This window comes from Microbacterium oleivorans, assembly GCF_013389665.1.
GTDB classification, from domain to species: Bacteria; Actinomycetota; Actinomycetes; order Actinomycetales; family Microbacteriaceae; genus Microbacterium; species Microbacterium oleivorans_C.
Genome location: NZ_CP058316.1, coordinates 2269393 through 2327063, shown reverse-complemented (window position 1 = coordinate 2327063; position 57671 = coordinate 2269393). Strand labels below are relative to the sequence as shown.

At 68.8% G+C, this 57671-nt stretch carries 53 protein-coding genes (2 of these 53 only partly in view); 30 read left to right on the top strand and 23 right to left on the bottom strand.

Annotated features, from left to right (window positions below; all coding sequences use genetic code 11):
• The 7 genes from HW566_RS11095 to HW566_RS11065 all read left to right on the top strand — a co-directional run.
• Positions 1 to 459: the end of a sugar transferase gene (locus HW566_RS11095; protein WP_178012880.1), read on the top strand. Its footprint begins 990 nt before the window's first position; 459 of the gene's 1449 nt are visible here — the last part of the coding sequence; its start codon lies off the left edge, out of view; it ends in the stop codon at positions 457 to 459.
• 32 nt (positions 460 to 491) lie between these two features.
• Positions 492 to 1499 (top strand): GDP-mannose 4,6-dehydratase, encoded by a 1008-nt coding sequence (locus tag HW566_RS11090; protein WP_178012878.1) that lies wholly within the window; start codon positions 492 to 494, stop codon positions 1497 to 1499.
• Positions 1496 to 2452, top strand: a complete 957-nt coding sequence (locus HW566_RS11085; protein WP_178012876.1) for an NAD-dependent epimerase/dehydratase family protein — start codon at positions 1496 to 1498, stop codon at positions 2450 to 2452. The genes HW566_RS11090 and HW566_RS11085 overlap by 4 nt, the downstream gene beginning before the upstream one ends.
• The gene (locus HW566_RS11080; protein WP_178012874.1) at positions 2433 to 3569 is read left to right on the top strand and encodes a glycosyltransferase; all 1137 of its coding nucleotides are present in this window, start codon (positions 2433 to 2435) and stop codon (positions 3567 to 3569) included. The genes HW566_RS11085 and HW566_RS11080 overlap by 20 nt, the downstream gene beginning before the upstream one ends.
• Positions 3566 to 4729 (top strand): glycosyltransferase, encoded by a 1164-nt coding sequence (locus HW566_RS11075; protein ID WP_178012872.1) that lies wholly within the window; start codon positions 3566 to 3568, stop codon positions 4727 to 4729. Before HW566_RS11080 ends, HW566_RS11075 begins: the two co-directional genes overlap by 4 nt.
• Positions 4730 to 4770: 41 nt before the next feature.
• Positions 4771 to 5778 (top strand): glycosyltransferase, encoded by a 1008-nt coding sequence (locus tag HW566_RS11070; protein ID WP_178012870.1) that lies wholly within the window; start codon positions 4771 to 4773, stop codon positions 5776 to 5778.
• A 403-nt stretch (positions 5779 to 6181) separates the two neighbouring features.
• Positions 6182 to 11131 carry a CBM96 family carbohydrate-binding protein gene (locus HW566_RS11065; RefSeq protein WP_178012869.1) on the top strand — a complete coding sequence of 1650 codons (4950 nt, stop codon included), beginning with the start codon at positions 6182 to 6184 and terminating at the stop codon, positions 11129 to 11131.
• Here the strand turns inward: HW566_RS11065 and HW566_RS11060 are convergent.
• From HW566_RS11060 to HW566_RS11040, 5 genes are all read right to left on the bottom strand, one after another.
• The gene (locus tag HW566_RS11060) at positions 11120 to 12001 is read right to left on the bottom strand and encodes a hypothetical protein (protein WP_178012867.1); all 882 of its coding nucleotides are present in this window, start codon (positions 11999 to 12001) and stop codon (positions 11120 to 11122) included. The two genes, HW566_RS11065 and HW566_RS11060, sit on opposite strands and share 12 nt — an antisense overlap.
• Positions 12002 to 12138: 137 nt before the next feature.
• Positions 12139 to 12801, bottom strand: coding sequence for a polysaccharide pyruvyl transferase family protein (locus HW566_RS11055; RefSeq protein WP_178012865.1), 663 nt, complete (start codon positions 12799 to 12801; stop codon positions 12139 to 12141).
• 176 nt (positions 12802 to 12977) lie between these two features.
• Complete coding sequence (locus HW566_RS11050) at positions 12978 to 14426, bottom strand: lipopolysaccharide biosynthesis protein (RefSeq protein ID WP_178012863.1); 1449 nt, start codon at positions 14424 to 14426, stop codon at positions 12978 to 12980.
• Positions 14427 to 14471: 45 nt separating this feature from the next.
• Entirely contained in the window at positions 14472 to 15788 is a 1317-nt protein-coding gene (locus HW566_RS11045; RefSeq protein WP_178012861.1) for an O-antigen ligase family protein, read from the bottom strand.
• A gap of 421 nt (positions 15789 to 16209) precedes the next feature.
• Positions 16210 to 17163: a manganese catalase family protein gene (locus tag HW566_RS11040; protein WP_178012859.1), complete on the bottom strand. Its 954-nt coding sequence runs from the start codon at positions 17161 to 17163 to the stop codon at positions 16210 to 16212.
• 226 nt (positions 17164 to 17389) lie between these two features.
• Here HW566_RS11040 and HW566_RS11035 point away from each other — a divergent pair, with 226 nt between their 5' ends.
• The 3 genes from HW566_RS11035 to HW566_RS11025 all read left to right on the top strand — a co-directional run bounded on the left by HW566_RS11035 (position 17390) and on the right by HW566_RS11025 (position 21084).
• The gene (locus HW566_RS11035; RefSeq protein WP_178012858.1) at positions 17390 to 17662 is read left to right on the top strand and encodes a DUF1905 domain-containing protein; all 273 of its coding nucleotides are present in this window, start codon (positions 17390 to 17392) and stop codon (positions 17660 to 17662) included.
• Between the two features lie 68 nt (positions 17663 to 17730).
• Complete coding sequence (locus HW566_RS11030) at positions 17731 to 18666, top strand: aldo/keto reductase (protein ID WP_178012856.1); 936 nt, start codon at positions 17731 to 17733, stop codon at positions 18664 to 18666.
• Between the two features lie 1011 nt (positions 18667 to 19677).
• On the top strand, positions 19678 to 21084 hold the full coding sequence (locus HW566_RS11025; protein WP_256728679.1) for an HNH endonuclease signature motif containing protein: 1407 nt from the start codon (positions 19678 to 19680) through the stop codon (positions 21082 to 21084).
• Positions 21085 to 21124: 40 nt separating this feature from the next.
• Here the strand turns inward: HW566_RS11025 and HW566_RS11020 are convergent, their stop codons facing one another.
• From HW566_RS11020 to HW566_RS11005, 4 genes are all read right to left on the bottom strand, one after another.
• The gene (locus tag HW566_RS11020) at positions 21125 to 21313 is read right to left on the bottom strand and encodes a hypothetical protein (RefSeq protein ID WP_178012854.1); all 189 of its coding nucleotides are present in this window, start codon (positions 21311 to 21313) and stop codon (positions 21125 to 21127) included.
• Between the two features lie 89 nt (positions 21314 to 21402).
• Complete coding sequence (locus HW566_RS11015) at positions 21403 to 22119, bottom strand: excalibur calcium-binding domain-containing protein (RefSeq protein WP_178012852.1); 717 nt, start codon at positions 22117 to 22119, stop codon at positions 21403 to 21405.
• A 215-nt stretch (positions 22120 to 22334) separates the two neighbouring features.
• Positions 22335 to 22562 (bottom strand): hypothetical protein, encoded by a 228-nt coding sequence (locus HW566_RS11010; protein WP_178012850.1) that lies wholly within the window; start codon positions 22560 to 22562, stop codon positions 22335 to 22337.
• 340 nt (positions 22563 to 22902) lie between these two features.
• On the bottom strand, positions 22903 to 23718 hold the full coding sequence (locus HW566_RS11005) for a cation-transporting ATPase (protein ID WP_178012848.1): 816 nt from the start codon (positions 23716 to 23718) through the stop codon (positions 22903 to 22905).
• A gap of 420 nt (positions 23719 to 24138) precedes the next feature.
• Between HW566_RS11005 and HW566_RS11000 the strand changes: the two genes are divergently transcribed.
• Positions 24139 to 25680: an LPXTG cell wall anchor domain-containing protein gene (locus tag HW566_RS11000; RefSeq protein WP_178012847.1), complete on the top strand. Its 1542-nt coding sequence runs from the start codon at positions 24139 to 24141 to the stop codon at positions 25678 to 25680.
• Between the two features lie 92 nt (positions 25681 to 25772).
• Here HW566_RS11000 and HW566_RS10995 read toward each other — a convergent pair whose 3' ends face one another.
• From HW566_RS10995 to HW566_RS10975, 5 genes are all read right to left on the bottom strand, one after another.
• The gene (locus HW566_RS10995) at positions 25773 to 27161 is read right to left on the bottom strand and encodes an L-serine ammonia-lyase (RefSeq protein ID WP_178012845.1); all 1389 of its coding nucleotides are present in this window, start codon (positions 27159 to 27161) and stop codon (positions 25773 to 25775) included.
• On the bottom strand, positions 27158 to 28546 hold the full coding sequence (locus tag HW566_RS10990) for a DUF3100 domain-containing protein (protein ID WP_178012843.1): 1389 nt from the start codon (positions 28544 to 28546) through the stop codon (positions 27158 to 27160). The genes HW566_RS10995 and HW566_RS10990 overlap by 4 nt, the downstream gene beginning before the upstream one ends.
• A gap of 42 nt (positions 28547 to 28588) precedes the next feature.
• Positions 28589 to 29818 carry an amidohydrolase gene (locus HW566_RS10985; RefSeq protein ID WP_178012841.1) on the bottom strand — a complete coding sequence of 410 codons (1230 nt, stop codon included), beginning with the start codon at positions 29816 to 29818 and terminating at the stop codon, positions 28589 to 28591.
• Positions 29819 to 29936: 118 nt separating this feature from the next.
• Positions 29937 to 30938: an Lrp/AsnC family transcriptional regulator gene (locus HW566_RS10980; RefSeq protein ID WP_178012839.1), complete on the bottom strand. Its 1002-nt coding sequence runs from the start codon at positions 30936 to 30938 to the stop codon at positions 29937 to 29939.
• Positions 30939 to 31016: 78 nt separating this feature from the next.
• Positions 31017 to 32498, bottom strand: a complete 1482-nt coding sequence (locus HW566_RS10975; RefSeq protein WP_178012838.1) for a protein adenylyltransferase SelO — start codon at positions 32496 to 32498, stop codon at positions 31017 to 31019.
• Between the two features lie 155 nt (positions 32499 to 32653).
• On the opposite strand from HW566_RS10975, the gene HW566_RS10970 reads away from it, so the two are divergent.
• From HW566_RS10970 to lepB, 8 genes are all read left to right on the top strand, one after another.
• A complete protein-coding gene (locus HW566_RS10970; RefSeq protein WP_178012836.1) occupies positions 32654 to 33964 on the top strand; it encodes a UDP-glucose dehydrogenase family protein in 1311 nt (436 codons plus the stop codon).
• 75 nt (positions 33965 to 34039) lie between these two features.
• On the top strand, positions 34040 to 35110 hold the full coding sequence (locus tag HW566_RS16120) for an acyl-CoA dehydrogenase family protein (protein WP_256728678.1): 1071 nt from the start codon (positions 34040 to 34042) through the stop codon (positions 35108 to 35110).
• Positions 35104 to 36498, top strand: coding sequence for a bifunctional PIG-L family deacetylase/class I SAM-dependent methyltransferase (locus HW566_RS10965; RefSeq protein WP_256728677.1), 1395 nt, complete (start codon positions 35104 to 35106; stop codon positions 36496 to 36498). Before HW566_RS16120 ends, HW566_RS10965 begins: the two co-directional genes overlap by 7 nt.
• Positions 36495 to 37220 carry a glycosyltransferase gene (locus tag HW566_RS10960; RefSeq protein WP_256728676.1) on the top strand — a complete coding sequence of 242 codons (726 nt, stop codon included), beginning with the start codon at positions 36495 to 36497 and terminating at the stop codon, positions 37218 to 37220. Before HW566_RS10965 ends, HW566_RS10960 begins: the two co-directional genes overlap by 4 nt.
• 100 nt (positions 37221 to 37320) lie before the next feature.
• Positions 37321 to 37470 carry a hypothetical protein gene (locus tag HW566_RS10955; RefSeq protein WP_178012833.1) on the top strand — a complete coding sequence of 50 codons (150 nt, stop codon included), beginning with the start codon at positions 37321 to 37323 and terminating at the stop codon, positions 37468 to 37470.
• 153 nt (positions 37471 to 37623) lie between these two features.
• Entirely contained in the window at positions 37624 to 38580 is a 957-nt protein-coding gene (locus tag HW566_RS10950; RefSeq protein WP_218621624.1) for a nucleotidyltransferase family protein, read from the top strand.
• Positions 38571 to 40121 carry a polysaccharide biosynthesis tyrosine autokinase gene (locus tag HW566_RS10945; RefSeq protein WP_178012829.1) on the top strand — a complete coding sequence of 517 codons (1551 nt, stop codon included), beginning with the start codon at positions 38571 to 38573 and terminating at the stop codon, positions 40119 to 40121. The genes HW566_RS10950 and HW566_RS10945 overlap by 10 nt, the downstream gene beginning before the upstream one ends.
• A 17-nt stretch (positions 40122 to 40138) precedes the next feature.
• Positions 40139 to 40897, top strand: a complete 759-nt coding sequence (gene lepB / locus HW566_RS10940) for a signal peptidase I (protein WP_256728675.1) — start codon at positions 40139 to 40141, stop codon at positions 40895 to 40897.
• Positions 40898 to 40907: 10 nt separating this feature from the next.
• On the opposite strand, the gene HW566_RS10935 is transcribed toward lepB, so the two are convergent.
• The 4 genes from HW566_RS10935 to HW566_RS10920 form a co-directional block, all read right to left on the bottom strand.
• A complete protein-coding gene (locus tag HW566_RS10935) occupies positions 40908 to 41855 on the bottom strand; it encodes a helix-turn-helix domain-containing protein (protein ID WP_178012827.1) in 948 nt (315 codons plus the stop codon).
• Positions 41856 to 41983: 128 nt separating this feature from the next.
• Positions 41984 to 42637, bottom strand: coding sequence for a hypothetical protein (locus HW566_RS10930; RefSeq protein ID WP_178012825.1), 654 nt, complete (start codon positions 42635 to 42637; stop codon positions 41984 to 41986).
• A 158-nt stretch (positions 42638 to 42795) separates the two neighbouring features.
• A complete protein-coding gene (locus HW566_RS10925) occupies positions 42796 to 44208 on the bottom strand; it encodes a PqqD family peptide modification chaperone (RefSeq protein WP_178012823.1) in 1413 nt (470 codons plus the stop codon).
• 40 nt (positions 44209 to 44248) lie between these two features.
• Positions 44249 to 44671, bottom strand: coding sequence for an acyl-CoA thioesterase (locus HW566_RS10920; RefSeq protein ID WP_256728957.1), 423 nt, complete (start codon positions 44669 to 44671; stop codon positions 44249 to 44251).
• Positions 44672 to 44867: 196 nt separating this feature from the next.
• Between HW566_RS10920 and HW566_RS10915 the strand changes: the two genes are divergently transcribed.
• Positions 44868 to 45101, top strand: coding sequence for a three-helix bundle dimerization domain-containing protein (locus HW566_RS10915; RefSeq protein WP_178012819.1), 234 nt, complete (start codon positions 44868 to 44870; stop codon positions 45099 to 45101).
• Positions 45102 to 45171: 70 nt separating this feature from the next.
• On the opposite strand, the gene HW566_RS10910 is transcribed toward HW566_RS10915, so the two are convergent.
• Entirely contained in the window at positions 45172 to 45861 is a 690-nt protein-coding gene (locus HW566_RS10910) for an L-ribulose-5-phosphate 4-epimerase (protein WP_178012817.1), read from the bottom strand.
• 166 nt (positions 45862 to 46027) lie between these two features.
• Here HW566_RS10910 and HW566_RS10905 point away from each other — a divergent pair, with 166 nt between their 5' ends.
• The 3 genes from HW566_RS10905 to HW566_RS10895 are packed head-to-tail and all read left to right on the top strand — an operon-like array spanning position 46028 to position 47577.
• A complete protein-coding gene (locus HW566_RS10905) occupies positions 46028 to 46204 on the top strand; it encodes a hypothetical protein (protein ID WP_178012815.1) in 177 nt (58 codons plus the stop codon).
• A gap of 57 nt (positions 46205 to 46261) precedes the next feature.
• Positions 46262 to 46789, top strand: coding sequence for a VOC family protein (locus tag HW566_RS10900; RefSeq protein ID WP_178012813.1), 528 nt, complete (start codon positions 46262 to 46264; stop codon positions 46787 to 46789).
• Positions 46786 to 47577 carry a MerR family transcriptional regulator gene (locus tag HW566_RS10895; protein ID WP_178012811.1) on the top strand — a complete coding sequence of 264 codons (792 nt, stop codon included), beginning with the start codon at positions 46786 to 46788 and terminating at the stop codon, positions 47575 to 47577. The genes HW566_RS10900 and HW566_RS10895 overlap by 4 nt, the downstream gene beginning before the upstream one ends.
• 25 nt (positions 47578 to 47602) lie before the next feature.
• On the opposite strand, the gene HW566_RS10890 is transcribed toward HW566_RS10895, so the two are convergent.
• A complete protein-coding gene (locus HW566_RS10890) occupies positions 47603 to 48583 on the bottom strand; it encodes an alpha/beta fold hydrolase (RefSeq protein WP_178012810.1) in 981 nt (326 codons plus the stop codon).
• 77 nt (positions 48584 to 48660) lie between these two features.
• Here HW566_RS10890 and HW566_RS10885 point away from each other — a divergent pair, with 77 nt between their 5' ends.
• The 5 genes from HW566_RS10885 to HW566_RS10865 are packed head-to-tail and all read left to right on the top strand — an operon-like array spanning position 48661 to position 52631.
• Entirely contained in the window at positions 48661 to 49782 is a 1122-nt protein-coding gene (locus tag HW566_RS10885; protein ID WP_178012808.1) for a Gfo/Idh/MocA family protein, read from the top strand.
• A gap of 9 nt (positions 49783 to 49791) precedes the next feature.
• A complete protein-coding gene (locus tag HW566_RS10880; RefSeq protein WP_178012806.1) occupies positions 49792 to 50745 on the top strand; it encodes a metal ABC transporter substrate-binding protein in 954 nt (317 codons plus the stop codon).
• Positions 50742 to 51506 carry a metal ABC transporter ATP-binding protein gene (locus HW566_RS10875; RefSeq protein WP_178012804.1) on the top strand — a complete coding sequence of 255 codons (765 nt, stop codon included), beginning with the start codon at positions 50742 to 50744 and terminating at the stop codon, positions 51504 to 51506. Before HW566_RS10880 ends, HW566_RS10875 begins: the two co-directional genes overlap by 4 nt.
• On the top strand, positions 51503 to 52378 hold the full coding sequence (locus tag HW566_RS10870) for a metal ABC transporter permease (protein ID WP_178012802.1): 876 nt from the start codon (positions 51503 to 51505) through the stop codon (positions 52376 to 52378). Before HW566_RS10875 ends, HW566_RS10870 begins: the two co-directional genes overlap by 4 nt.
• Before the next feature lie 10 nt (positions 52379 to 52388).
• Positions 52389 to 52631, top strand: coding sequence for a hypothetical protein (locus HW566_RS10865; protein ID WP_178012800.1), 243 nt, complete (start codon positions 52389 to 52391; stop codon positions 52629 to 52631).
• 76 nt (positions 52632 to 52707) lie between these two features.
• On the opposite strand, the gene HW566_RS10860 is transcribed toward HW566_RS10865, so the two are convergent.
• Positions 52708 to 53145 (bottom strand): VanZ family protein, encoded by a 438-nt coding sequence (locus HW566_RS10860; protein ID WP_178012798.1) that lies wholly within the window; start codon positions 53143 to 53145, stop codon positions 52708 to 52710.
• 2 nt (positions 53146 to 53147) lie between these two features.
• Complete coding sequence (locus HW566_RS10855) at positions 53148 to 53840, bottom strand: universal stress protein (protein ID WP_178012796.1); 693 nt, start codon at positions 53838 to 53840, stop codon at positions 53148 to 53150.
• 109 nt (positions 53841 to 53949) lie between these two features.
• Here HW566_RS10855 and HW566_RS10850 point away from each other — a divergent pair, with 109 nt between their 5' ends.
• Together HW566_RS10850 and HW566_RS10845 are read left to right on the top strand one after the other, a co-directional pair.
• Positions 53950 to 55044, top strand: coding sequence for a glycoside hydrolase family 6 protein (locus tag HW566_RS10850; RefSeq protein WP_256728674.1), 1095 nt, complete (start codon positions 53950 to 53952; stop codon positions 55042 to 55044).
• 80 nt (positions 55045 to 55124) lie between these two features.
• The gene (locus tag HW566_RS10845) at positions 55125 to 56192 is read left to right on the top strand and encodes a response regulator transcription factor (RefSeq protein WP_178012794.1); all 1068 of its coding nucleotides are present in this window, start codon (positions 55125 to 55127) and stop codon (positions 56190 to 56192) included.
• A gap of 34 nt (positions 56193 to 56226) precedes the next feature.
• On the opposite strand, the gene HW566_RS10840 is transcribed toward HW566_RS10845, so the two are convergent.
• A protein-coding gene (locus tag HW566_RS10840) for a glycosyltransferase family 2 protein (protein ID WP_178012792.1) crosses the window boundary here: on the bottom strand, positions 56227 to 57671 show its 3' portion. It continues 43 nt past the right edge of the window; only the last 1445 of its 1488 coding nucleotides appear in the window; its start codon lies beyond the right edge, outside the window — the gene reads right to left on this strand; it ends in the stop codon at positions 56227 to 56229.

Genomic DNA, 57671 nt, shown 5'->3' with positions numbered 1-57671 from the left:
GGCCGCGAGTTCACCATGCTCAAGTTCCGATCCATGGTCGAGAACGCGGAGGAAATCCTCCCCGACCTTCTTGCAGAGCAGCGCGACGCCGGTAACGAAGTGCTCTTCAAGATGAAGAACGATCCTCGAGTCACACCTGTCGGGCGCTTCATGCGCAAGTTCAGCCTCGACGAGTTGCCCCAACTGTTCAATGTGATCGGTGGGTCCATGTCGCTCGTCGGCCCACGCCCGCCGCTGCCCAGCGAAGTCGAGCAGTATGCCGATCATGTACATCGCCGGTTCCTCGCGAAACCGGGCATCACTGGACTCTGGCAGGTGAGTGGGCGGTCTGCTCTCTCGTGGGAGGATTCTGTTCGACTGGATCTCTCGTATGTAGAGAACTGGAGTCTCCTCGGTGACATCGTGATCCTCGCGAAGACTGCCCGAGCTGCGGTCGCCCCCGGCGCGACCGCATTTTGACCTTCCCTTCCAGCCGACTCAAGGAGAACGATTTGTCTGAGAAGCGCCGCGCGCTCGTCACCGGTATCACCGGCCAGGACGGTGGCCACATTGCCGAGTTGTTGCACCAGAAGGGCTATGAGGTCTTCGGCCTGATTCGCGGCCAGAACAACCCGCGTCGCACGGCGGTCGAGGCAGAGTTCCCGTACGTCACCCTCATCGAGGGCGATCTCACAGACCCGACATCGCTCGTGCGCGCTGTGGAGACGGCCGACCCGCACGAACTCTATAATCTGGCTGCCGTCAGTCACGTCGGCTACTCGTTCAAGAACCCGACGCTTACTGCAGACGTCACCGCGAAGGGCGTTCTGAACGTCCTGGAGGCGGTGCGCATCACGAACCGCACACAACACACCCGTGTCTACCAGGCATCCACGTCGGAGATGTTTGGCGGCCTCGACTACAACCGCCCGGGCGCTGGTTACAACGAGCAGTCGCTCTTCCACCCGCGTAGCCCCTACGGTGTAGCGAAGCTGTACGGCCATTGGATCGCGAAGAACTACCGCGAGAGTTACGACATGTTCGTCGCGTGCGGCATCCTGTTCAACCACGAGGGTGAACGGCGCGGGGTCGAGTTCGTTACGCGGAAGATCACTCATGCTGTGGCCCGTATCAAACTCGGACTCCAGACTCACATTGAGTTGGGCGACCTCTGGCCCAAGCGGGATTGGGGCTACGCGGGCGACTACGTCGATGGCATGTGGCGGATGCTGCAGCACGGGCAGCCCGAGGACTTTGTGCTGGCCTCAGGCGAGACTCATTCGATCGAGGAATTCCTGACGCTCGCGTTCGCAGAGATCGGCATCGACGACTGGCGCCCTTATGTCACTCAGAATCCGGCCTTCATGCGTCCCGCAGAGGTCGACATCTTGCTCGGCGACCCTACGCTCGCACAGGATGTGCTCGGCTGGCGCCGCGAAGTCGACTTCCCAGGCTTGGTGAAGCTGATGGTCAAGCATGATCTCGCGACGCAGGCGCAGTTGGTGGCAACAGTCTCGTGACTCTGAGGACCCTGCTGATCACGGGCGGTAACGGGTTTGTCGGTGCCCATGTAGCGGCAATGGCCGCGGAGGAGGGTATCTCGGTATGGGCGGCCGGGCGAGAGTCCCGCCCTCACGAGAGACTTGCCCCCTATTGCGACGAGTACTTCTCGCGCGACCTGAATGAGGAATGGCGTCTGCCAGAGGGACCAGATGCCGTCGTGCACCTGGCCGGTCTCGCTGCCGTCGGCCTATCGTTCGACAGGCCGCAGCGATACATCTCCGTCAACAGCAGCATCATGACCAACATGTGCGAGACGCTCCTTCATCAGGACAAACGGCCTCGGGTAATCGTCGTGAGTTCGGGATCGGTATACGCGCCTCCGGCCGACACGGGTGACGCGTTGAGCGAAGACTCTCCTCTGACTGCGACGTCGCCCTACGCCGTCGCCAAGATGCTGGTCGAGAATCAAGCGGCGTACTACGCGAAGCGAGGGCTCGACACGATCGTCGCGCGCCCGTTCAACCACATCGGCCCCGGACAGAGCAGCGGCTTCCTCGTCCCCGATCTCACCGCCGCAGTGAACGATCTACCGTTGGGCGCCGTATTGAACGCGGCGAATCTGCATGCAGCACGCGATTTCACAGATGTGCGAGATGTCGCGCGCGCGTACCTCACGCTGGCCGAGGCCGCCTCTCATCGCCATCAGACGTACAACGTGGCTTCGGGCGTCGCTCACAGCGGCTTCGACGTGCTCGCGACCATCTGCGAGATTCTCGGTCGACCGACGCCTGAAGTGCGAATCGACCCTTCAAAGCTGCGCCCGACAGATCCGATGAGAATCACTGGGGACTCCAGCAGACTACGATCCGAGTTCGGCTGGTCCCCAACCGTCCCTTGGCAACGATCCATCGCTGATTTCCTCAGCGACAACGAAGCGGTGAAGAAGACTAATGTCCACGCCCACGGATGAGACCCACCCGCGCGTCACGATCGCGCACGATTACATCACGCAGCGCGGAGGAGCCGAGAAAGTGGTCCTCGCGCTGCATCGCGCCTTTCCCGATGCGCCGGTGTACACCACTCTGTTCGAGCCTGAACTCACCTATCCCGAGTTTGCAGACGTCGAGGTCATACCCTCGGCACTGAATCGGGTGCGGCTGTTCCGACGATCACATCGGCTCGCGCTCCCCTTTCTCGCCGGCGCAGCCCACAGCGTCCGCGTGCCTGCGAAGCACACCATTGTCAGTACCAGCGGCTGGGCGCACGGCTTCCGCACTACCGGAAGCAAGATCGTCTACTGCTACTCCCCTGCCCGGTGGCTCTACCAGCGCGACGCTTATCTCGGCTCCACAAAGCTGACCGCACAACGAATTGCACTGAACCTCATGTCACCGTTCTTGAAACGATGGGATCGAAAGCGGGCAGCTACGGCAACCAAGTACTTCGCGATCTCGACGGTCGTGAAGCAGCGCATCCGCGATGCCTATGGCATCGACGCTGAGGTGCTTCCTGCGCCCCACTCGATTGACATCGCGCTGCCGCAGGAGCCGGTCGATCTCGCCCCGATAGGCAATCCCGGCGGATTCTACCTGTGTATCTCGCGACTCCTGCCCTATAAGAATGTCGACGCGGTCATCGAGGCGTTTAACGATCTCGGCTACCCGTTGGTCGTCGTCGGTGCCGGCCCTGAGGAGAAGCGCCTAGCCTCCCTCGCGGGACCGAATGTGCTCATGCTCAAGGACCTCACCGATGGCCAGATGCGCTGGCTATACCAGCGTTCGGAAGCAGTGGTATCGGCGAGCTTTGAGGACTTCGGCCTCACCCCGATCGAGGCGGCGGCGTACGGCAAGCACTCGATTGTGCTGCGCTGGGGTGGCTTCCTCGACACCATTAGGGAGGGCGAGACCGGGGTCTACTTTGATGCTCCCGAACCAAAGGCGATTGCCGCAGCCGTCGAGGAGAGTCGCCGGATCGAGTGGGACTCCGAGTTGATCCGCAAGCACACTGAGCTTTTCTCCGAGGAGCACTTCGCGCGACGTTTGAGGCAGGAGATCGAATCGATCGAAATGCCAGCAACGACGTCATGAGCGACAGCGTAAAGGTCGTCTTTGTCGATCATTCGAGCGAGCGAGGCGGTGCTGAAATGGCACTCGAGCGCCTTCTTCAGACGCGACAGGACTGGCGTGCGAGTCTCGTCGTGCCGCGCGCGCTCGATGGCCGAAAGGACGCCTTCACCTCGCACGCTGAAGGTGTCGAGGTCATTCGCAGCGGCCCCCAGCACAGTGCCCGTAAGACCAGCCGCGGGGGCCGTCTCGCCGAGGTCGCGCTAGCGTGGCGCATCGCTCGCTCAGCGCTCGGTCTCGTGACGACGGCCGCAGTTAGACAGGCGGACGTAGTGGTCGCGAATACGACACGGGCAAGCGTTTACGTAGCGCTCGCCTGCGCTTTGTTGCGTAAGCCCTACGCAATTCACGTACGCGACCTCATCGAAGCCGCCGCGATCGGATCCGCTGCGACCACTCTCATGCGTCGGATCGTGCTGCCCCGCGCCACCGCCGTCATCGCCAATTCCCGCGCATCTCTTGCGTTGGTCGCCCCGTACGTTCGCGCGAGCTGCCTGCAATCGGTGATCCCGAGCCCCGCTGGGCTCACGATACGTGAGGCGTCGCAGGTGACCGTCGCCACCACGGCGACCCGAATCGGCATGGTGGCTCGCCTCGACCCTTGGAAGGGACAGGAATTGCTCATCGAGGCGTTCACCAAAGCCTTTTCCGAGGGCAACGAACGTCTCGTCCTTTTCGGTGGAGCGGCCTTCGGGCATGACGAGTTTCCCGACGAGCTTCGCGCCCTGGCCTTGCGGCGCGGGGTCGGTGAACGCGTCGAGTTGGCGGGGCATACTTCGGATGTTGCGGGTGCAATCGACTCGCTCGATATCTGCGTCCAGAGCTCGACCCGACCCGAGCCGCTCGGGCAGAACGTCCTTCAGTACCTCGCTGCAGGCAAACCGACCGTAGTAGCCGACGAGGGCGGCCCGGCCGAATGGGTTACGCATGATGTCAACGGTCTGACCTTCACCGCTCGAGATGACGACTCGCTCGCCGCTGCGCTGCGGAGGCTTGTTGACGACGAGACCCTGCGATTGCGGCTGGCCCGAGCCGCCGCCTCCACTCCCCGTCTACTCGCAGATACCGACGTCGGCGCGGAGATCCACGGAATCGTTTCGCGAATCGCCAGGGAGCACGCGTGAGAATCTGTTTTGTCGCGGCCCCACTCATCGCGCGTAGCGGCGTGTACAACTCGGCCAGCGAGCTCGTGCGGGCTGGACGTGCAGCCGGAAACGATTGGCACGCAGTTTTGGGAGTGTCCTCGAAAGCGGGGAGCGAGCCCCGCGACGAGGCCGGCATCTTCGAGTTCACCGCGGAGCCGGGCGGTGTGGGCGGCGTGGTGGGCCTATCCCGGCGACTGATGTCGCTGCCCCAGGTGCGCGACGCGGAGCTTGTCGTCAGCCTGGTGCCGCAAACCGACATGGCACTCAGCATCTCCACAAAGGCCTGGGTCGCCTACCTACGCGGACTTCCCTGGCCCGCGCGGGGCGAGGCGAACTCGCTGAAGTCGGCCGTCTGGAAAATTCTCGAACTCACGGCGCTCCGTCGCGCGCGCGACGTCTGGGCGACAACCCCGATGCTCGCTCGCGAGACCGGCTCAGCGGTCAAACGGTTGGTACCGCCGGGCATTGCGCGGCCTTCGGCTCCGAGCGGCGACCACCCGCGCAACACGTTCGTATGGGCCGCGCGCTACTCGGCCGACAAGAACCCTCTACTTTTCGCTGATGCGCTGAGAGACTCTAGTTTGTCAGGCATCATGTACGGCGCAGGACCAATGGCCGACCGGATCCGTGACTATGCCCCCTCGAACGTCTCGGTGCCTGGCTGGGCCGCTGCCGGTGAGCTCTGGGCCAACGCACGGGCATACGTCGGCACATCATCACGCGAGGCATTCGGCCGCAGCGCTGTTGAGGCGGCGATGCTCGGCATTCCCCCGATCATCTCATCCGCCTTCGGTTGCGCGGAAATGCTGTATACCGACGCCGAGCTTGCACGCGTGATGATCATCGATTCGCCAGATCCGACGCGCTGGCGCGCCGTGATGGAGAGGGTAGCTTCGGATCAGGAGCTCCATGATGCCGCGGCGGCGCACGCACGGCAGAATAGCCTCACGCTCACCGTAGAGGCATCAGCCGAGTACGTTGCCGCCGCCGCATTGACCGCAGCTGAGGTCAGCTTCGGTCGGGCGTAGGCAGCACCACCCTGGCGCCAGTTCGGATGTGGACCAAACACGACCATGCTGCATCGTCGTCCGAACAAGCGCGTCCCTGTCGGATGTTCACCAGTTCGCCGCGCGCCTCACACGCGCAGAGACTGCTACGCGTCGCGGCCGGTCTGGATTGGACCACATGTGCCTGATTCTCGACTTTGAGCTGAACTGTCACGCTGCCGCAACCACGTCGGACCTGGACGACACTCAGATCGTCGGCGTCGCGATCCGCCTATCGCACGAACACCCACTTCATACTGGGAACACGCCGACATTCGCGTAACCTGGCAACCATCTCCTGGCGTCGACCCCATTCCCCCACCCCATCGGAGCAGGCATGAACTGGTTGGACTCGTAGTCCATGAACTATTGGCGAAACATGCTCATGGTCCTCGTCGCCGTTGCGACCCTCGTCGTTGGAACAGGAGTAGTCACGCCTGAGCCTGCCGACGCCGCGGCCCGAACGTCCGTCGACGTTCGGGCGAGCCACCCACGACTGCTTGTGACCGATGAGAGCGCCTTTGCCGATATCAAGGCAAACTCATCGACTGACTCAGTGACGGCGCGACTGATGAAGCAGGTCTTGAGCTCTGCTGACTACCAACTGACACAGCCGGTCGTCGGGTACGACTTTCAAGATTCGACGCGGATGACCACGACAGCGAAGGCGTTGGTGGATCGCGCTTACTCGCTCTCGCTGGCGTGGCGACTGACAGGCGATAAGAAGTACATGGAGCGGCTGTGGAGTAATCTCGAGTCAGCCGCGCGGTTTCCAAACTGGAATCCAGGGATGTTCTTGGATACTGCGGAGATCGCCAACGCTTTCGCAGTTTCCTACGACTGGGGTTATAGCTACTGGAGCGAATCCCGCCGAGCGACGTTGCGAAACGCTATTCTTGACAAGGCGCTGCGCCCCGCCCTGCCGCTCTATTCGGCGCCCCCGGGCGATCCCGAGTCGTGGGTCACTGCGAGCCACAACCGCAATGTCGTCGTCAACAGCGGCCTCGGCCTCGCCAGCCTCGCGATCATAACCGAGGATACGAGCGGCGATGCTCGACGCGTGCTCGACTTCGCCATGGACTCCATAAAGAACGGCTTGAGGGGCTACCTGGCCGATGGCAGCTACGCAGAAGGCCCGATGTACTGGGAGTACGCAACTGACTACTCGACACTCTTTCTGAATGCTCTCTCGTCCTCGACGGGCTCCACTCACGGGCTCGTAGACATCGGAGGCTTGACGAGGAGCGGCGCATTCGTCCGCGACCTCATGACGCCTTCCGGAGACTACTTCACGTATGCGAGCAGTGACGCCGTCGTTTATCCCGCCATGGGGTTTTCGGGTCTCGCCCGACTGACCGGGGATCGTGAGTTGGAAGCGGTTTCCGCGGGAATGGACACCAGCCGGCGGGCGGCCCAGCGCCTCGTCTGGCGAGACCCGACGGTGGCACCAATAACGGCGCCGGATCAGTCGCGTCCGCGCGTCGCGGTATACGGTGACGCCGGGATCGCCACGGTGCGCGGCGACTCCGTCGACGCGGGTGCCACATTCGCAGCACTGCGATACGGTGGCGACCCGACAGTTGGGCACCGACAGTCCGATGCCGGGGATGTCATGATTGCGGTTGGTGGCATCACCTGGGCCGAACAGCTTGGACTAGATCGAACGAGCTACACAGCGCTTGCCAACGGAGCTCCCGTGTCTTCCAGGTGGAGCTACTACCGCAACCGGATCGAAGGGCACAACACACTCACACTCGATCGCGACTCGATGAACGACTACCGTGATGCTCCCGGGGGCACCCTGGTCTCATCGGGGTCGGGGCGGTTCGGTGCTTACGCCGTTGCGGACGTGAGCGCGTCCCGTGGCGCGCCCGTTGGAACCTGGCTACGCGGTATTCGAGTACTTTCGTCGATACGTCAGGTCGTGCTGCAAGATGAGGTTGCAGTTGCCAGCGGTGCGACGGCTCGGTGGAGCCTCCACACGTCCGCGGGCGTAGAGATTACTCAGTCGGGTCGATCTGCCCTGTTGTACAAAGATGGACAGCGTCTGCTCGTCGAGCTCTCCGCCGCGGACAGCGTGCGATTCCGTGCAACGCCCGCAGTGCCGTCTCCAATCTCCCCCTCACCGACTCAAGACGCGAACACCGCAATCACCAAGCTCGTCGCGGACGTTCCTGGCGGCTCGCGCCAGTCGATTACGGTGACGATGACGCTACTCCCACCCACCGCGGACCCCGGCTCTCGCGTTGGTGAAGTTCGCGCCCTCGAGGCGTGGGGCTCACTGCCGACGCAGTCGACCGGACTATCGCGCCTGACTGTTGACGGCGCCCAGGTGGAGGACTTCAGTCCGGAACGTCGCTCCTATACCCACTATCGAGACCCCGCCCTCCCCCAACCGATCGTCGGCGCTCGCGATGCTCGTGGGAACGCCGTCGCGGTCGCGGCGGTACCAGGTACCCCCGGCTCTTATCTAGTCGGCGGCTCACCTAACGGGGACTCGGGGGTGCTTCTATCAATACTTCCTGAACGAACGACAATCACGGCAGCCTCTGCAACTGCAACAACGCGGGGTAGCGTGGGTGCGGTCTTCGACGGCAACGAGTCAACCGGCTGGGCCGCCACGGGCGCCCAGCACATCGATCTGACGCTACGGGGTAGCGTCGAACTTCATCGCTTGGACATTCTCTGGACCGCTAACTCAACTCGACGAATCGACTACCGAATTCTCGTGCTTAGCGGCACCACCTGGAGTACCGCTGCTTCTGGGAGTCACCGGTCCGTTTCGGGATGGTCGACGAATACGTTCGCAACACCCCAGAGCACGTCCAAGATCAGAATCGAGGTGCTCGGGGACCCGGGGGGAGATCGGACGTCGACTATTCGAGAAGTAGAAGTCTCCGGATTCCGCGAGAGCCCTGTCCCGCCAAACCTGGCGCCGGGAGCGTGGGGCGTCACTGTAGCGCCATTGCCGACATCGATCGCAACAGAGGAATGGATCCCGCTAAACGCGACTGCCACCGGAGGCGCGGCTGGCGCGAGTTTCGAAGCTGTGTCGGGTGATCGTACAGTAGTCGCAACAGAGGCCCGGGCAGCCATCGGAGTCGCACCCGGCACTGCCCCAGTCGGCGTCTACGCAAGGGTCGGCGACTGGGAGTACCCGTCGCAACGTGCGGAAGTCGCGGTGCGTCCATCACACTCGCTCTCTATTAGAGCGACGAAGGACACGTTCGTGGAAGGAGGCGCGAGCTCCGACCGCAACTTCGGAAGGGCGGATCGCCTTGACGTGAAAGCGGCATCGCCCGCTACTCCGCCCGACGGAACGCGTGTTCGAACTAGTCTCATTGCCTTCGATCTTTCCGGTATCGATCCGGAGAGAATCGCGAGTGCCGTCCTCGTGCTAACGGGATCCATCGCCGACAACGCCAGCGGAGACGCGGTCCGCGTCGATGCCTATCAGGTCGACGGAATGTGGACGGACAAGAACGCAACGTATCAAAATCGGCCGTCGCTGGGCGCCCCGATCGGAAGCATGGTGACAACCCGTCAACGAGGTGAGTCCCGCCTGGACCTCACAGCGGTCCTCCGCGAGCTCTCGCACGAGACCCTACGCGACTTCGATCTAGCGCTGGGCGGAAACGTCCCGGCCGATCCTACGCTCATGGCGCGCTTTGGTAGCAGCGAGTCGTTGGACCCGCCCCGCATTGAGGTCCGGCTTAGCCCAGTTTCGCAAGCAATTGAAAAGTCTACGGCCTCCGGTACATTGCGCGGGACGTCCGCCGCAACCTACGACAACTCGATATCGAGCGGCTGGGCAGCAAGAGGAGGCGCATCTGCGACTTGGACGCTTCCGCAATCGACGCTGATCCGAACGATCAGGACGGATTGGAGTCCCGACTCGAGTCGTAAAGTGACGTTTCGAGTGCGAACTTCCCTCGACGGGAACACCTGGAACGACGCAGGCTCTTTCACCTACTCCGGCGCCGCCGGCTCTGCGGACTACCAACTCAGATATGCCTACAACGCCCGCCACGTGCGCCTGGAGTTGATCTCCGCCGTGCCAACCTGGCAAGCCACACTTCGCGAGGTGGATCTTCTTTCGCCAGGCGCAGCTCCCGCCGAGGTGCCGACTCCGCTATTTGCCGATGCGACGGTGGCCGCACCACCAAAACTTTCTGTGCACCAAGCAGGTTCTATCACAACAAGGATCACGGACCTTCTTGGGACTCCGGTTCAAAACGTGGCCGTGACGCACCGTTCAGACAAGCCAGAGATTGTTAGCGTCAACGCATCAGGACGGGTCTTGGCCCAAGCAGCTGGCACAGCCACAGTGACAACGACCATCTCACAGGGAACTCTTTCACGAACATTCACCAACATGATTTTGGTGTCGCGAAGCGACTTGGTGACCGTCGCTCCAAGCGCCGATACCTTCGTGGAAGGAGGAGCCTCAGCCAACACCGTCTTCGGGTCCCGCGCGCGCCTCGACGTGAAAGCACAGTCACCCGGATCCCCCGCGGATGGCACTCGCGTTCGCCACGCTTTCCTCTCATTCAACCTGAGTGGCATTGACCCCCTCTCTATAACCTCCGCGACGCTTTCCCTGAACGGTGCCCTCATCGACGACCCCAGTATCCCCGAGGCTGTCGTCCATGTTTACGAGGTGACGGACGATTGGAACGAGACGGCGACTACCTACACGAATCGTCCGGGCCTCGGGAAGCTGCTTACGTCATTCAAAATCACTCGTGAGTCCGGAGCAAGGGAGATCGATCTGACAGGTTATCTCCGCCAACTCTCCGCTGCTGGGATGGGCACGGTTGCGATTGGGCTTGGCGGATCAGTACCCCGCACTCCTGAGTCACTCCTCGCACGATTCGACTCCCGCGAAGCAGGGGAGGCGCTTGCCCCGAAGCTCGTGATCCAACGCGCCGTCACAGGGATCGGGATCGCGTCGACGGCGGCTACAGCCACGTCGCGCGGCACAGCGGCTTCCACCGTCGACGGGAACGAGAACACTGGTTGGGCCGCGGACGGGGATCAGAGCATTACCTGGCGCCTAACGCAACCCAGCTCCGTGGGATCCGTCCGCCTCCTGTGGACTGCGAACAATTCCAGATACGTCAAGTACGAGCTTTTAGGCTCGGCGGACGGCAAACAGTGGACGAAGCTTCATGACGGTGACTACCGTGGGGCGTCCGGATGGCAAACCATATATCTCCCCCGCCCCGCCGCGGTTAGCCTCATACGAATGATGGTTCACGGAGATCCACAAGGCCATCGGCAGACGACCTTGCGCGAGATCGTCGTTATGTCTGACGCGACATCAACCGGCTGACATGGCACGATCAGCGATAGCCGCCCGATAGGTCGAGGCGTACTCTGCTGCGATAACTTCCCAGTCCAAAGCGCTCAGATCAGGACGCGCTGCTCGCTCTGACTCCGCTGCCGCCGCCTTCACCACATCAGCAAGCCGCTCAGGCGAAAGCGGAAGATCGAAAAGGTAAACCCAATCGGGTCCGAACTGCTCGGCATAATATTCGGTGGCGGGCGTGCGGGGAACTATCACGGGGCGCCCGATTGTCAAGGACATAATGAGAGCGCCCGAATTATAGAGATCAGCGTACGGCAGAATTATGACCGATGCGCGAGAAATCTCATCGATGAGCTCAGCGTCGCGCAACGCGGCCAACCGTGCGGAAATATTGCGGGAGGGAGAATCTGCAACGGCCGATCGAACTGCGTCAGCAGTCAGGGCGTCATAAGGTTTCCCCACTACCCGGAGCTCATAGCCTTCGTTCGGCAGCGAAGCAGCAGCAAAACTCGACACAAGTAGCGGCACGTTCTTGTATGCCCGAATAAAGCCGAAGTAGAGGAGGCGCTTGCTCTCCGCGTCGGGCAGACCTCGGTCAGGCACTAGCGAACGGTAGTTCCCGTGCGGAATCACGTCCGCGACCGCAGGCAAATTCGTGATCGCGACGGCCGGATTCAAGACCACGAACCTGTCGACAAGTCTTTCCAATCGCGAGAGTTCGCGATTCGCTGCCGCGCCATGACTCTCGTGGGAGGCTAGGTTGTGAATGGTAAGCACCACCGCAGTGCCGCGCGCACGCAGCAACCTCATCCAAATGCGGAATCTGACCCGCTTAGCAAAGGAAGCGATGCGGTTGCTCGCCGAGAAGTACTTTTCCGGCCACTGGAAGTGCACGACGTCCCAGTGCCGGATGAATGCTGAACGCCAAGAGAAGTAGCTGGACTCGACATCGGCTGGTAGCGCCTCGATTAGGAGGGACGCGAACGGGTTGCCTCGGTCTGTGGGCGGATAGACAGTGTGTAGAACACGCATCAAGCCCGCCCTGCATCCCGCGCGTCTGCAGGGACAAAGACGTCAGCGGGGAACGCACGAAGCAGCTCATGACTAGACCATGCCGCAAGAGCATCTTCATCTCGATACGTCGACGATGACGCATGGGCCATGGCAGATCGATAATCATCGAACATCGGAAGCTCATCACGCCCGGTGCCGCGAGCATAATCCTGATATTTGAAGGGACTCTCCGACGGGGGCTTAATAAGCGCGACCGGAACGCGAAGTAACTCGGCGAACACGAGCGCGTGCAGCGACGAAGTGACGACGTTCTCACTCTGGGCGATTGCAGTCAAGATTCTCGCTATTGCGGAGCGAGGGGAGACCGTGGCCGAGCTGCCCAGCGGTCGTTGCGAGTCGTTCAGGTTTGGGATGAACGTGACTTCGCGCTTGATGACCCGATCTGGGCGCTCATACCCTAATTCAAAAAGAAGCAATGCCGGGTCGCCGTAGACCTCGGGTACGTCCTGCCCATTGAAGTCGCTAATCCAACGACGGCTGAGGGGACCGCGTACAGCACGGACATCAAGCGCCCCCCAGCGGTGACGATCGGCGTTGATCTTGCCGTTGACTCCACTGCCCCAAACTAGATCTCCGTCCCGCGCGAAGTGGAGTACCGATCCCACCGAGAAAAGGCGCACGGCCGCTCCTGACACTGCTCTGTCAGTCAAGGAATATCGGGCACGCATGAGATCAACCACGAGCGGTCCCACGAGATCACCAAAGTTGTTGGTGCGGGGGCCCATCGCGAGGCGGCGCGCGATAGGAACCTTGAGCGAACGACGCGGGTTCCAAGCGAATGATTCAACTCTTGCGGTCAACGAAAGCTCCTCTTGGCCATGCGGAAAATTGTTGCGAGGTCGCGTCGCACTGGCGGGGCAGTAGCTGCAAGCAGCGCGTAAACCGCCAGCCCTGCCGAAACGCCTATTCCGAGACGGGCGAGCGGAGTGAGATCGCGCAGCAGCTGGTTGTCGACACCCCAGACGGCTGCCGCCATCACCACATTCACAGCAATGCCGCGACCTCCGGTACGGGCGATGGCTCCGACGTCCAACCCGGTGCGGCGCATCGGGAACGCGGACAGCACCACCCAGTTCAAAGCCAGACCAACTGCGACAGCAAGCGCGACCCCGGTCGGACCGAAGAACGCGCCAATGATGATGAGGCCGACCATCAGCGCGCGAGTGACCAGGGAGAATCGCAGTTGCAAGGCGGTGAGACCGCATGCGAGAAACGACCAGTAGTAGACGTATCCCATCACTTGAAAGACCCCACCAAAGGCGAGAATTGCGAAAAGGGGTGCGGCGTCTGACCACTGTGGCCCTAGCGCGAGCTCGATCACCGGGCTGGCGAGCGCGGCTCCGAGGCAGAACGCAGCGCCGAGCACATACGACATCCCGAGTTGCGCACTCAGGACATAACGACTCATCTGGGGCCTATTGGACTGTTGGCGCGACAAGATCGGGAGGGCAACACGGGTTAGAGGCGCGGCTATTTGCTGCACCGGGATCTTGAACAGCTGATACGCGCGATCGTACAGGCCCAGCGCTTCGGGACCCGATGTTCGGCCGAGCGCGACTGAGTCTGCGTTGCCGCTCACGTATGACAACGCCTGTACACCGAGAGAGTTTGCTGCAAAGGTGAGCAGACTCCGCATAGGCGCGGGCGCTGGCCAGCGAGGCACCCATCCGGATAGTAGAGCGGTCAAGACGAGAAGGACACCGGCTGAGGCAAGCTGTTGTCCGACTAGTGCCCAGTATCCGGCCCCATTGATGGCGAGGGACAATGCGAACGCGAGACCCGCCGCCTGAGAACTCACATCGATGATGGCGAGGCGACCAAAGCTCAGGTTGCGCGTTAGGTGTGCGGTGAATTGCGAGGCGATCGCTGACAGAAGGAATCCGACGGACATGACCTGCACAACAACGGCCAGCCCGTCTGCGCGGTAGAAGTCCTGGATCAAGGGGGCGACGGTGAAGAGAAGTGCGTACAGGAGGGCGCCCACCCCGGTGCTGATCCAAAAGAGATTCGAACGTTGCTGATCCGTGATGTTCTCCGCTTGAACAGCCGCATTGGATAGACCGAAGTCGCCCAGTAGCGCTGCGAACCCGGTGACCGCAATAACCATCGCGAACAATCCGAAATCCTCAGGGACGAGAAGCCGCGCCAGGACTACGGTGGATGTCAGTTGCAGCGCAAACTTAAGCGCTTGGCCGCCGAGCGTGACGCGGGCACCACGGGCTGCTCGTCCACCTTCAGACATCATTGAGCATTGCCGCAGTCGTCATGGCAGGGGCTGCCTCATCGCGCATCATCGCGCCGAATCCGTTTCGTAACTGCGGCTGGTGTTGTGGCGCAATTCACTGTCGCCGACCGAGGTAAGCGATACGCCGCCACGGGCCGCGCCGAGGAAACCGAGCGCGAACATCCACAGCCCGATGATCAGCACCGAGATCATTCCCCACCCGGTGAGGAAGATGACGGCTACCCCAGGGGTGGCGTAAACGATCACCCGGGGAACATGGAGGAACTCGCTCGAACGCCTCAGCCGGCGGAAGCCCCACCCGACCAGAACAGCGAGCGGGACGAAGAACAAGGCCGCAAGAAGCCAGCCAAGCTCGGCTGTGAGAAGAAGGAAACCGTTATGGACGGGGTAGCCAGACGCTGTCGCCGCGTCGGATTGACCGACTACAGCGACATATGCGTTGGGGCCGGTTCCGATCCAGACGTCGTTACTGAGGTGGCGTAGCGCGGCGTCCAGAAGCAAAGGACGTAATCCACCCTCCGCGTCGTCTTCGAACCGGTCGAGCACCAACGGAGCGAACACTGCAGTCGCTCCGACCAACCCGATAGCCCCGACAGCGCGAGTACCGACTCGCGCGCGACCGGGGAAGGTGAGAATCCACGCAGTAAGCAGAACGAACATCGCGACTAGGTTCGCTCTGCTGACCGTCAGACCACCGAGCAGGGCTGCCAGCGCCACGCACACGAAAGCAAGACGCCTGATCTTCCTGTCTCCAGCGGCTGTGAAGGGCAAGGAGAGCAGCATCAGGACGAAGGTTACCTTCGAGAGGTTGGCCGGATGCCCGATGGTTCCTGATACTCGACCAACCGTCTGCTCGAGCGTGCGATCCGAGTTCACCAACCCTGTCGGAAGCGAGACGCCGAGCAGTTGGAGCAAGGCTACAGCGAACTGCAACAGCAGAACCGCGAGGATCACGAGTAGGAAGAACCTCGCGAGATCGCTGCTCGAGAAGACTTCGCGACCGATTGCCGAGCCGACCCCGTAGGCAAGCACTGCTCCCATGAGGACGAAGTACCCAGACCACTGCGGGATGGTTCCTCCACCCCAGCTCGTGAACATTGCCCCCGTCAGGAGAATGGCGAAGACGACTAGCGCACCCGCGAACTTCAACCGCCCTCGACCGATAAGTATGACGACAGCTGCCAGAACAAAAGCGACGATTTGGGTCTGGAGAGCCAACGACGCCGGCGCTATGTCGTACGGAGTGGCTTCAGGTACTGCAACCAGCGTGATGAGAGAGCGAGGAAAAATCGCGGCACCAACGAGGACAATGAGAAGCGCGACAGCCGCGAACCCGAAGCGCCGCTCAATCGCGATCGCCACGACCGGCCCCACGATGAGGAGCAACGTCAGTCCAACAACGACTACCAAGTCTCTCCACTCCGGACTCGTGCGCGGGTTGCGATGGTCTGCCCAGGCACAAGAGACATCGCTACACCTGCGCCTCACGGCCTCGCCTGACTTTACCATTCGCCACGATCACGGCTTGTCGGGCGATTCCCGCCCGTTTGCAGCGGGGCCGCGACCGCTATGGAACCGACTCTTCATCGCCTCATGCCGCGCGTGTTGTACCAGTCGACTGCCCGTGTCGATGCGCCGTCTGCACCGGGCACGAGACCAGCGCCGCCTGGCCCGCTGGCGCACCGTGAACCAGGTCATCCGACTATTCGCCCCTGAGCCGGCAAGCGAGTACTTCGTAACTCTCATCGCCGCAGGACCGATGCAACTCGCGACAGCGTTCCCGCTACTTCGCGGTCGGGCCGTAGAACGAGGTGATCTCGTCGAGCTCCATCTCGGCGGTCGTCTGGATGAGCTTCAAGAGCTCGGGGTCGAGTCCCGGTGAGAACTCTTCGAAACGCTCCGGCGCGATCACCGACGGAACCCCCTGGGGGGCCTGCTCGTTCGCCTGCAGGTTGGTGCCGTCGTTCGACGGCGACGCCCCGCGGAACACCTTGCCTGCTTCCGAGGCATCCTCGAGGTCGAACGTGTACTGCTTGCTCTGCAGCCCCAGGTCGACGAGCTTCTTCACCTCGGGGAACCGCTCCGCGTTCGTCTTCGGAATGGGCAGCGTCTTCTTCCAGTCGATGCCGAGCGTCTCGAGTGCCTTCGCGTAGCCGTTCTCGTGCGCCTGGTCGCGCACGATCAGGTAGGCGATGGTCGAACGGGCGGTCTTGTTGTCCGTCATCTCGTAGATGCGGCACTTCTGCAGACGGCCGGTCGATTCGAGCATGAGGTTGTAGAGCAGGTCGAGCACGAGGTTGCCCGAGTTGTACACGTAGCTACCGCTCCACGGGTTGCCCGCGGCATCGACCGGCAGCGCACCCTGCGCGCCCACGAGGTAGTGGTGGATGTTGCTGGTGTCGAGCGCGATGTTCAGCGGCGTGGCACCGTCGGCGCCCGGGGTGTCGAGGGGGTCGGTCGGCTTGCCCTGGTAGCGCGGCGATCCGTCGAGCAGGCGCGAGATCGTGGTGCCGATCAGCTCGACGTGGCTGATCTCCTCGGTGCCGATGCCCTGGATGAGGTCGCGGTACGGCTTCGCGTCGGCCCCGCGGAAGTTCATGGCCTGGAAGAGGTACTGCATCATGGTGCGCATCTCGCCGAACTGGCCGCCCAGCCCTTCCTGCAGCGCGTTCGCGGCGGCGGGATCCGGCTCGTCCTGCTCGATGTCGTTGATGAGTTTCTGCACGTGGAAGAACATCTCTACCTCCGATGGCGCGATACCTTCGCGCGGACGTGCAGTCGAACACCGCGTGCACCGCGTCGCAGAGGGGGTTGCCCGGTCATCCGTTTGAAGCGTACGGTCGCGCCGCGTCCAGGTATCCCGCCCGCGAATGCCCGCAGCGTGCCTCGCATCTCGAACATGGATCCCGGCGCATTCCGGCGGCCGCAGCACGACAGCACCGTCGAGCGCATAGCCTGTGGCCATGAGCGCTGAGCAACTGCGGTTCCAGGCGACGATCGGCGTCGAGGTCAAGGGCGAGACCTGGAGCTGCGTCGAGATCCCGGGCTCCGCGGAGTTCTTCGGCACCCGCAAGACCGTTCGCATGAACGCCACCATCGACGAGGTCGTGCTGGAGAACGTCGGCGCCATGGTCACCGGAACCGGCGGCCACATGGTCTCGCTCAACGCCAAGGTGCGCAAAGCCCTCGGCAAAGACATCGGCGACACCGTCGCCGTGACGATCACCACCGCGTAGCCTCGTCCCGCGGGCTGCAGCACCGTTGCCGCATCCCTATCCGTCGTCTCGTGAATCACTGGAGAATCATGCGCACCGTCCCCCTCGGTCGAAGCACCGTCCGCGTTCCCAACGTCGTCGCAGGGATGATGCGGATCGAAGACCTCGCCGACGAGCAGATCCGCACCCTCTACGACCGGTCGCGCGAGGTCGGCGTCGACTTCTTCGACCACGCCGACATCTACGGCTCGACCCGACACGGCTGCGAGCGCCGTTTCGCCGAGGCGCTGAAGCTCAGCCCGTCCGAGCGTGATCAGATCACGTTGCAGACGAAGACCGGGATCGTTCCCGAGGAGTGGCACTTCGACCACTCGTACGACCACATCGTCACCTCCGTCGAGGCATCGCTCGAGGCGCTCGGCACCGACCGCATCGACGTGCTGCTGCTGCACCGCCCCGACGCTCTCGTCGAGCCCGAGGAGGTCGCGCGGGCGTTCGACCACCTCGAGTCGTCCGGCAAGGTCCGGGCCTTCGGCGTCTCGAACCACACACCGCGGCAGATCGACCTGCTCAAGACCGCGGTGACGCAGCCGCTCGTGGCGAATCAGGTGCAGCTGTCGATCACCCACTCGACACTCGTCGCCCAGGGCCTCGCGGCGAACATGGCCGGCGAAGACGACTCGATCACCCGCGACGGCGGCGGCCTTGTCGACTACTCGCGCATCAACGGCATGACGCTGCAGGCGTGGTCGCCCTTCCAGAAGGGGTTCTTCGACGGCGTCATCTTCGGCGCCGCGGACTACCCCGAGCTCAATGCGAAGCTCGATGAGCTGGCGGCGAAGTACGGCGTCACGGCCACCGCGATCGCCACGGCCTGGATCACACGGCATCCCGCTGGGATTCAGGTCGTCCTCGGAACCACCAACCCGGGGCGCGTCGCGGATGCCGCCGCGGGCAGCGACATCCCGCTGACGCGTGCCGAGTGGTACGCGCTCCTGCAGACGGCAGGGCACAAGGTTCCCTGAGCCGATCGGAGCGCGTGAGGGATGCGGCGCTGCGTGTGCGGTGCTGCGGATGCGGTGCTGCGGAGGCGGCGTGGCGGATGCGAATCTGCTGGGTCAGCCCTCTCGAGCCGGCGTGATGAGCACTCCGCCGAATCGCGCCTCGGAATAGACCCATTCCCGCCCATCGACCCACACCCGCGCCGAGATGCAGGGCATCGGTTCGTGCTCGCCGTCCGGCCAGTGCAACATGAACCCGCCACCGAACGACGCGTTAGATCCAGCCACCCGTGCGCCGTCCGCGTCGACGGCGCGAGCCTCGCATTCGTGACACAGGTATTCGGGATACCGGTCGGACTGGGTGACCTGAGCGCCGCAGTTCGGGCAGGGCTGGGTTCCACGCGCACCAGGGAGAAACGGACTCATCTGACGAGCGTAGGCCGCGCGGCGCGCATGCTGTTCGCGCGGGGTAGCGTCTGCGCAGCAGAGTCCCTGTGTCGCTGCGCACGCATGACGACCCCGAGCCGTGCGCGCACGGCTCCACAAGGGACACGCCCCGGCTGCGCCCGTACGATCACGCCTCGCGCGCTGTGATGGTCCTCGATCGTCAGGATCGCCCGTTCACCGTCGGCGCCGTGCGCAGCTCGTAAGGCTGGCACTGATCGCTGCCGGTCGACCGGACTGATGAGCCTGTTCGACTCGTCGGTCTCTTGGCCGGAGGTCTGAACGCCTCGACACGGCGCTGAGCACCCGTAGAGCTCCACCGCCCCAGAATCGGTCGCGGTCGCGGTCGCGGCGTACAGCACCCGGTCGGAGGCGCGCGGTGCCGAGCGGATCAGAAGCCCGTCCTGGCGGTCCGCGCAATCGATCCCCATCGATGTCGGCGATGAGATCGATGGGGACGCGACGTCGAGAAGCATCGCCATCGGTACACAACGCCCGTACGCGACCGGGTCGCGGAGGCGACGGATGCGGCGGCACCCCGGCGCTTCCTCCACATCGACGGGCTCCGGTGAGCTTTGCAGAATAGAACACATGTATGATACGAATGTCGGTGGTGCCTGCGATAATGGGAACATGGCATCGACGGACGAGACGGGCGCAGACATGGCGCAGCCCGATCCCTCGCCGTTCGCGTCGCCGCACGCCATGGCGTTCGCGGGCTACGCCCACGCGCTCGACCTCGCCCACGCGAGCGACATCGCCTCGGTGCGAGCGCTTGCAGAGCTGGGCCGATCGGCACTGCGAGAAGCACGAAGCACCGGCATCCGGGGCATGGCCTCCGATATGGAGCTGCGCTCCGTCGCCGCTGAGGCCGCAGGCATGGCGCGACTGACCGACCGGCGGCTGCAGGGCGACATCGACCACGCCATGACCATCGTCGACGGCTATCCGCTCGTGTTCGCGGCGTGGGAGCAGCGCCGTATCGAGCGAGGCCACGTCGACGCGGTCGTGAAGGTCGGCGCGATCGTGCCCGAAGACGTGCGGCCGGAGTTCGAGCGGGCCGCCATCGATGTCTGCACCCGCGATATCCCGTCGCGGGTGCGCAACTCACTGCAGGCGCTCGCTGAGCAGATTCATCCCCAGTCGTTCAGCGAGCGGCACCGCGAGGCTGCGGCGTGCCGCGGCGTCCGGCTGGTTCACGGCTCCGACGGAATGTCGGAGGTGATCGCGAGCCTGCCCTCGGTAATCGCGACGGGAATGCTCGACCGGCTGACGCAGATGGGGCAGTCGGTGAAGGACGCCCGAGTGGATGCCGCCGAGCCCGAGCCCGACACTCGCACCATGGACCAGCTCCGCGCTGATGCCCTGGCAGACCTCGTCCTCGGGGGCGCTCCGGTCGTCGACCCGACTCACGGCACCGATCAGGCCGGCCCGCTCGGTGCGATCCGCGCTCGCGTGCAGGTCGTGATCACGTCCGACACCCTCACCGGCGCGGACGACCATCCTGCCGAGGCCGTCGGAGCGACGCTGGTGGACGCCGACACGGTACGCCGGCTCGCCGCGCAGACCATGACGTGGGACCGGCTCTTCATCGATCCCGTCACCCGCACCCCGGTCGAGGTCGACACGTACCGACCGGCGCCGGCGATGCGACGACTCCTCGCCGCGCGCGACCAGCATTGCCGGTTCCCCGGCTGCCGACGGGCCGCGATCCGCTGCGAGATCGACCACACCGTCGACTACGCCAAGGGCGGCCACACCCATATCTTCAACCTCGCCCACCTCTGCCAGCGACACCATTCGATGAAGCAGTTCACGAAGTGGGAGGTCCGGCAGGTCGGGGGCGGGGTGCTCGTGTGGACCTCACCGCTCGGCCGGGTCTACCGCGAGGACATCCCGATACCCGCCGTGTGTTTCACCGCGGCGATCGCCCCACCCCCGGGCAGCGGCGGCGCACCACCCCGCGCCGACGCTCCGCCGGATGCTCCGCCGTTCTGACCCGACGCTGACCTTGACCTCTGGGCGATGCCGCTCGCGCTCATGTGCGCCGCGCGTTGCCGTTGACGTTGACGTTGCCGTTGACGTTGCCGTTGACGTTGGGCTTGGCGACGTGCTGCGTCACTGGCCGGAGGTATCGCGTCGCCGGCCGCCCGCGCTGCGTCACCGGCTTCCAGGCCTGCGCCGCCGGCTGGCAGTGTTGCTCCACCGGCTGCCCGCGCTGCGTCACGCGAAGCCGGTGGCGTCACTTCAAGCCGCGGGCATCGCTCCAAGCCGCTGGCATCGCTCGAGCCGCAGGCATCGCTCGAGCCGCAGGCTTCACTCGCAGCCGATGCCGTCGCCGTCACGATCGAGGTGCTTGGCGTATCCGGGATCCCCGACCCGGATCGGCGCCGCCCCCGCGTTGCGGACGGCGGTGCAGTTGTCGTACCACGCCGACACCGGAGCCGCCGGGGCGGGAGCCGCGGGAGCGGGAGCTGCGGGAGCCGGTGCCGGAGCGGCACGCACCGAGAGCTGGCCCTCGAGATCGGCGATCCGCGCCGCACGCGCGTCGAGCTCGGACTGCGAGGCGGTCGCGGCCGTCTCCATCTCGGTCATCTGAGTGGTCGCCGTCGTGAGCGCCTCCGAAGCCGTCGCGAGATCTGCGAGCGCGTCCTCGAGATCCGCGCGGGCATCGGCGAGCGCAGCGTCGTTCTCAGACGCGACTCCCTCGGCACCGGCGAGATCGATCTCGAGCGCGGCGACCTGGTCTTCGAGTGCCGCGACCTCCGACTGCGCGCTCGACCCGCCGACACCCCCGCCCAGCAGCAGACCGACCACCAGCGCGGATGCCGTCGCGATGAGCCCTGTGCGGCGCATCATCGGCCGCTGGAGGAAGGACGGCGCCGCGTCGGACCCCGACGACTCGCGCTGGACGACGACCGGCACGGTCGCCGAGTCTGCGTCCGTCCACGCCGATCCGTCCCAGTAGCGCGGCTGGCCGTCAGCGTGTGCGGCGGGATACCACCCGGCCGCGGGCAGGCTCGACTCAGTCATGTTCTTCTCCCCCAGCGCGACGGCGCGCACCGCCGTCGGCGACTCGTATCCTCAGCGCGCTCCCCGGCGCAGCTCCGCGGTCATCCTGCCGGAACGGATCGGGGCGCGCATCGAACGCAGGACGCGGCGGCGCAAGATGGACCGCCGCCGTCGCATCCCGGGGCGCCCGCCGAGGCGACGCCCCGATCGCCAGACGCGTGCGCCGCGTCGGGTGATCAGACGATGCCGCCGATCATGGCGTCGCGGCGCAGCTGCGTGTGCGTGGCGTGGAACCTCCCGTCCGGCGTCCACCACGCCTCATGTCCCGCGGCGTCCGGGTGCTCCTCGACCACGACGGGCCAGTGAGCCTTGATGTCTTTGACGTAGTAGCGGATCTCATCGCCGATCGTCCGCTTCTCGACCTTGTCGGACTTCTCGAGCTGTTCCTGCGTGGGCTCTGACACGCGGCCAGCATAGGACCGCCCATCCACCGGCCACGGGGGTTCCGCGCCAAGAGAGTTCAGGCGGGCGACCGTGCGTGCCGCCGCATCCTTTCCGACGGCACCCGTGAGCGACTCACCGAACCAGTGATGCCATATGGCATCGAGCTGACGCGGCGTCACCGCCCCCTCTCGCACGAGAATCCCCGCGATAGGGCCCGCCTCGAACGAGTACTCGTCAGCCGGCGCTCCGCCCGCCGCGCCGGGCTCGAGCCCGTACGGGTCCAGCTCCGAGATCACAGCGAGAACGGCGGCTCCGAGGGCGCGCTCGCCCGTCGGCCCCTGCGGACGCACGTCGAGCCGCTCACCGTCCGAAGAGGTCACCGAGATCCGGCAGCTCGAAGTTCGACAGCTGATCTCCGAAACCCGACGCCTGATCGCCGAGGCCCGACACCTGCTCTCCGAATCCGCCGGCGATCGCCTCTGCGTCGATACCGGAGACGAGGCTCTCGGGGTCGATGCCCGACGCGATCGCGTCGAAGTCCACGAGGCCTGCCGCCTGCTCGAGCATCGGCGCCGCGACGGCACTGACGATCGCGCCGCCGGCGACAGCGGCGAGCAGGCCGCCCGCTGCGGCCACCCCGGCACCCGCCAGCATCCCGGCACCCGCAGGCCGGCCACCGGCGCCACCTGACCCGCCTCGAACGCGCGCGAAGAGCCCGCGCAGCGAGCCGGGCTTCAGCATCTCGGCACGCGTCGCAGCCCGCGCGAGCACGCTCGGCTCCGACGACGCGGGCCGCTCGTGAGGAGGCAGACTGCCCGACAGCCGAGCCTCCACCTCGGCCCGCTGCGCCGCACTCAGCCGCGCGAACGCGTCACGATGGATCTGCTCGAGCTGAGCCGGATCCGCCGTCTGCACGAGGTAGTCGTACCGCGCGATCGCCTTGCGATCCGCGTCGGTGAGCGTGCCGGCGGAGGGCGGCGTCAGACCCATCGGACCGCGCTGCGCCGCGGGCTGCGCGGCGGCTCGGGAGTCGCCGGTCAGGGCGTCCGCGGCCCCGCGCACGATCGACCGCCAGTCCCCGCCGTTCGCACCTCCGGCGCCTGCCCCCGAACCCGGCGCAGCCTTGTCGCCGAGCGCCTTCGACGCCATCCCGATCAGTCGACTGAGCTTGCTCATGCCCAGCACGGTATGCGACCGGATCATGAGCCTTCTGAGAGCCCGATACGACGCCGCCGAGCATTCACGATCCGTCCGTGTTCGCGCATCCCGGCCCGGCGCAGGGCCGCGATCACGAGTCCGAGATGTGACAGTGGAGGCACGGCGACGACCTCCCGAATGACGACCTCGTGAACACCGTGCGCGGCGACCGCCACTGGCTGGCCGGCAGCATCGCCCGCCTGACGACGCACACCGATCCACCCCGCGCGGGTCGAAGAAAACCCCTGGTCAGCGTCGGCCGCTCCCTGCTATGTTTCGCGGAACGTGCCGATGTCTTGGGGGGCAGGCGCGTTCTCGGCCCCACCCGCGCCATCGCGTCGATCAGGGGTGATCGGATGCCGACGCCGCGGGGTATCGCCACACGATCGTGAGGTCTCGATGTCCGTTCCCACGTCCCTGCGACGGAAGGCGATCGCCTTCCCCGTCGCCCTCGTCGTCGCCCTCGGCGCAGCCGGCTTCGCCGCCGGCCCCGCCGCAGCATCCGATCAGCCGGCCGTCGATGACGTCGCCGTCGTCGATGCCCGCACTGCGGATGCCGCCGGCGCCGGGCTCACCGACGAGCCCGCACCGTCCCGCGAGTCAGCCGAGCCTGCGCAGGATGGGGATGCCGCCGCACCCGAGGTCGTCCCCGGTCCCGGCACCGGCGAAGAGGTTGCCCTCGAGCCCGGCACCGGCGAGGAGGTCGCGCCCGAGCCCGGCACCGGCGAAGAGATCATCCCCGAACCCGGCACCGGCGAGGAGGTCGCGCCCGGCACGGAGGTCGCGCCCGGAACGGGCGAAGCGCCGCTGCCCGGCGAGGAGGCGATCCCCTTCACGGTCCTCAGCCCCGCGCCCGATGCCACGACCCTGACGCGCACCGTGCTTTTCGCCGGAACCGGCGCCGACGGAGCGACCGTGACCCTCTCCGATGATCAGGGCGACCCCCTGCCCGGCACCCTGCCCGTCACCGTCACCGGCGGCGCATGGACGACCACCGCGGTGTTCCCGGACGACGCCGACAACGCGCAGACCGTCACGATCACCCTCACGGCCGACGGAGCCGAGCCCGAGGTGCAGACGGTGACGTTCGCGCTCCCCGACCCCGGCGCCGAGGTGCCGTTCGAGGTGCTCACACCGATGCCCGGCGAGGTGCTGCCCACGCGCACCGTCGTCTTCACCGGGACCGGCGACGAGGGAGCCGTTGTCACCGTGCTGGGCAGCGACGCGCAGCCCCTCCCGGGCACGCAGCCGGTCACGGTCGTCGCGGGCATCTGGCTCGTCACGGCGACCTACGCCGACGACGCCCCGGTCGCGCAGACCGCGACCGTCGCCCTCGCCGTCGACGGCGGAACCCCTGAGACCGTCGAGGTCTCGTTCCAGCTGCCGTCGGCCGCGGCCCTGCCCGCCCCGACCATCACCAGCCCTGCGGCCGGCGAGGTCGTCACCGGCGCCCAGGTGACCTTCCGCGGCACCGGCGAACCCGGCGCCTTCGTCGGGCTCGTCGTCGTGCCGACCGCGCTCGCCCAGGAGGCTCTGGAAGACAGCGCCGCCGCCGACGAGATGTCGCTCTCAGCGGTCGAGCCCGCTCCCGCCCCGGCGGACCCCGCGGATCCGATCCTGGTCGCCGCCGACGGAACCTGGTCCGTCACGATCGCCCTCGCCCCGGAGGACTACACCGTCGTGGCCGTGCAGGCGACGGACGCCGCGGGCACGACCGGCCTCTCCGACCCGTCGGCTCCGATCGCGTTCAGCCTGCGCGCCGCTCCGGTCGCCGTTCCGGCGCTGGTCTCGACCGGGTCCGACACATCCGGCCGCACGCTGGCCGCGACCGGCGGCGACGACGTCACGGGGCTCTTCGGCATCGGCATCCTCGTGATGCTCGCCGGTGCGGCCGCCGTCGTGACGAACCGTCGTCGCACCGCGCAGTCGTCGCCGCAGTGACGATGCGACACGGATAGCGCACGACGCCCGGGCGCCCGTCGATCATCACCGGCGGGCGCCCGGCGCGCTGCGCAGGGCGAGCGCAGCGCCTCTCAGCACTCGACGACGTTGACGGCGAGCCCGCCCTCACTGGTCTCCTTGTACCGGTGCGACATGTCACGCCCGGTCTGCCGCATCGTCTCGACCGCGACGTCGAGGCCCACGACATGTCGGCCGTCGCCCAGCAGTGCGAGCCGTGCGGCCGTCACCGCGGTCGCGGCCGCGACCGCGTTCCGTTCGATGCAGGGGATCTGCACCAGCCCCCCGACGGGGTCGCAGGTCAGCCCCAGGTGGTGCTCGATCGCGATCTCGGCGGCGTTCTCGATCTGCAGCGGCGTTCCTCCCCGCACAGCGGTCAGCCCCGCGGCTGCCATGGCGCACGCCGAACCGACCTCGGCCTGGCACCCGCCCTCGGCTCCGGAGATCGACGCGTTCGCCTTGATGATCGAGCCGACGGTCGTCGCCGTGAGCAGGAACCGGTGGACGTCCGCGCGCGCGGCCGATCGCCCGCCGAGCGCGTGGTACATCACGGCGGGGATGACGCCCGCGGCACCGTTGGTCGGCGCCGTCACGACCCGCCCTCCCGAGGCGTTCTCCTCGTTGACCGCCATCGCGTAGACCGACAGGCTCTCCGGTGCCGCCACCGCGTCGCCCCGTTCGACCAACGCTGCCCAGGCACGCGCGGCACGGCGCGGCACCGCCAGGCGGCCCGGAAGCACACCGTGCGTCGACAGCCCCCGCTCGAGGCACTCGACCATCGAGCGCCACACCGCATCGAGGCCCTCGTCGACGCCGGACGCCGTCCGCTGCGCGAGCTCGTTCTCACGCGCGATCCGGGCGATCTCGCCGGGATGATCACCACCTGCCGCGCGGCAGAGCTCCAGCAGTTCGCTCATCGAGGAGAAGCGGTGCGGCAGCGGCCCGACCGGCGCTGAGTCACGCGCGGGTTCACCCTTGTCACGGATGAACCCGCCGCCCACCGAGAGATAGGTCCGCTCCTCGAGCACACGCCCTCCGCCGAGGGCGCGGAACGTGACGGCGTTCGGATGCCCATGATCCCGAGCGCGCGGCTCCCACTGCACATCGCCCCGCCGAACGGCGACGCGATCCACCCGCACTTCACCGCCCGCATCGAGCAACTGCCACGACCCGTGCACCTCACCGGGGTCCACGGTCAGCGGATCGAGTCCGCGCAACCCGGCGATCGCCGCATCCGGGGTGCCGTGGCCGACGCCGGTCGCCGCGAGCGATCCGTGCAACACGATCTCGTAGCGGTCGACGTGAGCGAGCTCCCCCGAGGCGGCCAGCATCCCGCGGAACCGGAGCCCCGCACGCATCGGGCCGACGGTGTGGGAGCTCGACGGTCCGATCCCGACCGAGAACAGGTCGAGCGCGGACACGTATGCGCCGCGCTCGACCCGGAGGGGTGTGAGCGTGCTCACCCCCAGAACCCGAGGGCGAACTCCGCGACGACCGCCGAGAGCAGGAACGATGCCGTGATCGCGACCGCGCCGACGGGGATGATCTTCCAGCCGATGCTTCTCAGCATGGGCAGGTCCTTGCCCAGACTCAGCCCGGCGATGGTCAGCATCACCGTGATCAGGGCGAGGAAGTCGACGCTGGCCGACATCTCGACGAGCGCCGAGCCGACGGGAGAGATCGGCGAGGTCAGCAGCAGGCCCACCGTCGTGACCGTGATGATCGCGGGCAGCTTGCCGCGCGTCAGCCGGCTGACGCCCATGCCCAGGGCGACGAGCGCGGCGAGGATCGCGTAGACGACGATCATCTGCCAGGCGAAGGTCTTCGCTGCGATCATCGAGACGATCAGGCCGGCCGCACCGATGATCGACAGGCTCACCCACAGCGGCACACGTACCTGCGGCTTCTCGAGCACTTGGGCGGCCACCGCGGCGACCGCCTCGGTCTTCATCGTGCCCTTCTTGTCGCGGCGCCCGGGCAGCGTGGCGCTCTGATTGCGCGTCAACACCTTGTACAGGCGGTCGGCCAAGGGCAGCGACACCCACACACCGATGTAGAGCCCGAGCATGCCCGTGATGAGGTTCGAGGTGGCCGCGAGGGCGAGCACCTGATCCTGCATCTCGGGATGCTGCGCCACGATCACCGAGGCGGCCGCGGCCATCATCGAACCCGAGCCGACACCGGCGCCCATCGCGAGGGCGAGCGGGTCGAAGATTCCGAGGGATGCCGCGAGCGAGGCGACGATGCTGATGATGACGGCGCCGAACACCGTGCCGAAGACGTACATCGACAGCACGCCGCGGTACTGCGGCGAGTCGGACCCGTAGCGCTCGCTGACCATCGCGAACGAGCCCTCGCGGTCGATCGAGAAGGTCGCGCCGACCGTAGCAGGCCCCATCCGCAGCAGCACGGCGAGCGGCAGGGCGAGGGCGATCGTACCGAAGAGATGCCCGACCTCCTGCAGCAGCAGCGCGGGTCCGGCTTGGAAGAGCACCGGCAGGTTGGGGCCGATGGTGAACGACAGGCGCGCACAGAGGAAGAGCACCGCGACGCCCATGATCACCGTCGCCGCCTGCTGCAGGTCTATCGGCAACGGCTTGATGCGCTGCCCCGAGACGAGTGCTCCCGTCAGGATGCCCCAGATCATCGGCAGCAGCGTCACCGTCGCGATGCCGAGGGGGATGACGACCGGGCCGATCGCCTGCGCGCCGGCGGCGATCGCGCAGATCAGCCCGATCAACACCCACAGTCTGGGCGATCGCAGCGCGAGCCGGACCGGCGTCGGACGGGCGGTGATGGCGGCGGTGGTTTCGGCAGGGCCGGCTCCGGCGGTGGGGTTCGTGGTCATGGTGTCTCCTGGTGAGGAGGGCGTCCGGTGGATCATGTCGGATCACGCCTCGATCGTGATTCGGGTCGCCCCGGCGGGGCGGCGTGCGGTGCGGTCGAGAAGGTCTGCGCGCAGGGACGGGTCGGTGGCGACGTCGACCACGGTCAGCGCCAGCACGGTCGCGGCGTCGAGCACCGCCTGATCGGCCGCGGGCGTCACCGCCGCAGCCGTGAACGCCGGATTGTGGGGCACGGCGTCCTCGCCGAGGAACGACATCATCGGGTGGATCGACGGCACCACCTGAGACACGTTCCCCATGTCGGTCGAGCCGCCGCCCATCAGCTCGCCGGTGATGATCTCGCGTCCGACGTCGGCCATGTTCCGGTCCCACACCGCGGCGAGCGCGACGTCGGGCGCCAGGGGCGCGTATGGGTGCTCGGTGGGTCGAGACTCCCAGCTGCATCCCGTCGCGATCGCGGCGCCGTCGAAACACGAGAGCACGCGTCGCTTGACCTGACGCCACACGTCGAGGTCGTATGCACGCACCTCGACCTGCACGACGGCTCGTCCGGCGATGATATTCGTGGCCTCACCCCCGTCCGAGACGAAGGCGTTGAGGTTGCACTCGACCGGAAGGTGCTGGCGCAGCAGGCCGATGGCGGTGAGCGCGAGGGTCGCCGCGGCTCCCGCGTTGACGCCCGCCTGCGGCGCGCCGGCGGCGTGCGCGGTCACTCCGGTGAACTCGATCTCGAACCGGTCGACCGCGGTCGACTGGAACCCGGCTGCCGACCGATCCGGTCCGGTGGCGCCGTGGACCATCAGCGAGAAGTCGACATCCTCCCAGGCCCCACGCGTCAGCATCTCGACCTTGCCGCCGCCGTGTTCCTCGGCGGGGGTTCCGAGCAGCTTGACACGCAGCCCGAGCTCGCTCGCCACCGGCGCGAGGGCCAACGCGGCCCCGACTCCGCTGGCGGCGATCATGTTGTGCCCGCACGCATGCCCGACTCCCGGCAGCGCGTCGTACTCGGCGCAGATCGCCACGGTGAGGTCGCCGTCGCCGATCACCGCCTCGACCGCGGTGGGGGTGTCGTACGCGCCGAGGGTGACGTCGAAACCGGCAGCCTCGAGCAGACCTGCGATCCGCGCGGCGGCGCGATGCTCCTGCCACGAGAGCTCGGGGTCGGCATGGATCGCGTGGCTCAACGCGACGAGTTCGGCCGCGCTGGCGGCGACGCGTTCCGCGACGGCGCCGCGGGGGGCGGCGAGCGTCTCGGGGGCGACGGTCTGGTGCATCGGGTTCTCCTGTTCTGACGACAGGGGAATGATGCTCTTCCGAATGATTCGGGACTGTTAAATTGCAGAAAAGTCAGCTAAAGCGCGGTCCTGATGCAGGATTCCACGACGACCGTCCTCACGACGGGGCTGGGAAGGGGCCGGCATCGCTCTGCCCGTGCGAGCGGGTGTCCAGTCCGATCCTCTGGTTCATGTGCTTGCGGATGCGGGGCACCACCGCTCGGTCGGCGATGCGCGCTCCGGGGAGAGCGGCCTCGAGCGCGATCTCGAAGCGGTTGACATCCGCCAGACGACGCAGCCACACCGCGAGGATGAGGTTGTACCGACTCGACGAGGTGACGGCCAGCCGCACCTCCGGGACGGCGGCGATCGCCTGCCGCGCAGCCTCGATCGTCTTCGCGGGTGCCTCGACGAAGTACCAGGCGTAGATCGGCCACCCCGACACCTCGCGGGCGATGTCGGTGCGGAAGGCGAGCTCGCCCCCGCGGCGCATCGCCGCCAGTCCGTCGGCGACCCGCTGCGGCGACAGGTCGTGCCGCTGGGCGACGGTCGCCACCGGAAGCCGCCCGTCGACCCACAGCTCCTGCTCGAGCGCGCGCCGCACCTCCGGAGCCACCACCCGCGGTGCGCGGGATCGCGGCGGTCGTGGCCGCGGCACCCGCTCGCTCTCCTCGTCGGTGAGTTCGCGCAGCCGCCAGCGAGCCCCGTCGATCAGCACATCGGTGACGATGTGGGTGCGCGCGGCGCGGACACCGGGGATGCGCGCCATCGTGGTGGCGATGTGCTCTGCCAGCGACCCCAGGTCGTCACCCCGGATCGTCGCGAGCAGGTCGCGCGCACCCGACGTGTCGTCGAGGACGTACAGGCGCGCGTCTCCCGAGAGCTCCGCCGCCGCCGCTTCCAGCGACGCCGGCACGCACTCGATCTCCACGAGCGCGACCATCCCGCGCGTCGGATGCCCGGTGACCCAGGCCACGCCCTCGCTGCGCAGGCGATCCCACCGGCGCCCGAGTGTCGCCGCATCGACCCCGACGATCGGGGCGAGCTCGGTCCAGGTCGCACGTGGTTCGATCTGGAGCGCGTGCAGCAGCCGCCGATCCACGACATCGAGCTGTTCCATGCTCCCCCTCGCCCTGCGGCATCCATCCTGCCGAGATTGTCGCAGGCCGCTCGCGAAGCAGGGGTCGGCGCGCTGCGCTCAGGTCCCGCAGAACGTCCGGAAACCGGCGACGAAGTCCGCGCCCGCGGGCTCGGCGTAGCGCTCTGCGCCCGAGCGCTCGGTGAACGGTGTCGAGAGCACGGTCGTCAGCCACCCGAGCGGCTCGAGGTCGCCGGCCGAGGCGGCGGCGAGCGCCTCTTCGACGAGGTGGTTCCGCGGGATGTAGATCGGGTTGGCGGCATCCATCACGACGGGATCCGGAGCGTGAGCGCGCCACCGCTCGAGCCACACGCCGAGAGCGGCGTCGCCGCCGAGCGCCCGCGAGAGCGTCGTCGCGTCGCCGCGAGCGGCATCCGACAGCGCCCGGAAAGAAGAGGTGTAATCGGCACGCGCACGCTCGAGCATCTCGTGGAGCTCCCCGGCGAGCGCCTCGACCTCATCGTCCGCGACGCCAACCGTCTCGGCATCGGCATCGGCATCGGCATCGGCATCGGCGAAGCCGAGCTTGCGCCGCATCCCCGCCGACCGCGCCGCGGCGAACAGCGGGCGGAACCGCGCCAACGCCTCCTGCGCCATCGCGACGGCGCGCTCGAGGTCGTCGTCGAACAGCGGCAGCATGGCCTCGGCGAGCCGCGCGAGGTTCCACTCGGCGATGTACGGCTGATTGCCGTACGCATAGCGACCCGCGGTGTCGATCGAGCTGAACGCCGTCGCCGGGTCGTACGCGTCGAGGAACGCACACGGACCGTAGTCGATCGTCTCGCCCGAGAGCGTCATGTTGTCGGTGTTCATGACCCCGTGGATGAAGCCGACGAGCATCCACTTCGCCACCAGGTCGGCCTGCGCGGCGACGACCGCGCGGAAGAGCCCGAGCGCGGGCACGTCGTCGCCGGAAACCTCGGGGTGATGCCGAGCGATCGCGTAGTCCACGACGTCCCGCAGGACCGCGATGTCACCCGTGCCGCGGGCGTACTCGACGCTCCCGACCCGCAGATGACTCGATGCCGTGCGCACGAGCACCGCGCCGGCGAGCGCGACTTCGCGCTGCACCTCGCGCCCCGTGGCGACCACCGCCAGCGACCGCGTCGTCGGAATGCCGAGCGCGTGCATCGCCTCGCTCATCACGTATTCGCGCAGCATCGGGCCCACCGCGGCGAGACCGTCGCCGGCACGCGCGTACGGCGTCGCACCCGACCCCTTCAGGTGCAGGTCGCGCAGCGCGCCGTCGGGAGCACGCAGCTCGCCGAGCAGCAGCGCCCGGCCATCGCCCAGCCGCGGCGAGAACCCGCCGAACTGATGCCCGGCGTACGCCTGGGCGACCGGGACGGCGCCCTCCGGCACGGCGGCGCCGACGAGGGTCTGCACGCCCGCGGGACTCCGCAGGAACGAGGGGTCCAGGCCGAGGCTCGTCGCGAGCTCCTCGTTCAGCACCAGCAGCCGCGCCTGCGGAGCGGGCGCGGCGGCCCACGGCGTCGCCAGCGCCGGCACCGCGTCGGCGAAATCGTGCGAGAGCGACAGCATGCTCCGAGGCTACGCGCGCGCCGTCGACCCGGGGCCGGATGCCGCAATCGCACGACACAACCGCCGCGTCCGCGCGCGGCGCCGTTTACACGTCCGACACAGGTTCTTGATATGAAGGTGTGGCGGTCCGTTCGGGTCCGCGGAGAGAGAGCACCATGCGTCTGTCGGTTATCGGTTGCGGTTACCTCGGAGCGGTCCACGCCGCGGCGATGGCATCCATCGGGCACGAGGTCGTCGGAATCGACGTCGACGAGCGCAAGATCGCGTCGCTCTCGAGCGGTGAGGCGCCCTTCTTCGAGCCCGGCCTGCAGGAGATCCTGAGCGAGGGGCTCGCGTCGGGCCGCCTGCGGTTCTCGACCGACATGGCGGATGCCGCCGGCGCGGCAGTCCACTTCATCGGTGTGGGCACCCCGCAGCAGAAGGACGGCTACGCCGCCGACATGACCTACGTCAACGCCGCCGTCGACGCGCTCATCCCGCACCTGTCGGAGGGCGACATCGTCGCCGGCAAGTCGACGGTGCCCGTGGGCACCGCGGCCACGCTCGCCGAGCGCGTCACCCCCACCGGCGCCACCCTGGTGTGGAACCCCGAGTTCCTCCGCGAGGGCTGGGCCGTGCAGGACACGATCGACCCCGACCGCCTCGTCGCCGGCGTCCCCGCCGGAGAAGAGGGCGAGCGCGCCGCCGACATCCTGCGCGAGGTCTACCACCCCTCCGTCGCCAAGGGCACGCCCTTCATCGTCACCGACCTCGCCACCGCCGAGCTGGTGAAGGTCGCCGCCAACGCGTTCCTGGCCACCAAGATCAGCTTCATCAACGCGATGGCCGAGATCGCCGAGGTCACCGGCGCCGACGTCACCACCCTCGCCGACGCGATCGGTCACGACGCCCGCATCGGCCGTCGCTTCCTCGGCGCCGGCATCGGCTTCGGCGGCGGCTGCCTGCCCAAGGACATCCGCGCCTTCTCGGCCCGCGCCGAAGAGCTCGGCCGCGGTGAGTCGGTCGCCTTCCTGCGCGAGGTCGACGCCATCAACATGCGCCGTCGCGACCGCGCCGTCGACATGGTCGTCGCCGCATTCGACGGCTCGGTCTACAAGAAGAACATCACCGTGCTCGGCGCGGCCTTCAAGCCCCACAGCGACGACATCCGCGACTCCCCCGCCCTCGACGTCGCCGTCCGACTGCACGGTCTGGGCGCCTGGGTCACCGTCACCGATCCCGAGGCGATCGAGAACGCCCGCCGCGTGCACCCGCAGCTGAACTACGTCGAGGACCGCGACGAGGCCCTGCGCGCCGCCGATGCCGTCATCGTCGTCACCGAGTGGGACGAGTACCGCCGCGGCCTCGACCCGGCGCACGCCGCGACCCTCACCTCGGGTCGGATCGTCGTCGACGGCCGCAACTGCCTCGACGCCGACGCCTGGCGCGCCGCGGGCTGGGACTACCGCGGCATGGGCCGCCCCTGACCCTCCTGCCACCCCCGACCGCGCATTCCGGATGCGGCGGCCCGGATCGGGCTCGCGGCGCGGCATGATGAGTCGATGCGAGACGACAGCGATGACCCGGCCGCGCTCTCGCTGAGGGACGACCGCACCGTCGGCGCGCCCGTGCTCGCCGCGCTGCGCTCGGCCGACGACACGGCCGGGTTCGGCGTCGACATCGCCGCGACCCTGGCGTGGGCGGTGTCGGTCGGCCGCGCGCGAGCGGTCGAGCGAGACCTCGTCGACGACTGGGAGCTGCTCGCCTCGGTCGCGGCGCGCGACGTCACCGCCGCCCGCATCCTCGAGCCGCATCTCGACGCGCTCGACATCCTCGATCAGGCCCGCCGCGACGGGCACGACATCGAGCTCGATCGCGTCGGCGCGGGTCCGGCGTCGTCGTGGGGCGTCTTCGCCGCCGAGGGCGCCGGCGTCCGACTCGAGGCCCACGAGCGCAGGGACGGGTGGACCCTCACGGGCACCAAGCCCTGGTGCTCGCTCGCCGCACACGTGTCGCACGCGCTCGTGACCGCCTGGGCAGGTGACACCCGCCGCCTCTTCGCCGTCGACCTGCGCGCCGACGGCGTCTCGCCACGCCCGGGCCCCTGGCATGCGCGCGGGCTGGCGTCGGTCGTGAGCGCCCCCGTCGATTTCGCCGCGGCACCGGCAGCCACCGTCGGCGACCCCGGCTGGTACCTGCGCCGCACCGGGTTCGCCCGCGGCGGAGTGGGCGTCGCGGCATGCTGGTGGGGCGGCGCCGCAGCGCTGCGAGCACCGCTGCGGGCGGCGGCTCAGCGCAGCGGAGCCGATCAGCTCTCGCGCGTGCACCTGGCCCGGGTCGACACCGCGCTGTGGGCCGCGCGCCTCGCGCTGGCCGACGCGGCGCGATCACTCGACGCCCCCGCACCGCCCGACCCGGCGCTCACCGCCGCACGCGTGCGCACGCTCGTGGCACAGGCCGCCGAGACCGCCCTGCACGAGGCCGACCACGCCCTCGGACCCCTGCCGCTGGTGGCCGACGAGGAGCACGCGCGGCGCGCCGCGGATCTGCAGCTGTACCTGCGGCAGCACCACGCCGAACGAGATCTGGCCCGCATCGGCGGCGATCTCGCGGACGGGCGCGGCGCGTGGTGAGCTTCAGCCACCGCGACCCCGGGACGCCCGAGGCCGTCTGGCGCGCCGCCATCGATGACCGCGATCTCGCCCCGCTCGACGAGGACGTCGAGCGGCTGGTCGTGGTCGCCGCGCATCCCGACGACGAGACGCTCGGAGCGGGCGGGCTCATGGCCCGCACCGCGCGCCGCGGCGTGCCGGTGACGGTCCTCATCGCGACGGACGGCGAGGGGTCTCATCCCGGTTCCCCCACCTACACGCCCGCACGGCTCGCCGCCCTTCGCCGCCGCGAGGCGACGGAGGCCCTGGCCCGACTCGGCGGGACGATCCGGACCGTGTTCCTCGGCCTGCCCGATGGCCGCACCGACGAGCACCGCGACACGATCCGCGCCGCGGTCCGCGACGCCGTCCTCACCGGCGGGAGCGCGCGGGAGAGTGCCGACGCGAGTCCGGCGGGCGACGCGCTGGTCATCGCGCCCTGGACCGGGGACGGGCACCGCGACCACCGCGTGGTCGGCGAGGTCGTGGCCGGGGTGTGCGACGAGCTCGGGGCGCGCAGCCGCTTCTTCCCCATCTGGCTCTGGCACTGGGGGCTTCCCGCCGACGCGCCGTGGGACGACCTCGAGATCGTCCGCCTCGACGCGTCGTCGACGGCCGCCAAGGATGCCGCCACCCGCGCCCACCGGAGCCAGACCGAACCGCTGTCCGCCGCGCCGGGCGACGAGGTCATGCTGCACGCCGGGATGCAGTCCCATTTCGACCGGCCGTTCGAGATCTTCGTGCGACCGTCGCGATCAGCGCCCAGCCTGCCGCAGGAGTTCTTCGACGCGTTCTACGACCGCAACGGCGACGATCCGTGGGGGTTCGACTCGCGCTGGTACGAGCAGCGCAAGCGGGCGGCGACCCTCGCGTCCCTCCCCCGCCGGCGTTACCGGAGCGGGCTCGAACTCGGCTGCTCGACCGGGGCGCTCACGGCGCAGCTCGCCGAGCGCACCGATCACCTGCTGGCGCTCGACATCGCCGACGCGCCGCTCGCGGCGGCGCGTCGGCGCCTCGGCGACCGGGCGGACGTGCGCCTCGAGCGCGCCGCCCTGCCGCACGAGTGGCCGACGGGAACCTACGACCTGATCGTGCTCTCCGAGGTGGGCTACTACTGGAGCGAGGCGGATCTCGTCGCGGCCGTGGGACGCATGACCTCGTCGCTGACGCCCGACGGTCACCTGATCGCCTGCCATTGGCGGCATCCGGTGGCGGAGTATCCGCTCTCGGGCGATCGCGTCCACGCCGCGCTCGCCGCCGAGAAGACGCTCACGCGCCTGGTGCTCCACCTCGAGGACGACTTCCTCCTCGAGGTCTATGCCGGTCCGTCCGCGCGATCGGTGGCCGTCGAGACGGGCATCCTCGCGTGAGCCCGACGTCGGTGGCGGTCGTCGTCCCGGTCCACGACGAGGCCGGACTCCTCGATCGATGCCTCGCGGGGCTCACCGCGGCACTCGATCATGCGCGGCGCACGCATCCGGGCGTTCGCATCGCCGCCGTCGTGGTGCTCGACGCCTGCTCGGACGCCTCCGAGGAGATCGCGCGTACGTGGCCGGTGACGACCGTGCGCATCACGGCGCGGCGGGTCGGCACCGCCCGACGCGTCGGCGTCGGCGCCGCGCTCGCCGAGCTGGGCGACCCGCCGCCCGAGGACACGTGGATCAGCACCACCGACGGCGACTCGGTCGTGCCGCTCGCCTGGCTCAGCCACCAGCTCGACCTCGGCGCCTCGGGAGCTGACGTGGTGCTGGGCACGGTCCGGCCGGATTTCAGCGATCTGACCGCCGAGCACGCCGCGCACTGGACGGCGACGCACCCCCGCGGACGGCCACCCGGCAACGTCCACGGCGCGAACCTCGGAATGCGCGCGGACGTCTATCGTCACGCGGGCGGCTTCCCCGACCTCGACGAGCACGAGGACGTCGAGCTCGTCCGTGCCGTCCATGCGGCCGGCGCCCGGGTGATCGCCACCGACGAGAACGAGGTCGTCACCTCCGGCAGGTTCGTGGGACGGACCCCGGGCGGCTACGCGGCCTTCGTGCGGCACACCCACGACCGCGTGCGAGACGGGGTCGCCGAACAGATCCGGTGACGACGAGCACACGCGGCCGGCGGAGCCGTCTCTCGACCGTGCTCACAGGCGTAACGCGCCGGACACCTGCCGGAGCCAAGGCGCGCGTACGGTTGCGCCCATGAAGCGAACACGACGATCGGACTACGGCGAGCAGTCCTGGTGGACGCAGGACCACGGCGGGCTGCCCGGCTGGGCGATGCTGGGCGTCGTCCTGGTCATCCTCGCGCTGGGGATCTTCATCGCGGCCCTGCTGCTCAACCCGCGGTGAGACCGGATGCCGACCTCGGATGTCGCATGAAGACGGTTGGGACGCGCGATCATGTCGCACAGACGCCGATCTGCGCCGGCATGTGTCGCCAGGACGCTGAAGCGGCGGCGGGCGGGGTCGGCATAATGAGGTGACCTCCGACCCGAGACCGGTATGCCCGCACACGATTCAGCGCAGATACTCGCTTTGCACAGCGGTGTCGAGCTCGGGCACGCCTGGATCCAACACCTCGCCGACGAGCTCGGCATCCGCGTCCTCTTCCTCAAGGGGCCGGCGCTCGCGCACCAGGGTCTGCGGGACAGGCGGGTCTCGTCCGACGTCGATGTGCTGGTCGAACCGGCCAGGTTCGACCAGCTCTGCGACGAGATCCTGGCACGCGGGTGGCGCGAGCGGCCGGCGGCCCTCATCGGCAAGCTGACGAGCATCCATTCGCGCACGCTGCTCCACGACCGCTGGCCCTGCGACATCGACGCGCATCGCCACTACCCCGGGATGCTGGCCGATCCGAGCATCGCCTTCGACGCGCTCTGGGCGCAGCACGACCGCCTGACGCTGGGTCATCGCTCGTGCGCGGTGCCGAACCGGGTCGCGAGCATCATCGTGCTGGCCCTGCACTCCCTGCGCGGGACCGAGCGCCAGGCGCGTCATGCGGCCGAGCTCGAGCACCTGCGCCGCGTGCCGCTGACCTCGTCCGAGCGCGACCTCCTGGCCGAGCTCGCGAGGCGAACGGGAACGACGGTCACGCTGTTCGAGGTTCTCACCGAGATGGGCGTGCCCGTCGTCGCCGACCCGCTCGAGCAGCGTTCCGCGCCGGCCAGACGGTGGCGCGAGCGGGTGCGATCCGGTTCGTACGGGTCGTATTTCTGGTTCGCCGCCCTCCGCGACGCACGCGGTCTCGATCGGCTCCGGATCGCCGGGGAGGCCGTCTGGCCCAGCCGCCGCGACCTGCTGCTCAGCCGACCCGAGACCGTCGACACCGCGCTCGGGCGGATGGCGGCACGCGGGCGGCGGTGGGTGCGCGGGGCGCGGTCGCTGCCGCGGGCCGTCCGCGCGATCAACCTGAGTGCCCGAATGGACGACACCGACGCGGGAGGCCCGAGATGGAACTGAGAGATTATCTGCGCATCCTGCGCGCGCACTGGGTCGCACTGTCGCTGTGCATCGTGCTCGGGGTGGCCGTCGCGTTCGCGTGGACGCTGCTGCAGCCCAAGGTCTACACCGCCGACGCCAGCGGCTACGTCACCCCGGCGCAGGCGCAGGGGCAGACCGACAGCAGCTCGGCGTACGTCAGCGACAACCTCGCCAAATCGAAGGTCAAGTCGTATGTCGACCTGGGCACGTGGCGAGCGGTGGGTGAGCACGCCCGCGACGAGCTCGGCCTCGATGTCAGCCCCGAGAGTCTCGTGCGCCGCGTGTCGGTGTCGAATCCGGTCGACACCGTCGTCATCAAGGTCGACGCCACCGGGCCCACCCCCGAAGCCGCCCGAGACCTCGCCGGTGCCTGGATCCGCGGCATGCAGATCGAGATCGAGAGCATCGAGTCCGGCGGCACGGGCGTGAACCCCGGCATCACCCTCGTCACCGCCGACTCGGCGCGGTTGCCCTCGACCCCGAGCTCGCCCAACGTGCGCCTCGCGCTGGCGATCGGCGGGCTCGTCGGCCTCGTCGTCGGCATCGGCTACGCCCTGCTGCGCTTCACCCTCGACCGCCGCATCCGCTCGGCCGAGGGCGTCGAGCGCGAGACCGGCCTGAACGTGGTCGGAGCGATCCCCGAGGAGAAGTCGTTCACCGCCGACAACCGCCTCATCCCGTTCGACGGGGCGAACACCTCCTCGAGCCGCAACGTGCACCTCTACGCGGTGTCGGAGGCGGTGCGCGAGCTGCGCACGAACATCCAGTTCATGGATGTCGACAACCCCCCGCGCATCCTGGTGATCACCAGCCCCCTGCCGGGCGAGGGCAAGTCGACGACGGCCGCGAACCTCGCGATCACCCTGGCCGCCAGCGGGCAGCGCGTCGTCCTCATCGACGGCGACCTGCGCCGCCCGATGGTCGCCACGATCTTCCATCTCATCGGCGACGCCGGCCTCACCGACATCCTCGCCGGACGCGCCTCGTTCGACGACGTCGCCCAGCCGGTCGGCCGCCTCGGCACGTTGCAGGTCGTCGCTGCGGGAAAGATCCCGCCCAACCCGAGCGAGATCCTCGGGTCGCAGCGCATGCGCGACCTCGTCCACGCCCTCAGCGAGGACGCCGTGGTCATCGTCGACGCCCCACCCCTCATCCCGGTGACCGACGCCGCGGTGCTCGCCAACCGCACCGACGGCGCCATCATCGTCACGACGGTGGGGCGCACGACGTTCGACGCGCTCAAGAAGGCGCAGCAGAACCTCGAGCGCGCGGGCGGGCGGGCGCTCGGCGTCGTCCTCAACCGCGTTCCCCGCAAGGGCAGCGGCGCCGCGTACTACGGCTACCAGTACACCGGCACCTACTACCGTGCCGATGACGCCGCGTCGCCCGAGCTCTCGCCCGCCGCTGCCACCGCGACCGCGACGCTCGTGCCGGCGACGCCCGCCACGGCGCTCACGACCCCGACGACCGAGGCCGCGTTCGTGCCGGAGGGACGCCGGGCTCGCCGCGCGCGAGGCTGACGCCCCGCCCCGAGACCGTGACATCCGCACCGACCGACGCGCCCCCGCCCGACGCGCCCCCGACGAGGCGCCGCCGCTGGCGACGTATCGCGGGCCACCCGCTGACCCACCTCGTCGCCGCGCTGCTCGTGCTCGCTCTCCTGCAGTCCTTCGCCGTGAAGGTCTTCCAGGTGCCCTCGGCGTCGATGGAGCACACGCTCTCGCCCGGCGACCGCATCCTCGTCGACCGCATCAGCTTCGCCACGGGCGATCCGCACCCCGGAGATGTCGTCGTCTTCGACCGCCCCGCATCGTGGCGCGACGGACCGGCGCCCGAGCGCGCACCCTGGCGCACGGCGGTCGGCTGGTTCGGCGACGTGTTCGGTTTCGGCCCGAGCAACGGCGACGCCCTGGTCAAGCGAGTGATCGGCGAGCCGGGCAGCACCGTCGCCTGCTGCGACGCCGGCGGACGGGTCACCGTCGACGGCACCGCCCTCACCGAGGACTACATCGCCGCCGACCCGCCGTTCGAGCCTGGCGCGCTCGACTGCGACACCGAGCCCCGCTCGATGCGATGCTTCGGGCCCGTCACCCTGGGCGCGGACGAGTACCTGCTGCTCGGCGACAACCGCGCCGACTCCGCCGACTCGGTGAGCCCGTGCCGCACGGTGTCGGCGACACCCGACGACGCCGAGTCGACCCTCGCGTCGGCCTGCGCCCGGACCGTCCCGCGTGACGCCCTCATCGGACCGGTCTTCTTCCGTCTCTGGCCGCTCGACCGGATCGGAGCTCCGTAGAACCGGTGCGCTACGCGAGCGACGGCAGGGCGCGCAATCCACGCCGGTCCGCCCGCCCGGGGCGCGAGCGCGAGCGCACCCGGGTGGGCGACTCCTCGCCGTGCAGTCGGAACGCGCGACGCAGATCGTCCGCGCTGGCGAACCCGGCGTAGCGGGCCACCTCGTCGATCGACAGGACGTCGTAGCGGGACTCGGTCAGCAGCTGGATGGCCAGCTCGACACGCAGGCGCCGGATCTCCTCGGTCGGCGAGGTGTTCTGCTCGGCGAACGCGCGCTGCAGGTGACGCACCGACACGGCGAGCTCGACGGCCAACGACGGCACCGAGAGCGTCGGGTCGGCCCGCTGCGAGGCGATGAGCGCGAGCGCGCGGCGATAGAGCGAGGGCTGCACCTTCACCGGCCCCGCACCGATGCTGGCGCGCTCGAGGAAGAGGCTCCCCAGCATCTCCTCGCTCAGCCGCGACATCGCGTACTTCGCCACACGGTCCGGCGTGGTCGCCTGCGCCAGCAGCGCCCGGAAGTAGGCCGTCGCGGGCGGCACGAGAGTGGAGTCCCCTGCGAAGAGCGGCCCGTCGCCCTCGTCGACGGGGGCGCCGAAGGCGGCCACGACCTCTTCCGGCGCCGACACGACGATCACGTCCGCGTCGTCGGACCAGGCCAGCAGGTGGTCCGATCGCGACCGCACGAACAGCCCGCGCCCGGCATCCACACGGTGCCGCCGTCGGGCATCGAGGGTGGACGCGATGCTCACACTGCCCGACGAGACGAGCACGCTGTGCACGACGGGCGCACCGCCCGCCGGCACAACGCGCTCGGCTCCCGCGTCGAGCTCGTACCGCTTCAGCACGATCGATTCGAGCGCGAGCGTCGCGACTTCGCGCCCCGCGAACGGCTCGCTCGATCGACGTGACGAGGCGGCGGTTCGACCGAGGGTGCTCGGGTAGCGCTCGTAGCTCATCGTGCGCCTCCCCCCTCGATTGCTTGACAGCGTAGGAGCGCGCCGCCGCGCTCCCCGCACTGGATCCGGGGGCATCGGCTACGCATTCGGGCCGCTGCCGACACCCCCACTCACCACTGGTCCGCTACTTAGAGCAGCCCCGCACCCACGGGCACGACGACGCTGGAGGTCGCCGTACGGGTCAGGCCGTTGCCGAAGTCGACGACGATCGTGACCGGGAAGGTCGTGAGCGCCGAGATCGCGACACCGGTCGACGTGCCCGCGAGGCCGAGCACGAGCGGGACGACCTGCGTGCCGTTGGAGGGCACGTTCACCGGCAGGGTCGTGGTGAAGGTCGTCAGCGGGAAGCCGAACGTGCCCACGATGGGCGCGCTCTGGTAGACCGCGGTGCGCTGTCCGGGTGTCGAGGGCGTGCCGTTGAGGCTCGCGACGCCGAAGCCCCGCGCGCGACCGACGGAGATGTTGACACCCGCCGGGCGGCCCACCGTCACCGTCACGGTCGCCGTCTGGTTGATGGCACCGGCGCCGTTGGTGATGGTGAACTCCGTCGGCACGGTCGTCAGCGCCGTCGCGGTGACGGTGCCGCCACCGTCGAGCAGGTTGAGCGTGAGCAGACCGGTCTGGGTGCCCGTCACCGCCAGACCGGAGGTGTTGACGGATGCTGCGGCGAGCGGCGCGGCGACGGCCACCGCCATCACGGGAACGGCCCAGGCCGCACCCTTGATGATGGTGCGACGGTCGATGCCGTCCGAGTCGCGGCGGGTGGGAACAACGTCGGTCACGGGGACTCCTCAGGTAGGGATGAGAGGGTTTTCCCGTACTTTTTCGCCGCCCGACGGATGCCGTCGACGCTCGCGACGGCATCCGTCGCTCACGTCACGATCGGTGTCGCGATCCGTCGGAACGACTCAGCGCGACCGGTCGCTCGGCGCCGACCCGATCAGGGCGCGAAGCGCTGTGCGAGGCCGCGGTCGCGCAACGACCGCAAGAAGGCCGCGACGTCGGCGGTGATCTCGTCGGCCGCGACGTCCGCGCCGTCGGCCACCACCCGCACGATCGCTCGCTCGCTCGCCCCGCGGGCGGTCGCGAGCGCCATCCAGATCGCCCCCGCGGTTCCCTCCAGCGCGACCGGCTCCGGTGAGCCGGCCCGCGACAGCGCAAGGGCCACCGCGCCCTCGTCGCTCTGCGTCCAAGCGACGTCGTCGCGCACGCGCCACGAGGCGTCGGTGGCGAGCACTCCCTCGTCCGCGAGCGCGCGGACCGCGGCCTGGACGGCGACCTCGGCGTCGCCCTCGGGCGGCGTCCCGTGCTCGGCCACGACCGCTGCGGCGAGCGCTGTCGCGGCGCGCCCGTCGGCGGCGCGCCACAGCGCCGGCCCGATGCCGTCGAGGATGCGGAGGGTCGCGCCGCCGTCGACGTCGGGCTGGAGCAGGGCGATGCGCTGCCCGCCGTCGGCGCCCGTGAGGCCGATCGCGTCGAGGTGCGCCGCCCGGAACCAACGCGTCCCGGCGGTGCCAGCCGCGTCTCCCGCGTCGGCCGTGTCCGCGGTGTCGTCCGCATCCCGTGCCGGCGCCGCGAACGACGGGGCGAGCACCACCTCGCCCGGGGCCCGGAACAGCGGTGCGAGCGCCGATGCCAGATCGATCGCCTCGCTGTAGGTGACCCGGTGGATCCCCCCGACCGCGGCCGCGTGCGCGGCGATGCGGGTCAGCGGCTCGGGGAGCTCACCCAGGTAGCTGGTCTGCTCGACCAGCTCGGGCAGCGCCTCCACGAGCGGGAACGGCGTCACCACCGGCTCGTCCGAGCCCCCGGGCACCCGGTCGAGCAGGACGATCGCGCTCAGTCGCAACGCAGCAGGCGGCAGGGGCCCCAGCCCGAGCTCCGACGCCGAGCGCTGGGCCTTATCGGCCGCGGCATCCTCGATGATCGACAGCGGTTTGCGATACGGCAGCACCGTGCCGTCGGGGGCAACGGCGAGCGTCTCATCGGTGACGTAGCCGAAGTGCGCACCCAGCGCGCGGGTCGCGGTGGTCTTGCCGCGCCCCGAGGGGCCGACGATCGCCACGACGTTGCCATGCTCGTCGGCGACGGCCCCGGCATGCAGCATCCACAGCTCGCCCCGGCGCGCCTCGATGGCCGCCAGCGTCACGGCCTGCGACAGTCCGGCCAGGGCCGCCTCGAGGGGCCCCTCGCCCACGGTGACGCTCAGGTGCCGGGCCGGCAGCGGGTCGGCACCGCCCACGGTCGCATCGCCCCACGCCCGCGAGATCGCGGCGACCTCGCCGGGCGGACGCGAGCCCGCCTCGAGCCGCACGGCGCATCCGAGCGCGGCGACGAGCGGGAGCGGTGGCACGGTCGTAGCCTACGGCGAGGTCGCTCCCCCGCGCACGGGGTCAGGGCAGGCGCACCGAGTCGGTCTTGGGGTGCTCGTGCGGCATCCGGTCGCGGTCGTACGTGATGGCGGAGAAGCCGTGCGGGATCGGCTGCCCGTCCTCGTCGACGCTCACGAAGACGAGACGCTCGATCGAGAGGATGCGCTTGCGCGTGATCATGTTCCGCACCACGGCACGCATCGTCAGCGACGTGCGACCGAAGTGGGTCGCCGTCAGGCCCATCTCGATCAGATCGCCCTGCATCGCCGAGGACTCGAAGTTGATCTCGGATATGAGCTTCGTGACGACCCGGTAGTTGCCCAGCTGGATGATCGCGTAGATCGCGGCCTCTTCGTCGATCCAGCGCAGCAGGCTGCCGCCGAACAGCGTGCCGTTGGCATTGAGGTCCTCCGGCCGCACCCACTTGCGGGTGTGGAAGTTGATGCCGTCCTCCGACCAGTGCCATTCCGGCCGATTCTGCTCGGCGGGCGTCTGCTCGGACGGGATCTGCGGGGTGTTCGCGCTGTCGGGGTTCGTCTGCTCGGTCACGTTCATCCAGCCTAGCCGTGCGAATCATCGCATGCCCGGGCCCGCACGGCGACGGGTATCGCCGGGCGACGCGGCGACAGAGGATGATCACATGGACAAGCCTGCGAAGGACTTCAACGCCGAAGAGCTCACTGAGGAGGTCGCCGGACGCGTGCAGCAGCGGATGCCCGACGTCGACGGCGACCTGATCCGCCGCGAGGCGGCGGCGTCGGTCGAGAGCCACGCCGACGCCCGCGTCACCGATTTCCTGGGGATCATCGCCGAGCGCGAGACGCGCGAGCGGCTCTCGGGGCTCGCCGAGAGCTCATCCCCCGACGCCGACTGACCACGCCCGCTCGCTGCCCGCCGACGCGTCACCTTCGCGACGTGCCCGACTTCGCCGCGCCCGGAAGGGGCTACCGGCGGTCGTCGGTGGTCTGTCCGTAAACGTTCTGATACCGGTCGTACAACGCGTCGATCGACTCCTGCGGGATCGGAACGAGATCCCCGGCCTGCCGCGCGATGTGCACCGTGCGGGCGACGTCCTCGACCATCACCGCAGCCTTGACCGCATCCTTCGCACTGGCCCCGATCGTGAACGGCCCGTGATTCTGCATCAACACCGCCCGAGACCGATGACCCCGAAGCGTGTCCACGATCCCCCGACCGATCGAGTCATCCCCGATGACCGCGAACGGACCCACCGGAACCGGACCCCCGAACTCATCCGCCATCGCCGTGATCACACACGGGATCTCCTCACCCCGCGCCGCCCACGCCACCGCATACGTCGAATGCGTGTGCACCACACCACCCACCTCGGGCATGTTCCGATACACATACGCATGAGCCGCAGTATCACTCGACGGCGACCGATCACTACCCGGCGTACCCGCCACCACGACGCCATCCAGATCGCACACGATCATGTTCTCCGGAGCCAACTCGTCATACGACACCCCCGACGGCTTGATCACGAACAGATCAGCCCCCGGCACACGCCCCGACACGTTCCCGCCGGTCCACACCACCAGCCCATAACGCACCAGCTCCGCATGCAACGACGCCACCTCGGCCCGAACCCGCGCCACCGCTTCGCGCTCCATCGGATGCTCCCTCGCTCTCGACCGACGACGCCCAACACGTTACCGGTAACACGTCCCGGGTCTCGGACGATGGCCCGCGGGAGGCCCCGCATCCCCCTCGGGGACGACGGCGAATCACCCGTTCGGGCGACGCGCGGCGCCGGCGGCCCGCCGTAGCGTCGAGGGCATGGACGTCGAAGCACTCGCCCGCACCGCCACCGGCGCTCTCGTCGGCATCGCCCTCGGGTTCGTCATCGGACTGCTCACCCTCAACCCGATGCTGGGCGTCGTCGTCGGCGCCGTCGCGATGGTCGTGCTCGCCATCGGCGCGGCCGCGCTGCTGCCGCGCCGCACCCACCGCTGACCCGGACGCGTCGTCCGATTTGACCCTGACGCAACGTGAGGGCGCAGAGTGGTCGGCATGAGCGACTACTACGACGCGTTCGAGATCAGCCCCGTCCCGGTTCCCGGACCGGATGCCGTCGCGCCCGAGCCCTATCGCGGCATCTACGGCATGCCGGCCTTCGTCACGATCCCCACCCGGGACCTCGACGCGTCCACCGCCTTCTGGACGCGCGGACTCGGGTTCTTCGAGCTCTTCGCCATCCCGGGCACGCTCGTGCACCTGCGGCGCTGGGCCTTCCAGGACGTGCTCCTCGTCACCGCGGCCGACACCCTGGCCGCGCCCCCGGCGCTGACGTACAGCTTCGCCTGCGTGCTCGACCAACTCGACGGCATCGCCGCCGCCTGCCGCGCGCTCGATCCCGACGCCGTCAGCGCGCCGCGCGAGACCGCGTGGAACACGCGCGACCTCGAGGTCGTCACCCCGGAGAACGCGCGTGTCGTCGTCACGGCGGCCAAACCCTACGACGCGACGAGCGCAGCGGCGCGAAGCCTGGCCGACATCGGCATCGCGCCGACCGGCCCGGCGGAGGGGAGCAGCGCATGACAGAGGCAGACGGCCTCACCGTGGGGCAGGTCGCGTCCCGCCTCGAGGTCACCGTCCGCACACTGCACCACTGGGACGAGATCGGTCTCGCACCCCCGTCGCTGCGCACCGCCGGCGGGTACCGGCTCTACACGTCCGAGGACCTCTCGCGGCTGCACCGCATCGTCGTCTACCGCGAGATCGGCCTCGGTCTCGACCAGATCCGCACCGTGCTCGACGAGCCCGGCGACACCGCGGCGGCGCTGCGTCGCCAGCGCGACGACGTCTCGCAGCACCTCTCGCGTCTGGACCGCCTGCGCACCGGCCTCGACCGCATGATCGAGGCCCAGGAGCGCGGCATCCTGCTCACGCCGGCCGAGCAGGCGAGCATCTTCGGACCGGACTGGAACCCCGACTGGCCCGCTCTGGCACGGCGCCGCTACGGCGACACGACGCAGTGGCAGCAGTACGCCGAGCGGGCCGCGCACCGCACCCCCGACCAGTGGCGCGCCGTCACCGCCGCGATGACGGCGCTCGAACGCGATCTCGCCGCGGCGGCAGCTGACGGGATCGCGCCCGGCAGCGCCGGAGCCGAGTCGCTGGTCTCCCGGCATCGTGATGCCGTCGGGGAGTACTTCCCCGTCACCCGGTCGATGCAGGTGTGCCTCGGGCGCATGTACGAGAGCGACCCCGCCTTCACCGCTCACTACGACGGCATCCGTCCGGGACTGACGTCGTGGCTGCGTCGGAGCATCGACGAGAGCGCGCGGGCCCACGGGATCGACCCCGACACGGCGACCTGGGAATGAGCGCAGCGCGCCCGCTCGGCTCGGGCTAGCGCCGCCCGCCGGTGAAGGCGCGCCACATCGCGGCGGCGTGCGACTCCTTGGCGTGCTCGACGCCGACCTCGTCGCCCTGCCGCGCGCTGAACCATTCGCGGATGCGGTAGCGCACCGCTCGCCACATCAGCGGGATACCGCCGTAGGCGGGCTGCGGCACCCGCGCCTCCTCTTCCGACATCTGGCCGCGCCGCGCCAGATCGCCGGCGAGGAAGGCGTCGGTGAGCTTGGCCACGCCGATCGCGTTGCCGTTGATGACCGAGTGCGCCGCTCCGTGAATCTCCCACCGCCAGGCGTCGCGCGCGGCGTCGACGAGCGCCGAATGGAAGTATCGGGGCGACGAGAAGTCCCGGGCCCCGCGGATGAACAGCACCTGCGCCGAGACCTGGGCGATCCGCTCCGTCAGCGGATACCGCATCATGTGCGGCAGCACGCGCACGAAGTACGCGAATCCGCACAGCAGATATGCGCTGACGGCGAGCATCACGAGCCGGAACGGCTCGAACAGCGACGACTGGGCGAAGCGGATGCCCTGTAGCACGACCGACCGCTCGCGGTCGTTCACGACCGGCCCGATCAGCACGGCGTGACGGATGCCGGGGCGCCGCGTGAGCACCTCGGTCACGATCTGCGTGCCGAACGAGTGCCCGAGCAGCACCGGATCGTCGAGCCCGAACCGGTCGAGCACCGCCTCCACCTGATCGGCGAAGAAGGCCACCGACGGCTCGGAGCGCGGAGCTCGCTGGCCGGCGAACCCCGGCAGGTCGAGGGCGTAGACGCGGGACTGCTGCGCCAACGTCGGCGCGAGCAGATCGAAGTACGTCGCCGCGACGCCGATGCCGGCGATCAGCACGAAGGCTCGCGGCGAGCCCGCGGACGCCGCCGTCTGCACGCGCGTCACGCGCGTGCGCACACCGTCGAACTCGACGGTCTCGACGTCGATGTCGGCCGGCTCGATGTCGGTGTCGTCCCCCATGCCCCTACCGTCTCACGAACCGTCTCGTCCGATCCGGATCGCGGCGCGCCGCGGGCCGGGTGGGGCAGACTGTGCCGATGAGCGTCTCCTTCGCAATCGTCGGCAGCGGCTGGCGCAGCGAGTTCTTCCTCCGCATCGCCGCCGCCCTTCCGGAGCGGTTCCGCGTTGCCGGGCTCGTCACCCGCAGCGCCGAGACCGCCGCCGATGTGCGACGCCGCTGGGGCATCCCCGCCTTCGTCGACCTCGACGCTCTGCTGGCCGCGGATCGGCCCGATTTCGTCGTGGTCTCGGTGCCCCGCGACGTCGCACCCGGGATGATCGTCGACCTCGTCGAACGGGGCGTGCCGGTGCTCACCGAGACCCCGCCCGCCGGCGACGCGGACGATCTCGTCGCGCTGTGGGAACGCGTGGCGCGTCCCGGCGCGCCCACGGTGCAGGTCGCCGAGCAGTACCACCTGTCGCCGCTGCTCGCGGCGCAGCTGGCAGTCGCGCGATCCGGGCGACTCGGCCGCCCGACGCAGGCGCTCGTCGCGCAGTGTCACGACTATCACGGCGTGAGCGTGATGCGCCGGGCCCTGGGGGTGGGCGCCGACGACGTCGAGGTGACGGCATCCGTCTTCCGCTCACCGCTCGTCGTGGGCCCCGGCCGCGACGGCGACCCGACCGAGGAGCGCACGGTCACCGCGACGCAGACCACGGCCCGTTTCGCCTTCGACGACCGACTGGGGGTCTACGACTTCGCCGGCGAGCAGTACTTCTCGTGGATCCGCGGCAACCGCCTGCTCATCCGCGGCGAACGCGGCGAGATCGAGAACCTCGAGGTGCGCCACCTCCGCCGTTTCGACGAGCCCGTGTTCGACTCGCTGCGACGCGTGATGACCGGAGAGGGAGGCAACCTGGAGGGCATGTTCCTGCGCGGCATCCTGCTCGGCGACGAGTGGATGTTCCGCAACCCCTTCCCGCCCGCCCGGCTGAACGACGACGAGATCGCCATCGCCCGCATGCTCGACGCGATGCCGCGGGCGATCGGCGGTGGAGCGCCGGTGTACTCCCTCGCCGAGGCGAGCCAGGATCACTACCTCGCACTCCTCATGCAGCGCGCCGCCGCGACCGGCGAGACCGTGCGTTCCTCGCGACAGCCGTGGGCGGATGCCGTGGACGCGGCGGGAGAATTGCACGGAGGGCCATCCGGCGGGTAATTTTTCGGTATGCCGAAAAATCGCCGGAGTCGCGTCGGGACCGCCCTCGTCTCCCTCGCAACCGCTGCGGTCCTGCTCACGGGGTGCGGCGGCGCGGGGGACCCGGGCGCCGAGACCGGCGCGGGCGAGGGCGAGGACGGCCGCCCCGTCGTGCTGACGACGTTCACGGTGCTGGCCGACATCGCCCGCAACGTCGCCGGCGACCGACTCGACGTGCGATCGATCACGAAGGTCGGCGCCGAGATCCACGGCTACGAGCCGACGCCGCGCGACATCGCCGCGGCATCCGACGCCGATCTCATCCTCGACAACGGGCTCGGGCTCGAGTCGTGGTTCGCGCGCTTCGTCGACACCGCGGACGCCCCGCACGCCGTCGTCTCCGCGGGTATCGAGACGATCGACATCACCGGCGACGCCTACGCGGGCAAGCCGAACCCGCACGCCTGGATGAGCCCGCTGAACGTCCAGGTCTACGTCGAGAACATCGTCTCGGCCTTCAGCGACCTCGACCCCGACGGGGCCGACGACTACGCCGCGAACGGCGCCGCCTACGCGGCCGAACTGCAGCAGATCCACGACGAGCTCGTCGCCGACCTCGCGACGGTGCCCGAGAGTCAGCGCGCGCTCGTCACGTGCGAGGGAGCCTTCTCGTACCTGGCGCGCGACGCCGGGCTCACCGAGGCCTACATCTGGCCGGTCAACGCCGAGCAGCAGGCCACCCCGCAGCAGATCCGCCGGACGATCGAGTTCGTCGACGACAACGATGTGCCCGCGGTCTTCTGCGAGTCGACGGTGTCGGACCGGCCGATGCAGCAGGTCGTCGAGGCCACCGGCGCCACGTTCGGCGGCATCCTGTACGTCGACTCGCTCTCGGAGTCGGGCGGACCGGTGCCGACCTACCTCGACCTGCTGCGCCACGACGTCGACACCATCACCACCGCTCTGCTCGGGGATGCGTCGTGACCGCTCCGACCGGTATCGACGTCGACGGGGTCTCCGTGCGATACGGCGACATCGTCGCCCTCGACGACGTCCGCCTCACGGTCGCCCCTGGACGCGTCACCGCCCTCATCGGCATGAACGGGTCGGGCAAATCGACCCTGTTCAAGACGATCATCGGCATGGTCCGACCCGCCGCCGGCGCTGTCACCGTCGACGGGCACCCGCCCACCGCCGCCCGTCGCCGCGGCGTCGTGGGCTACGTGCCCCAGAGCGAGGACGTCGACTGGACGTTCCCGGTGTCGGTCCGCGACGTCGTGATGATGGGCCGCTACGGCCACCTCGGGATCACGCGACGTCCGCGCCCGGCCGATCACCGTGCTGTGGACGAGGCGCTCGCCCGGGTCGAGCTCGGCGACCTCGCCGACCGCCAGATCGGACGCCTGTCGGGCGGTCAGCGCAAGCGCGCGTTCGTGGCGCGCGGCATCGCCCAGGATGCCCACGTGCTGCTGCTGGACGAACCGTTCGCCGGCGTCGACAAACGCTCCGAGGCCACGATCGTCCGCCTGCTCCGTGAGCTGGCCCGGGACGGCCGCACCATCCTGGTCTCCACGCACGACCTGCACGCCCTGCCCTCGCTCGCCGACGAGGCGGTGCTGCTGCTGCGCCGAGTGGTGTTCCACGGCTCCGTGACCGAAGCGCTGCGTCCCGACGTCCTCGCCCGCGCGTTCGGCCTCGACCCCGGCCACCGCCTCGACGCGACGTCCCCGGAGGGCGAGGCATGAGCCTCCTCGACATCCTGCTCGAGCCCCTGCAGTACGAGTTCATGCTGCGGGCGCTGTCGGCCACCGCCATCGCCGCGATCGTGTGCGCGCTGCTGTCGTGCTGGCTCGTGCTCATCGGCTGGTCGTTGATGGGCGACGCCGTCAGCCACGCGGTGCTCCCGGGGGTCGTGCTCGCCTACGTCCTGGGAGCGCCGTTCGCCCTCGGCGCGCTCGTGTTCGGCGTCATCGCCGTCGCGCTCATCGGCATCATCCGCGGGACGAGCCGGGTCAAGGAGGACGCCGCCATCGGCATCGTCTTCACGACGCTGTTCGCGCTCGGGCTCGTGCTGATCTCGGTGACACCCAGTCAGACCGATCTCAACCACATCCTGTTCGGCAATGTGCTGGGCGTCTCATCGAGCGACCTCGTCCAGATCGCCGTGCTCGCCGCGGTCGCCCTCGCGGTCCTCCTCGTCAAACGCCGCGACCTGACGCTGTTCGCCTTCGACCCGATCCACACCTTCGCGGTCGGCCTCTCGCCGCGCGTGCTGTCGGGACTGCTGCTGGGCGTGCTGGCCCTGACCGCCGTGGTCGCGCTGCAGGTCGTCGGGGTGGTCCTGGTCGTGGCGATGCTCATCATCCCGGGCGCGACGGCGCACCTGCTCACCGACCGGTTCGGGCGCATGCTCGTCATCGCTCCGACACTGTCGGCGGTGTCGTCCCTCGTCGGCATCTATCTCAGCTACTGGATCGACGCGTCGTCCGGCGGCCTGGTCGTGCTGGTGCAGGGCATCGTCTTCGCCGCGGTGTACCTCTTCAGCCCGCGGCACGGCCTCATCGGGCGTCGGATCGCGTCGCGCAAGCCCGTCGCCGAATCCGCCACGGGTGATTAGCGTGCGGACTATGAAGATCAGCGAGATCCACTGGAACGACGAAGCCCGCCAGAAAGTGCTCGACGACGCCGACCGTGTCCTCCAGGATGCCGTCACCGCCGTCGCCGGCACCGACGACGCCGCCGACGCCGACAAGGCGTACGCGGCGCTCGTGAGTCACATGAAGGACAAGTTCATCGATTGGGAGCCGGGCCCCGACGTCCGCACCTACGCCGACGCTCTCGCCGCGGGCGAGGTCGACCTCGAGGGCTGACCCGCTGCCCCGCCCCGGCCGCGCCAGGTGCGGGGCCGGGGCGGGGTGCGCGGAGCCGGGCATCCTCCCGCCGGGCTCATGCCTCCGAGGCGGGCCGATCACGGCGCGTCGAAGCCGCGGCAGCCGCCGGGCGGCGGTTGCGCCACGGCATCGCGATCGCCCAGCCGATCGCCGCGCCCGTCGTGTTGGCGACCACGTCGAGCACGCTCGAGGTGCGCTCGGCGAGGGCGACCCCCTGCCCGACCTCGATGACCACCGAGAGCCCGAGCGCCGCGGGGATGACGGCGGCGTGCCAGCGGGGCCAGCCGCGGGCCGCGCACCATCCCAGCGGAACGAACAGCAGGATGTTCGCCCCGAATTCGATCCGCCCGTAGGTCAGCCAGGGCACCGTGTCGGTGATGCGGCTCACCAGCCACCCCGCGTCGCGGTCGACCGGCGTCGGCCAGAACGCGACGAAGGCGAGCGCGACGAGGAACGCCGCGAGCAGCACCCGTGCCGGAACGGAGCCGGCCACCCTCACCGGACGATCACGGTGGGCGAGGCGACGTGGGCCACGACGTGCTCGCTGACCGACCCGAGCAGCAGCCGCGACAGGCCCGTGCGGCCGTGCGACCCGACCACGGTCAGCACCGCCGAGCGCGAGGCCTCCTCGATGACCGCGGAGGCGTCGCCCACGTCGATCCGCGTCTGCACCGTCACCTGCGGGTGCGCAGCCCGCACCGGCTCGAGCATGCGCTCCAGCATCCCGGCCGTCGCCTCGGTCAGGTCCACCGGCATCGGCCCCGTCCACAGGTCCATGCCCGGTTCGGTTCCCACCGACACCGGCTCCCACGCCGCGAGCGCGATCAGCGGCTCGCCGATGCGCGCCGCCTCGGCGGCGGCGAAGGCGAGGGCATGCTCCGAGACCTCCGACGCATCCACCCCCACGAGCACACCGTGGCGGTCGACGTCGTCGTCGGCGCGCTCGGGGACGACGGCGACGGGGCAGTGGGAACGGGCGAGGATGCCGCGGTACGAGTGCCCGTGCTCGGCGGGCAGCACGAGGATCTCGGCCCCGGCGGTCGCCGCGACCGCCTCGTCGACGTCGTCCCGCGAGGGTGCGATGAGCAGCTCGCGCACCTCCGCCCCGCGGGCTCGTGCCCGCAGCATCGCCCACTCCCGGGCACGGGTCGCCGGCGCATCGGTCACACCGAGGATGACATCGTTCATGTGGATCGCTCCCTCTCGCCGGATCGGAGCCCGCGTCCTGCCCAGGCTAACGCGGCTCGCGCGTCGCAACCCGGCCCGCGCCGTCGCACGCACCGATTAGAGTCGACGCGTGAGAAGGCGACCGCGCTCCCAGCCCCCACGGCAATACGTCGTGACCGGGCATTACGAGCCGCCCGCCCCCACCCACCGTCCCGCCGCCGCGCCGCGGCGCCGGCGGATGCCGCGCTGGAGCTGGATCGCTCTCATCGTCGTCGGCGTCGCCCTCATCGTCGCCGCCGTCGCGATCGCCGTGTCGCTCGTGACGAACGGACTCCAGCTGCTCACCGCACGCCCGCCCGGCGTGGGCACGGTCTTCGTCGCACCCGAGGAGTCGAAGGCCGCGCGGGCCGCGGCCGCCGGAGGCGCGGCCGACGAGGTCGCCGCCGCCGAGTACCTCGCGGCGCAGCCGACCGCGTACTGGCTCACCCCGGAGCAGGATCCGATCGGCGAGGTGGGACCGCGCGTGCTGAACCTCGCGAACGAGGCCCGCGAGAGCGACGCCACACTCGCGGTCGTCGTCTACGGGCTGCCGGGGCGCGACTGCGGCAACCACTCCGCGGGCGGCCTCGACGAGGCCGACTACGAGACGTGGACCTCGCAGATCGGCACGGCGCTGCGCTCCGCGAAGGACGTCACGAAGGTCGTGGTCGTCGAGCCCGACAGCCTCGCGCTCGCACCCGAGTGCGGCAACGTCGCCGAGCGGGTCGAGCAGCTGCGCGGCGCGATCGGTCGACTCACCGGACCGGACACGTGGGTGTACGTCGACGGCGGACACTCGAACTGGCTCGGCGCCGAGACGATGGCCGACCTCGTGCGCCAGGTCGCCGGCGACGGGGTGCGCGGGTTCGTGACCAACGTGTCGAACTTCAACAGCACCTACGACGAGTTCGCCTACGCTCGCGCGCTGTCGGACCGGCTCGGGGGCATGCACGCTCTCGTCGACACCTCGCGGAACGGATCCGGCGCGCCGAGCGACGGCGAGTGGTGCAACCCCGCGGGCCGCACCGTCGGCGACCCCAGCGGCACCTACGGCGACGACGTCGTCGATACCAACCTCTGGATCAAGCCCCCCGGCGAGAGCGACGGACCGTGCAACGGCGGGCCGGACGCGGGCGTCTGGTGGCCTCAGGGCGCCGTCGCCCTCACGCAGGGCGCGACGGGCTGACCTGTCCCCCGAACGGGCGGCACCGCCAGCGCCCCGCTTGTGGCAAAATTACCCCGACCTGAGCGAAAGAAGAGATCAGCATGACGCCGGAGCAGCTGAAGACCGCGGTCATCGTCGAAGACGACCCGGACATCCGGCATCTGCTCGTGGAGGTGCTCGAGGCCGCGGGGTTCTCGACCGTCTCTGTCGGCAACGGGATCGACGGCATCCAGGCGGTGCTCTCGTACCGTCCGCTGCTGACGACCCTCGACGTCAACATGCCCGGCATCGACGGGTTCGAGGCGGCACGCCGCATCCGAGCTCAGAGCGACACCTACATCATCATGCTCACGGGGCTCTCCGAGGAGGCCGACGTGGTGCTGGGTCTGGGCGCCGGCGCCGACGAGTACATCGTCAAGCCGTTCCGCCCCCGCGAGTTCCGCGCGCGCGTCGACGCGCTGCTGCGCCGCCCGCGTGCCGCGGCGCCGCAGCAGCACGCTCCCCGGCAGGACTCCGTCGGCCCCTCGTTCCCCGGAGCCCGTCCGGCGGGCAGTCCGGCACCGACCGCCGCACCCGGATCGCCGCTGTCGTACGAGGAGTACATCGCGCAGTTCCCGGATGCCGCACCGCCGGCCGCCGCTCCGGCGCCGCAGCCCCAGCCGTCGCCGCAGCCGGTCTACGCGCCGCCGCAGCAGCAGCCGCAGGCGCCGCAGCAGCCGATCATCGTCCACCGCGCCTCCGACGCGGTCGCGATCGTACCCGCACCTTCATCGGGCTCCGAGCTCGTCGTGCACCAGCCCGCGGGCGAGATCGTCACCACCGGCGGCGAGCAGTGGCTGACCCATCGCGACCTGCAGGTCGACACCGACACCCGTCTCGCCTACGTCGCCGGCCGTGAGCTCGAGCTCACCCGCACCGAGTTCGACCTGCTGTCGACGCTCATGGCGTCGAAGCGACGCGTGCGCTCGAAGGCCGACCTCACCCTCGTCCTGCGCGGTGAGTCGTATGTCACCAGCTACTTCGTCGGCGAGGCCGACAAGCGCGCCATCGAGGCGCACATGACGAACCTCCGCCGCAAGCTCAGCGACAACCCCACGACGCCCCGCTACATCGAGACGGTGCGCGGCGTCGGCTACCGCATGACGTCCGAGACGGCCGCCCCGGCCTGATCGGCCCGGGCGACCGTCGCCGCGTCACGCCGCGTCAGACCTGGTAGCCGTTCTGACGACGCACCAGCTTGGTGAACATCAGCAGCGTCTGGAGCACCGTCACGACGCCGACGATCGGCCAGCCGATCCACAGGATCGACGACTGCGCGACCGGTCCGATCAGGTTCCAGACGACCGCCATGGCCAGCAGCACGGCGACGAGGATGAGCATCGGCATCCAGTGCCCGATGCTGCCGCCGCCGCTTTCGGCCTTGGCCTGCATGGCCCAGTTGTCGACCTTCTTCTTCGAGAGGAAGCGCGACCACGAGCGCATGAAGTGACCGAGCCGGACCCACATGAACGCCTCGGCCGGGAAGACCAGCAGAGCGAAGAGGATGTCGCGCCGGTTGCGGTCCTTGATGCTGAGCGCCATGCGCAGGTTCAGCGCGATCGCGACCACCGGCGGGATCAACCACAGCGGCGAGAACACGAAGGCGCTGATCGAGAGCGACCCGGCGAGCAGGATGAGGAAGGCCACGCGCACGAACAGGTTCGTGAGCATGCCGAAGTTCTCGAACCACCGCAGGCGCAGGTTCGGGTGGAACGGCTGTCCCTTCGTGTCGCCGCGCTGGCCCGGCCACATCAGCTCGATGGCGCCGTAGGTCCACTTCACCTGCTGGGCGTCGTAACCCTTCAGGGTGGTCATACCGCCCACGTTGGCGCGGGCGTACGGGCTGATCTTGGTCAGGTAGCCGGCGCTCTTGATCTGCAGCGACAGCAGCGAGTCCTCGACCTCGGAGTCCTTGACCCACGGGGTCGACTGGTGGTTCGCCTTCATCGCGTCGCGGAGGGCGTTGGTGGAGAAGATCGAGAACTGCCCGCCGAGGACGGCCATGTTTCGCCCGCGCAGCAGGTTCTGCATGTTGAAGGCGGCGAACTGGGTGCGCTGGCCGGCGATGAGGAACTTCGCGATGGTGCCCTTGATGGGCCGGTCGTCGATCGAGTAGATGGCCGAGATGCCGCCGATGCGCGAGTCGCCGACGGCCTCGGACTCGAGGTACTCGACGGCGCGGGAATCGGCGATCGTGTCGCCGTCGACACCGAGCAGGTAGTCATAGCCCTCGACGAGCGAGTAGCCGTAGTTGAGCGCACCGACCTTCTTGTCGGGGTTCTTTCCGATGTCGTGGACGAACACTTCGGTGAACTGCGTGCCCAGCTCGGTGGTGACCTCGTGGGGTCCCGCGTAGCCGGCGGCGATCTTCACCGTGTTGTCCGAGGTGTTGTTGGCGATGACGTGGATGACGTCGGGCACACGCGACTGGCTGAGGAGGCCTTCGATCACGCCGGCGATCGACTCCTCCTCGTTGTAGGCGGGGATGACGCAGCCGATCGTGGAGCGGTGGACCGTCGCGTTCTCGAGGACCGACTCGAAGTCGTCGCTGAAGGGCGCGTCGAAGTGCTCGGCTCGCTGGAGCTCCGCCGGCGCTGCGGCGGCGGCGG

Bases quoted from the DNA above. Each gene is read 5' to 3' on its own strand.
- HW566_RS10870 (WP_178012802.1), top strand. From the start codon at position 51,503: ATGAGCCTCCTCGACATCCTGCTCGAGCCCCTGCAGTACGAGTTCATG.
- HW566_RS10885 (WP_178012808.1), top strand. From the start codon at position 48,661: ATGAGCGTCTCCTTCGCAATCGTCGGCAGCGGCTGGCGCAGCGAGTTC.
- HW566_RS11080 (WP_178012874.1), top strand. From the start codon at position 2,433: ATGTCCACGCCCACGGATGAGACCCACCCGCGCGTCACGATCGCGCAC.
- HW566_RS11000 (WP_178012847.1), top strand. From the start codon at position 24,139: ATGTCCGTTCCCACGTCCCTGCGACGGAAGGCGATCGCCTTCCCCGTC.
- HW566_RS16120 (WP_256728678.1), top strand. From the start codon at position 34,040: ATGCGAGACGACAGCGATGACCCGGCCGCGCTCTCGCTGAGGGACGAC.
- HW566_RS10970 (WP_178012836.1), top strand. From the start codon at position 32,654: ATGCGTCTGTCGGTTATCGGTTGCGGTTACCTCGGAGCGGTCCACGCC.
- HW566_RS11065 (WP_178012869.1), top strand. From the start codon at position 6,182: ATGGTCCTCGTCGCCGTTGCGACCCTCGTCGTTGGAACAGGAGTAGTC.
- HW566_RS10855 (WP_178012796.1), bottom strand. From the start codon at position 53,840: ATGAACGATGTCATCCTCGGTGTGACCGATGCGCCGGCGACCCGTGCC.
- HW566_RS11015 (WP_178012852.1), bottom strand. From the start codon at position 22,119: ATGACTGAGTCGAGCCTGCCCGCGGCCGGGTGGTATCCCGCCGCACAC.
- HW566_RS11050 (WP_178012863.1), bottom strand. From the start codon at position 14,426: ATGATGTCTGAAGGTGGACGAGCAGCCCGTGGTGCCCGCGTCACGCTC.
- HW566_RS10945 (WP_178012829.1), top strand. From the start codon at position 38,571: ATGGAACTGAGAGATTATCTGCGCATCCTGCGCGCGCACTGGGTCGCA.
- HW566_RS10955 (WP_178012833.1), top strand. From the start codon at position 37,321: ATGAAGCGAACACGACGATCGGACTACGGCGAGCAGTCCTGGTGGACG.
- HW566_RS11035 (WP_178012858.1), top strand. From the start codon at position 17,390: ATGAGCGCTGAGCAACTGCGGTTCCAGGCGACGATCGGCGTCGAGGTC.
- HW566_RS10890 (WP_178012810.1), bottom strand. From the start codon at position 48,583: ATGGGGGACGACACCGACATCGAGCCGGCCGACATCGACGTCGAGACC.
- HW566_RS10905 (WP_178012815.1), top strand. From the start codon at position 46,028: ATGGACGTCGAAGCACTCGCCCGCACCGCCACCGGCGCTCTCGTCGGC.
- HW566_RS10950 (WP_218621624.1), top strand. From the start codon at position 37,624: ATGCCCGCACACGATTCAGCGCAGATACTCGCTTTGCACAGCGGTGTC.
- HW566_RS10985 (WP_178012841.1), bottom strand. From the start codon at position 29,818: ATGCACCAGACCGTCGCCCCCGAGACGCTCGCCGCCCCCCGCGGCGCC.
- HW566_RS10845 (WP_178012794.1), top strand. From the start codon at position 55,125: ATGACGCCGGAGCAGCTGAAGACCGCGGTCATCGTCGAAGACGACCCG.
- HW566_RS10975 (WP_178012838.1), bottom strand. From the start codon at position 32,498: ATGCTGTCGCTCTCGCACGATTTCGCCGACGCGGTGCCGGCGCTGGCG.
- HW566_RS11030 (WP_178012856.1), top strand. From the start codon at position 17,731: ATGCGCACCGTCCCCCTCGGTCGAAGCACCGTCCGCGTTCCCAACGTC.
- HW566_RS10915 (WP_178012819.1), top strand. From the start codon at position 44,868: ATGGACAAGCCTGCGAAGGACTTCAACGCCGAAGAGCTCACTGAGGAG.
- HW566_RS10910 (WP_178012817.1), bottom strand. From the start codon at position 45,861: ATGGAGCGCGAAGCGGTGGCGCGGGTTCGGGCCGAGGTGGCGTCGTTG.
- HW566_RS10935 (WP_178012827.1), bottom strand. From the start codon at position 41,855: ATGAGCTACGAGCGCTACCCGAGCACCCTCGGTCGAACCGCCGCCTCG.
- HW566_RS11025 (WP_256728679.1), top strand. From the start codon at position 19,678: ATGTATGATACGAATGTCGGTGGTGCCTGCGATAATGGGAACATGGCA.
- HW566_RS11040 (WP_178012859.1), bottom strand. From the start codon at position 17,163: ATGTTCTTCCACGTGCAGAAACTCATCAACGACATCGAGCAGGACGAG.
- HW566_RS10895 (WP_178012811.1), top strand. From the start codon at position 46,786: ATGACAGAGGCAGACGGCCTCACCGTGGGGCAGGTCGCGTCCCGCCTC.
- HW566_RS10980 (WP_178012839.1), bottom strand. From the start codon at position 30,938: ATGGAACAGCTCGATGTCGTGGATCGGCGGCTGCTGCACGCGCTCCAG.
- HW566_RS10900 (WP_178012813.1), top strand. From the start codon at position 46,262: ATGAGCGACTACTACGACGCGTTCGAGATCAGCCCCGTCCCGGTTCCC.
- HW566_RS10990 (WP_178012843.1), bottom strand. From the start codon at position 28,546: ATGACCACGAACCCCACCGCCGGAGCCGGCCCTGCCGAAACCACCGCC.
- HW566_RS10865 (WP_178012800.1), top strand. From the start codon at position 52,389: ATGAAGATCAGCGAGATCCACTGGAACGACGAAGCCCGCCAGAAAGTG.
- HW566_RS11075 (WP_178012872.1), top strand. From the start codon at position 3,566: ATGAGCGACAGCGTAAAGGTCGTCTTTGTCGATCATTCGAGCGAGCGA.
- HW566_RS11005 (WP_178012848.1), bottom strand. From the start codon at position 23,718: ATGAGCAAGCTCAGTCGACTGATCGGGATGGCGTCGAAGGCGCTCGGC.
- HW566_RS10880 (WP_178012806.1), top strand. From the start codon at position 49,792: ATGCCGAAAAATCGCCGGAGTCGCGTCGGGACCGCCCTCGTCTCCCTC.